The 57,671-nt window shown below is 70.0% G+C and carries 49 protein-coding genes (1 of these 49 running past the window's edge); 19 read left to right on the top strand and 30 right to left on the bottom strand.

Annotated features, from left to right (window positions below; translation table 11 throughout):
* On the top strand, positions 1-1,600 hold the end of the coding sequence (locus tag AB0N07_RS17670; RefSeq protein WP_365835870.1) for a 5-oxoprolinase/urea amidolyase family protein. Its footprint begins 1,928 nt before the window's first position; only the last 1,600 of its 3,528 coding nucleotides appear in the window; its start codon lies beyond the left edge, outside the window; the stop codon is at positions 1,598-1,600.
* Positions 1,597-3,270, top strand: coding sequence for an allophanate hydrolase (gene atzF, locus AB0N07_RS17665; RefSeq protein WP_365835867.1), 1,674 nt, complete (start codon positions 1,597-1,599; stop codon positions 3,268-3,270). Before AB0N07_RS17670 ends, atzF begins: the two co-directional genes overlap by 4 nt.
* Positions 3,271-3,439: 169 nt before the next feature.
* Here atzF and AB0N07_RS17660 read toward each other — a convergent pair whose 3' ends face one another.
* The 11 genes from AB0N07_RS17660 to AB0N07_RS17610 all read right to left on the bottom strand — a co-directional run bounded on the left by AB0N07_RS17660 (position 3,440) and on the right by AB0N07_RS17610 (position 14,815).
* Positions 3,440-6,301: a DEAD/DEAH box helicase gene (locus tag AB0N07_RS17660; protein ID WP_365835865.1), complete on the bottom strand. Its 2,862-nt coding sequence runs from the start codon at positions 6,299-6,301 to the stop codon at positions 3,440-3,442.
* A gap of 91 nt (positions 6,302-6,392) precedes the next feature.
* Complete coding sequence (gene tatC, locus AB0N07_RS17655) at positions 6,393-7,274, bottom strand: twin-arginine translocase subunit TatC (RefSeq protein WP_365835954.1); 882 nt, start codon at positions 7,272-7,274, stop codon at positions 6,393-6,395.
* Positions 7,275-7,366: 92 nt separating this feature from the next.
* Positions 7,367-7,654, bottom strand: a complete 288-nt coding sequence (tatA, locus tag AB0N07_RS17650) for a Sec-independent protein translocase subunit TatA (RefSeq protein ID WP_030945949.1) — start codon at positions 7,652-7,654, stop codon at positions 7,367-7,369.
* A 261-nt stretch (positions 7,655-7,915) separates the two neighbouring features.
* The gene (locus AB0N07_RS17645; RefSeq protein ID WP_115909189.1) at positions 7,916-8,110 is read right to left on the bottom strand and encodes a hypothetical protein; all 195 of its coding nucleotides are present in this window, start codon (positions 8,108-8,110) and stop codon (positions 7,916-7,918) included.
* Between the two features lie 10 nt (positions 8,111-8,120).
* Positions 8,121-8,405: a hypothetical protein gene (locus AB0N07_RS17640; protein ID WP_365835862.1), complete on the bottom strand. Its 285-nt coding sequence runs from the start codon at positions 8,403-8,405 to the stop codon at positions 8,121-8,123.
* Positions 8,406-8,469: 64 nt separating this feature from the next.
* The gene (locus AB0N07_RS17635) at positions 8,470-9,513 is read right to left on the bottom strand and encodes a WYL domain-containing protein (RefSeq protein ID WP_365835860.1); all 1,044 of its coding nucleotides are present in this window, start codon (positions 9,511-9,513) and stop codon (positions 8,470-8,472) included.
* Between the two features lie 18 nt (positions 9,514-9,531).
* Complete coding sequence (locus tag AB0N07_RS17630; RefSeq protein ID WP_365835857.1) at positions 9,532-10,485, bottom strand: WYL domain-containing protein; 954 nt, start codon at positions 10,483-10,485, stop codon at positions 9,532-9,534.
* Positions 10,486-10,615: 130 nt separating this feature from the next.
* The gene (locus tag AB0N07_RS17625; RefSeq protein WP_030945962.1) at positions 10,616-10,987 is read right to left on the bottom strand and encodes an FKBP-type peptidyl-prolyl cis-trans isomerase; all 372 of its coding nucleotides are present in this window, start codon (positions 10,985-10,987) and stop codon (positions 10,616-10,618) included.
* 60 nt (positions 10,988-11,047) lie between these two features.
* Positions 11,048-12,049 (bottom strand): FKBP-type peptidyl-prolyl cis-trans isomerase, encoded by a 1,002-nt coding sequence (locus tag AB0N07_RS17620; RefSeq protein WP_365835855.1) that lies wholly within the window; start codon positions 12,047-12,049, stop codon positions 11,048-11,050.
* A 135-nt stretch (positions 12,050-12,184) separates the two neighbouring features.
* Positions 12,185-13,546, bottom strand: a complete 1,362-nt coding sequence (gene pafA, locus AB0N07_RS17615; RefSeq protein ID WP_059196529.1) for a Pup--protein ligase — start codon at positions 13,544-13,546, stop codon at positions 12,185-12,187.
* Positions 13,547-13,555: 9 nt separating this feature from the next.
* A complete protein-coding gene (locus tag AB0N07_RS17610; RefSeq protein WP_365835853.1) occupies positions 13,556-14,815 on the bottom strand; it encodes an MFS transporter in 1,260 nt (419 codons plus the stop codon).
* A gap of 161 nt (positions 14,816-14,976) precedes the next feature.
* Here AB0N07_RS17610 and AB0N07_RS17605 point away from each other — a divergent pair, with 161 nt between their 5' ends.
* On the top strand, positions 14,977-15,993 hold the full coding sequence (locus AB0N07_RS17605) for a LacI family DNA-binding transcriptional regulator (RefSeq protein WP_365835851.1): 1,017 nt from the start codon (positions 14,977-14,979) through the stop codon (positions 15,991-15,993).
* 65 nt (positions 15,994-16,058) lie between these two features.
* On the opposite strand, the gene prcA is transcribed toward AB0N07_RS17605, so the two are convergent.
* The 6 genes from prcA to arc form a co-directional block, all read right to left on the bottom strand.
* The gene (gene prcA, locus AB0N07_RS17600; RefSeq protein ID WP_351466197.1) at positions 16,059-16,811 is read right to left on the bottom strand and encodes a proteasome subunit alpha; all 753 of its coding nucleotides are present in this window, start codon (positions 16,809-16,811) and stop codon (positions 16,059-16,061) included.
* A gap of 61 nt (positions 16,812-16,872) precedes the next feature.
* Positions 16,873-17,718 (bottom strand): proteasome subunit beta, encoded by an 846-nt coding sequence (gene prcB, locus AB0N07_RS17595; RefSeq protein WP_365835848.1) that lies wholly within the window; start codon positions 17,716-17,718, stop codon positions 16,873-16,875.
* Positions 17,670-18,281, bottom strand: a complete 612-nt coding sequence (locus AB0N07_RS17590; RefSeq protein WP_365835846.1) for an endonuclease VII domain-containing protein — start codon at positions 18,279-18,281, stop codon at positions 17,670-17,672. Before AB0N07_RS17590 ends, prcB begins: the two co-directional genes overlap by 49 nt.
* Before the next feature lie 44 nt (positions 18,282-18,325).
* Positions 18,326-18,544 carry a ubiquitin-like protein Pup gene (locus tag AB0N07_RS17585; RefSeq protein ID WP_108011740.1) on the bottom strand — a complete coding sequence of 73 codons (219 nt, stop codon included), beginning with the start codon at positions 18,542-18,544 and terminating at the stop codon, positions 18,326-18,328.
* Positions 18,545-18,700: 156 nt separating this feature from the next.
* Positions 18,701-20,212, bottom strand: coding sequence for a depupylase/deamidase Dop (gene dop, locus AB0N07_RS17580; protein ID WP_365835844.1), 1,512 nt, complete (start codon positions 20,210-20,212; stop codon positions 18,701-18,703).
* Between the two features lie 245 nt (positions 20,213-20,457).
* A complete protein-coding gene (arc, locus tag AB0N07_RS17575; protein ID WP_123964019.1) occupies positions 20,458-22,224 on the bottom strand; it encodes a proteasome ATPase in 1,767 nt (588 codons plus the stop codon).
* A 579-nt stretch (positions 22,225-22,803) separates the two neighbouring features.
* Here arc and AB0N07_RS17570 point away from each other — a divergent pair.
* Positions 22,804-23,109 carry a ferredoxin gene (locus AB0N07_RS17570; protein WP_365835842.1) on the top strand — a complete coding sequence of 102 codons (306 nt, stop codon included), beginning with the start codon at positions 22,804-22,806 and terminating at the stop codon, positions 23,107-23,109.
* A gap of 57 nt (positions 23,110-23,166) precedes the next feature.
* Here AB0N07_RS17570 and AB0N07_RS17565 read toward each other — a convergent pair whose 3' ends face one another.
* The 3 genes from AB0N07_RS17565 to AB0N07_RS17555 form a co-directional block, all read right to left on the bottom strand.
* Positions 23,167-23,742, bottom strand: a complete 576-nt coding sequence (locus AB0N07_RS17565; RefSeq protein ID WP_365835840.1) for a hypothetical protein — start codon at positions 23,740-23,742, stop codon at positions 23,167-23,169.
* 223 nt (positions 23,743-23,965) lie between these two features.
* Positions 23,966-24,865, bottom strand: a complete 900-nt coding sequence (locus AB0N07_RS17560; RefSeq protein ID WP_020939007.1) for a tRNA (adenine-N1)-methyltransferase — start codon at positions 24,863-24,865, stop codon at positions 23,966-23,968.
* Positions 24,866-24,903: 38 nt separating this feature from the next.
* Positions 24,904-26,376, bottom strand: coding sequence for a site-2 protease family protein (locus AB0N07_RS17555; protein ID WP_365835838.1), 1,473 nt, complete (start codon positions 26,374-26,376; stop codon positions 24,904-24,906).
* A 175-nt stretch (positions 26,377-26,551) separates the two neighbouring features.
* On the opposite strand from AB0N07_RS17555, the gene AB0N07_RS17550 reads away from it, so the two are divergent.
* Positions 26,552-27,499 carry a RecB family exonuclease gene (locus tag AB0N07_RS17550; RefSeq protein WP_365835836.1) on the top strand — a complete coding sequence of 316 codons (948 nt, stop codon included), beginning with the start codon at positions 26,552-26,554 and terminating at the stop codon, positions 27,497-27,499.
* Positions 27,500-27,661: 162 nt separating this feature from the next.
* On the top strand, positions 27,662-28,333 hold the full coding sequence (locus AB0N07_RS17545) for a response regulator transcription factor (RefSeq protein ID WP_099927643.1): 672 nt from the start codon (positions 27,662-27,664) through the stop codon (positions 28,331-28,333).
* 68 nt (positions 28,334-28,401) lie between these two features.
* Here the strand turns inward: AB0N07_RS17545 and AB0N07_RS17540 are convergent, their stop codons facing one another.
* The 4 genes from AB0N07_RS17540 to metH all read right to left on the bottom strand — a co-directional run bounded on the left by AB0N07_RS17540 (position 28,402) and on the right by metH (position 36,536).
* Positions 28,402-29,982, bottom strand: a complete 1,581-nt coding sequence (locus tag AB0N07_RS17540; protein ID WP_365835834.1) for an ABC transporter substrate-binding protein — start codon at positions 29,980-29,982, stop codon at positions 28,402-28,404.
* 68 nt (positions 29,983-30,050) lie between these two features.
* Entirely contained in the window at positions 30,051-31,655 is a 1,605-nt protein-coding gene (locus AB0N07_RS17535) for an ABC transporter substrate-binding protein (protein WP_365835832.1), read from the bottom strand.
* A 463-nt stretch (positions 31,656-32,118) separates the two neighbouring features.
* Complete coding sequence (locus AB0N07_RS17530; RefSeq protein ID WP_365835830.1) at positions 32,119-32,814, bottom strand: HAD family phosphatase; 696 nt, start codon at positions 32,812-32,814, stop codon at positions 32,119-32,121.
* A 209-nt stretch (positions 32,815-33,023) separates the two neighbouring features.
* Positions 33,024-36,536 (bottom strand): methionine synthase, encoded by a 3,513-nt coding sequence (gene metH, locus AB0N07_RS17525; protein ID WP_365835828.1) that lies wholly within the window; start codon positions 36,534-36,536, stop codon positions 33,024-33,026.
* A 295-nt stretch (positions 36,537-36,831) separates the two neighbouring features.
* On the opposite strand from metH, the gene AB0N07_RS17520 reads away from it, so the two are divergent.
* The 10 genes from AB0N07_RS17520 (at position 36,832) to AB0N07_RS17475 (ending at position 47,460) form a co-directional block, all read left to right on the top strand.
* Complete coding sequence (locus AB0N07_RS17520) at positions 36,832-37,605, top strand: IclR family transcriptional regulator (RefSeq protein WP_365835825.1); 774 nt, start codon at positions 36,832-36,834, stop codon at positions 37,603-37,605.
* Positions 37,606-37,979: 374 nt separating this feature from the next.
* Positions 37,980-38,780: an MIP/aquaporin family protein gene (locus tag AB0N07_RS17515; protein WP_365835823.1), complete on the top strand. Its 801-nt coding sequence runs from the start codon at positions 37,980-37,982 to the stop codon at positions 38,778-38,780.
* 78 nt (positions 38,781-38,858) lie between these two features.
* The gene (glpK, locus tag AB0N07_RS17510; protein ID WP_365835821.1) at positions 38,859-40,400 is read left to right on the top strand and encodes a glycerol kinase GlpK; all 1,542 of its coding nucleotides are present in this window, start codon (positions 38,859-38,861) and stop codon (positions 40,398-40,400) included.
* Between the two features lie 52 nt (positions 40,401-40,452).
* Entirely contained in the window at positions 40,453-42,069 is a 1,617-nt protein-coding gene (locus tag AB0N07_RS17505) for a glycerol-3-phosphate dehydrogenase/oxidase (RefSeq protein ID WP_365835819.1), read from the top strand.
* Positions 42,070-42,227: 158 nt separating this feature from the next.
* Positions 42,228-42,797 carry an SMI1/KNR4 family protein gene (locus AB0N07_RS17500; protein ID WP_365835817.1) on the top strand — a complete coding sequence of 190 codons (570 nt, stop codon included), beginning with the start codon at positions 42,228-42,230 and terminating at the stop codon, positions 42,795-42,797.
* Position 42,798: 1 nt separating this feature from the next.
* Positions 42,799-42,975 (top strand): hypothetical protein, encoded by a 177-nt coding sequence (locus tag AB0N07_RS17495; RefSeq protein WP_365835815.1) that lies wholly within the window; start codon positions 42,799-42,801, stop codon positions 42,973-42,975.
* A 93-nt stretch (positions 42,976-43,068) separates the two neighbouring features.
* The gene (locus AB0N07_RS17490; RefSeq protein WP_344404324.1) at positions 43,069-43,740 is read left to right on the top strand and encodes a FadR/GntR family transcriptional regulator; all 672 of its coding nucleotides are present in this window, start codon (positions 43,069-43,071) and stop codon (positions 43,738-43,740) included.
* A gap of 161 nt (positions 43,741-43,901) precedes the next feature.
* Positions 43,902-44,882 carry a PAC2 family protein gene (locus tag AB0N07_RS17485; RefSeq protein WP_365835812.1) on the top strand — a complete coding sequence of 327 codons (981 nt, stop codon included), beginning with the start codon at positions 43,902-43,904 and terminating at the stop codon, positions 44,880-44,882.
* A gap of 276 nt (positions 44,883-45,158) precedes the next feature.
* Positions 45,159-46,880, top strand: a complete 1,722-nt coding sequence (locus tag AB0N07_RS17480) for a S8 family peptidase (RefSeq protein WP_365835810.1) — start codon at positions 45,159-45,161, stop codon at positions 46,878-46,880.
* 34 nt (positions 46,881-46,914) lie between these two features.
* On the top strand, positions 46,915-47,460 hold the full coding sequence (locus AB0N07_RS17475; protein WP_365835808.1) for a hypothetical protein: 546 nt from the start codon (positions 46,915-46,917) through the stop codon (positions 47,458-47,460).
* A 168-nt stretch (positions 47,461-47,628) separates the two neighbouring features.
* Here the strand turns inward: AB0N07_RS17475 and mshC are convergent, their stop codons facing one another.
* The 4 genes from mshC to AB0N07_RS17455 all read right to left on the bottom strand — a co-directional run bounded on the left by mshC (position 47,629) and on the right by AB0N07_RS17455 (position 51,136).
* Complete coding sequence (gene mshC / locus AB0N07_RS17470; protein WP_365835806.1) at positions 47,629-48,858, bottom strand: cysteine--1-D-myo-inosityl 2-amino-2-deoxy-alpha-D-glucopyranoside ligase; 1,230 nt, start codon at positions 48,856-48,858, stop codon at positions 47,629-47,631.
* A 94-nt stretch (positions 48,859-48,952) separates the two neighbouring features.
* A complete protein-coding gene (locus AB0N07_RS17465; RefSeq protein WP_365835804.1) occupies positions 48,953-49,783 on the bottom strand; it encodes an SCO1664 family protein in 831 nt (276 codons plus the stop codon).
* Complete coding sequence (locus AB0N07_RS17460; protein WP_365835802.1) at positions 49,747-50,337, bottom strand: DUF3090 domain-containing protein; 591 nt, start codon at positions 50,335-50,337, stop codon at positions 49,747-49,749. Before AB0N07_RS17460 ends, AB0N07_RS17465 begins: the two co-directional genes overlap by 37 nt.
* Positions 50,338-50,449: 112 nt before the next feature.
* Positions 50,450-51,136, bottom strand: a complete 687-nt coding sequence (locus AB0N07_RS17455) for a histidine phosphatase family protein (protein WP_365835800.1) — start codon at positions 51,134-51,136, stop codon at positions 50,450-50,452.
* 62 nt (positions 51,137-51,198) lie between these two features.
* Between AB0N07_RS17455 and corA the strand changes: the two genes are divergently transcribed.
* Positions 51,199-52,197, top strand: coding sequence for a magnesium/cobalt transporter CorA (gene corA, locus AB0N07_RS17450; protein ID WP_365835798.1), 999 nt, complete (start codon positions 51,199-51,201; stop codon positions 52,195-52,197).
* Between the two features lies 1 nt (position 52,198).
* Here corA and AB0N07_RS17445 read toward each other — a convergent pair whose 3' ends face one another.
* Together AB0N07_RS17445 and AB0N07_RS17440 are read right to left on the bottom strand one after the other, a co-directional pair.
* The gene (locus tag AB0N07_RS17445; protein ID WP_365835796.1) at positions 52,199-52,987 is read right to left on the bottom strand and encodes a ferritin-like domain-containing protein; all 789 of its coding nucleotides are present in this window, start codon (positions 52,985-52,987) and stop codon (positions 52,199-52,201) included.
* 223 nt (positions 52,988-53,210) lie between these two features.
* Positions 53,211-54,266: an LLM class F420-dependent oxidoreductase gene (locus tag AB0N07_RS17440; protein WP_365835794.1), complete on the bottom strand. Its 1,056-nt coding sequence runs from the start codon at positions 54,264-54,266 to the stop codon at positions 53,211-53,213.
* 112 nt (positions 54,267-54,378) lie between these two features.
* On the opposite strand from AB0N07_RS17440, the gene AB0N07_RS17435 reads away from it, so the two are divergent.
* Both AB0N07_RS17435 and AB0N07_RS17430 read left to right on the top strand, forming a co-directional pair.
* On the top strand, positions 54,379-55,365 hold the full coding sequence (locus AB0N07_RS17435) for an aldo/keto reductase (RefSeq protein WP_365835792.1): 987 nt from the start codon (positions 54,379-54,381) through the stop codon (positions 55,363-55,365).
* Positions 55,362-57,584 carry a helix-hairpin-helix domain-containing protein gene (locus AB0N07_RS17430; protein WP_365835790.1) on the top strand — a complete coding sequence of 741 codons (2,223 nt, stop codon included), beginning with the start codon at positions 55,362-55,364 and terminating at the stop codon, positions 57,582-57,584. The genes AB0N07_RS17435 and AB0N07_RS17430 overlap by 4 nt, the downstream gene beginning before the upstream one ends.
* Positions 57,585-57,671 lie beyond the last annotated feature (87 nt).

The raw sequence follows: 57,671 nt of genomic DNA, 5'->3' as shown, positions 1-57,671 counted from the left end.
CGAGTTCTACGCCGCCGACTGGAAGGTGCACTTCAACTCGGCCCGCACCGGCGTCCGGCTGGTCGGCCCCAAGCCGCGCTGGGCCCGCACCGACGGCGGCGAGGCGGGGCTGCACCCGTCCAACATCCACGACACGCCCTACTCGGTCGGCGCCGTCGACTACACCGGCGACATGCCGGTGCTGCTCGGCCCGGACGGCCCCTCGCTCGGCGGGTTCGTCTGCCCGGCGACGGTCCTCAGCGGCGAGCGGTGGAAGCTGGGGCAGCTACGCCCGGGCGACACCGTGCGCTTCGCTCCCGTCACCGTCGACGGCTCGCCCCGCGCGGACATCGTCGACGGCGGCGTACTGGCCCGCGACGGCGACATCACCTACCGCCGCAGCGGCGACGACAACCTGCTCGTCGAATTCGGTCCCATGCAGCTCGACCTGGCGCTGCGCATGCGTGTCCACGCGCTGATGGAGGCGGTGGCCGAGGAGGGCCCCGAAGGCGTCACGGACCTCACACCGGGCATCCGCTCCCTGCAGATCCGGACGGACCCGAACCGCCTCCCGCTCGAGCGGCTTCTCGCCACCGTACGGGAGATCACGGCGACGCTCCCGCCCACCGACGAACTCGTCGTCCCCTCCCGCACCGTCCACCTCCCCCTCTCCTGGGACGACCCGGCGACCCGCGAGGCGATCGCCCGCTACATGGCGGGGGTCCGCGACGACGCCCCCTGGTGCCCGTGGAACATCGAGTTCATCCGCCGGGTCAACGGCCTGGACTCGGTGAACGACGTGTACGACACGGTCTTCGACGCGGAGTACCTCGTACTGGGCCTGGGAGACGTGTACCTGGGCGCGCCCGTGGCGACCCCGCTCGACCCCCGCCACCGCCTGGTGACCACGAAGTACAACCCGGCACGCACCTGGACCGCCGAGAACTCGGTCGGCATCGGCGGGGCCTACCTGTGCATCTACGGCATGGAGGGCCCGGGCGGCTACCAGTTCGTGGGCCGTACGACGCAGGTGTGGTCGGGGTGGCAGCAGCGCGGCGCGTTCGAGCCGGGCTCGCCCTGGCTGCTGCGCTTCTTCGACCGCATCCGGTGGTATCCGGTGGACGCGGACGAACTTCTCGGCCTGCGCGCCGACATCACCTCCGGTCGGTTCGTGCCGCGCATCGAGGAGGGCACCTTCTCGCTCGCCGAGTACCAGGTCTTCCTGGACGAGAACGCCGCGTCGATCGGTGAGTTCCGGGCCCGGCAGCAGAGGGCCTTCGCCGCGGAGCGGGACGCGTGGGAGGCCGCCGGCGAGTTCACCCGGGCCGAGGCGGCGGCCGCACCGGCCGCTCCCCCGGCCGAGGTGACCGTCCCGGCCGGCGGGCGTCTTGTGGAGGCCGAATTCGCCGCTTCCGTGTGGCAGTTGAACGTCGAGCCGGGCGACGAGGTGAGCGCCGGGCAGCCGCTGCTCGCGCTGGAGGCGATGAAGATGGAGTCCAGGGTGCACGCGCCGGTGGACGGCGTGGTGGCTCAGATCCTGGCCCGGCCGGGCGACCAGGTGGAGGCGGGGACGGCACTGCTCGTCCTGGCCCCGGTGGCGTCGCAAGGCGAGCAGGAGTGAACCACACCGAGGAGCAAGAGATGTCCGCTGTGAACCGTGTCCGTGCCGCCTACGCCCGCATCGAGGCGGTGGACCGTCCCGAGATCTGGATCGACCTGCGCCCGCAGGCCGAGGTCGAGGCGGAGGCGGCCGCGATCGACGCCCGCGTGGCGGCGGGTGAGCAACTGCCCCTTGCCGGTCGCCTGTTCGCGGCGAAGGGCAACATCGACGTGGCCGGGCTGCCCACCACCGCGGGCTGCCCGGCATACGCCTACCAGCCGGAGGCGGACGCGCCGGTCGTCGCCCGCCTACGCACGGCGGGCGCGATCGTGCTGGGTACGACGAACCTGGACCAGTTCGCGACGGGCCTGGTGGGCACGCGCTCGCCCCACGGCGCGGTCCGCAACGCGCACGATCCCGCCAGGATCAGCGGCGGCTCCAGCTCCGGCTCGGCCGTCGCCGTGGCCCTGGGCATCGTGGACCTCGCGCTGGGCACGGACACCGCGGGCTCGGGCCGGGTCCCGGCCGCGTTCAACGGCATCGTCGGCCTGAAACCGACCCGCGGTCTGGTCCCGACGGCGGGAGTGGTCCCGGCCTGTGCCTCCATCGACTGTGTGACGGTGTTCGCCCGCACCCTCCCGGAGGCCGAACAGGCGCTGACCTTCATGACCTCACCGCCGGACCGCGAACTCCCACCACTTGCCCAGCGCGCCCCCGGCCCGTGGCGCATCGCGGTCCCGCCGCGACAGCAGCTCGGCGAGCTGGACGAGGGCTGGGCGGAGGCGTACGAGGCGGCGGTACGGCAGTTCGAAGCCGCCGGAGCCGACCTCCGCACCCTCGATCTGACCCCGTTCACCGAGGCCGCGGCGATGCTCTACGAGGGCGCGTTCGTCGCCGAGCGCTACACGGCGGTCGGCAGCTTTGTCGACAAGGCGCTCGCGGACGGTGTCGAGGGCCTGGACCCCACCGTCGCCGGCATCATCACCCGCGCCCGGGACATCCCGGCCCACCGGCTCTACGCCGACACCGACCGGCTGGCCGCCCTGCGCGCCCGCGCCCTCGCGGAACTGGCCGATGCGGACGCGCTGCTGCTGCCCACCACCCCCGGCCATCCGACCCTCGCCGCCGTGGCCGCCGACCCGCTGGGCGCCAACGCCCGCCTGGGCCGCTTCACCAACTCCACCAATCTCTTCGACCTGGCGGCGGCCGCGGTCCCGGCGGGCGAGGTGGACGGCCTGCCGTTCGGCGTGATGCTGATCGGCCCGGCGTTCACGGACGACCGCCTGGCGCGGATCGCCGCACTGCTCCGGCCGGACACCCAGGTGGCGGTGGTGGGCGCGCACCTGACGGGCCAACCCCTCAACCCCCAACTCCTCGCCCTGGGCGCCCGCTTGGACCGTACGACCACCACCGCCCCGGCCTACCGCCTGCACGCCCTGCGCACGACGCCGCCGAAGCCGGGCCTGGTCCACGTCGGCGAGGGCGGCACCGCGATCGAGGCGGAGGTCTGGACCCTCCCCGCGGAGGGCCTGGGCCGCCTGCTGGCAGGCCTCCCCCGCCCGATGACCCTGGGCAGCGTGCAACTGGCGGACGGCACCCACGTCCCCGGCTTCCTGTGCGAACCGTCAGCCCTGGCGGACGCGGAGGACATCACCCCATACGGCGGCTGGCGGGCGTACCTCAGCCGCTGAGCGGGCGGGGCGCGACCAGCCACGATGCGTCGGCAGACGTTCGACGGCCAATCGCGCCCCTGCGGTGGAGCCGCAAGTCGGCACAGGCTGCGGAGCGCTCGGCGCACGCCCCGGACCGCCTCGCGCAGGCGGTCCGGGACGCGGCCTCGACCCCGGCGGGTCAAGCGGCTCAGCCCACCGACGAGTAGGCCACAACCCCCCGCAGCAGCAGGTCGACCGCCTTGCGGGCGTTCTTCGCGACCGTCGAGCTCTCCCCGCCGGAGACGGGAGCCGCCGCCGCGATCTGCCCGAGCACGTCGATGACCTGCTTGCACCACCGCACGAAGTCCCCGGCCGGCATCTCGGCCTCCCGCAGCACCTCGTCGAGCCCCTTGCCGCTGGCCCACATGTAGGCGGCCCAGGCGAACCCGAGGTCCGGTTCCCGCTGCCCCACGCCCTCGGTCTGAGTGATCCCGAAGTCCTCCTCCAGTGCGTCCAGCCGCCCCCAGATCCGCACCATCTCCCCCAGCGCGGCCTTCGCCTTGCCGGAGGGCAGCTTCGGCGCCATGGCGTCGTCGCCCACCCGTGCCTCGTACACCAACGCCGAGACACAGGCGGCCAGTTCGGCAGGGCCGAGCCCGTTCCACACACCCGCCCGCAGGCACTCACTGGCCAGCAGGTCGAGTTCGCCGTACAGCCGTGCCAGCCGCTTGCCGTGCTCGGTGACCTCGTCACCACGCAGGTAGTCCAGCTCGGTCAGCAGCGCCACGATCCGGTCGAAGGTCCGCGCGATGGTGTTCGTGCGGCCCTCGATACGGCGCTCCAGCTGCGAGGTGTCCCGCAGCAGCCGGTGATACCGCTCGGCCCAGCGGGCGTGGTCCTCACGCTCGTCGCACCCATGGCACGGGTGCGCGCGAAGGGCGGTCCGCAGCCTTGCGATCTCGCGGTCGTCGGCCGCCTGGGAACGCTTCTTGCGGGCCCGCTCCGGCGGAATGTGCCCGGCCTTGGTGCGCAACGCGGAGGCGAGGTCCCTGCGGGACTGCGGGGAGCGCGGGTTGAAGGACTTCGGGATGCGCATCCGCTCCAGTGCCTCGACCGGCACCGGGAAGTCCATCGAGGCGAGCCGCTTGACCTGCCGCTCGGCCGTCAGGACCAGCGGACGCGGCCCGTCGTGGTGCTCGAAGCCCCGGTGGCCGTTGGAACGCCCGGCCGGCAGCCCCGGATCCAGCACCAGCGCCAGACCGGCGTACTTGCCCGTCGGCACATGGATGACGTCACCCGGCTTGAGCTTCTCCAGCGCCACGGCGGCCTCGGCACGCCGCTCGGCCGCCCCCTGCCGGACCAGCTCGTTCTCCCGGTCCTTGAGCTCGCGGCGCAGCCGCGCGTACTCCTCGAAGTCGCCGAGGTGGCAGGTCATGGAGGCCTTGTAGCCCTCCAGGCCCTCCTCGTTGCGCTGCACCTGCCGGGAGATCCCGACGACCGACTTGTCGGCCTGGAACTGCGCGAAGGACGTCTCGAGGAGCTCGCGAGAGCGGTGCCTGCCGAACTGCTCGACCAGGTTGACCGCCATGTTGTACGAGGGCTTGAAGCTGGAGCGCAGCGGATAGGTGCGCGTGCCGGCAAGGCCGGCGAGGTGCTCGGGGCTCATCCCCCGCTGCCACAGCACGACGGCGTGTCCCTCGACGTCGATGCCGCGCCGGCCCGCACGGCCGGTCAGCTGCGTGTACTCGCCGGGTGTGATGTCGGCGTGCTGCTCGCCGTTCCACTTGACGAGCTTCTCCAACACCACCGAGCGTGCGGGCATGTTGATGCCGAGCGCGAGGGTCTCGGTGGCGAACACGGCCTTGACCAGCCCGCGTACGAACAGCTCCTCGACGACCTCCTTGAACGTCGGCAGCATGCCCGCGTGATGGGCGGCGATACCGCGCTCCAGGCCCTCCAGCCACTCGTAGTACCCGAGGACGTGCAGGTCCTCGGTGGGGATGGCCGCGGTGCGCTCCTCGACGAGGTCGCGGACCTTCGCGCGCGCCTCGTCGTCGTTGAGCCGCAGCCCGGCGTACAGACACTGCTGCACGGCGGCCTCGCAGGCGGCGCGGCTGAAGATGAAGGTGATGGCGGGCAGCAGACCCTCGGCGTCGAGCCGCTCGATGACCTCTGGTCGCCCGGGGGTCCACACCCGCGAACGCTGTCTGCGCTCCCGCTCACGGTCGGCCTCGCGCATCGCGCGGCCCCGTCTGCGGTCCTGGTACGAGGGGCGCTGGGCCTCCATCCGGGCCAGGCGTGTGAGGTCGGGGTTGACGGCCTTCTTGTTGCCCTCGCCCTCCTCGAACAGGTCGTACATCCGGCGCCCGGCGAGCACGTGCTGGAACAGCGGCACGGGCCGGTGCTCGGAGACGATCACCTCGGTGTCGCCACGGACGGTGTCGAGCCAGTCACCGAACTCCTCGGCGTTGGACACGGTCGCCGACAGGGACACCAGAGTCACCGACTCGGGCAGGTGGATGATCACCTCTTCCCATACGGCGCCGCGGAAGCGGTCGGAGAGGTAGTGCACCTCGTCCATGACCACGTAGCCGAGGCCGAGGAGGGTCTGCGAACCCGCGTACAGCATGTTCCGCAGGACCTCGGTGGTCATCACGACCACCGGGGCGTCGGGGTTGATGCTGTTGTCGCCGGTGAGCAGTCCGACCATGCCGTCTCCGTAACGGCGGCACAGGTCGGCGTACTTCTGGTTGGACAGCGCCTTGATGGGTGTCGTGTAGAAGCACTTCTTGCCCTGCATCAGGGCGAGGTGGACGGCGAACTCGCCCACGATCGTCTTGCCGGAGCCGGTGGGCGCTGCGACCAGCACGCCCTTGCCCGCTTCGAGCGCCTGGCAGGCCTCTATCTGGAAGGGGTCGAGGCCGAAGTCGTACATCTCGCGGAAGGAGGCGAGCGCGGTGGCCTGCTCGGCAGCGCGCCTGCGGGCAGCCGCGTACCGCTCAGCCGGGGAGAGGTCCTCTGTCATCGTGCTTTCGAGCGTACCGGGCCGCACTGACAACAGGACGATCATTATCCGTTCCGGGTCTCTCGACCCGCACAGCACAAGGGCCGGACGGTCTTCCGTCCGGCCCGTTGCTCATGCCGTTGTCCCGCGGTGCTGCTCAGGTGACGTCGTCGTAGCCGTTGACGCTCCCATTGGCCTGCTCGGGCACGCCCGGCGCCGCCGAGACGCGCTCGATATCACCGACGGGTTCCGGTGTCAGGTCGAGGTCGGAGGCCTCGTCGTCGTCCAGCTCGGCGTCGGGATTGGCCCGGCGGCGGCGCCGGTCGTTCAGCATGGCGATGCCGACCGCGATGAAGTACAGGACCACGATGGGCCCGGCCAGCGCGATCATGCCGAAGGGGTCGGTGGTGGGCGTGGCGACCGCTCCGAAGACGAAGACGCCCATGACGACGCCGCGCCACCAGCTGACCATCCTGCGGCCGCTCACGATGCCCGCGAAGTTGAGCATGACCAGGATCAGCGGCAGCTCGAAGGCGCCTCCGAAGATGAGGATCATCCGGACGATGAAGTCCAGGATCTTGTCCATCGGCAGGATGTTCGCCGAGCCGTCGGGCGTGATCCCCAGGAGCACGCGCATGCTGATGGGCAGGATCGTGTACGCGAGCCAGGCGCCGGCCGAGAAGAGCGGGACGGCGGCCGACACGAACCAGTACGTGTACTTGCGCTCGTGCTTGTGCAGGCCCGGTGCCACGAACGCCCAGAGCTGGTAGAGCCAGACCGGGCTGGAGAGCACGATGCCGGCCATGAAGACCACCTTCACCGTGGTGGTGAAGGGGGACAGCAGGTCGGTGTACGCGATGACGGCGCAGTGGCCGCCGGTGGACTCCCCCAGACCCTTCGTGCAGCGGGGCACCGGGTCCATGAGGAAGCGCATCAGCTGGGCGCTGTAAAAGGCAGCCACCACGGATACGACCGTGATGGCCAGCATGCCCTTCGCGAGCCGGTTGCGGAGCTCACGAAGGTGATCCACGAGCGGCATCCGCCCCTCGGGATCCTTTTCCTTCTTGCGGGCAGACTTGAGCAACCCACGTCCTCATCTCGTGCGGCAGGCCGGAGGTGTCCGGCCCTGCGTCAGCGCTTGGTGGTGTCCGTCGGCTCGCTGACCGGGCGCGAGCTGGTCACGTCGCCGGGGGCGGCCTGGATGGTGCGCTGAGCCGGGGGCTGCTCGTCGTTGTTGGGCGGGCCGGCCGGGGTGGCCGTGCTGCTGCCCTCTTCCTTCATCGCCTTGGCCTCGCTCTTGAGGATGCGAGCGGACTTGCCGAGCGAGCGCGCCATGTCGGGAAGCTTCTTCGCGCCGAAAAGCAGGACGACGACGATAAGGATGAGAATGATCTCGGGGGCGCCGAGCCTTCCGAACATAAGTCTTTACCTTCTCACCGAGGCGGCTGGGGTGGGGTGCTGTCCGACCAGTCGGACAAGTGTCCGATCGGCCGTGCTGGCAGCGATCGTAACGCTCAGGGGTGAACGTGAGGCAATCCCCGTGCGTACTCCCGGTCCGCGGTCCGGGCCTCGTTCTCCGGTCCGCGACCAGCAGCGTACCCGCCAGGGTGGCCCCGATGACAGGTCGAAGTGACCCAAACCGCCTGGGGCGCACCACTCACACGCCTCGCACAGCAGCACTCAGAGGGAGTCCACGGCGCGGGCGGTGCTGACGGCCGCCCGTTCGAGGTCCTCGGCGGCCTGGTTGATACGGCGCGCGGAATCCGTGACCTGCCGGCCGAGGCGCTGGGCCTCGACGAACACCCGCACGGCGAACACCCCGAGCACGGCGAGACCCAGGAACCCCACAGCTACCGCGAACATCGGCCAGAACATGACGTCGAGCCTAGACGGTCCGCAAGGTCCTGACCCCGCCGCCGGTCAGCAGCTCGACGATGCGCTCCCCGGCCGGCTTGCGGACCGAGGCGCCGCAGTCGGGGCAGGTGAACGAGTAGAAAGTCGTGCGGCTGGTGGCGCCGATCGCCAGGCGCAGGGCCGCGGCGGCGAGTTCGAAGCTGCCGCGGCAGTCCGGGCAGCCCGCCCTGAACATCACCGGGGTCACGCTTCTCATCCCGGCGAAGGCGGCCGCCACCGACATGCCGCCCGCACCAGACACCGACGACTCGCTCAAAGCCCCTGCTCCTCTTCCCTAGGCCGATCGCCTCCGGGGCCCCGCGGCCGACGCCCCGTCCAGCTCACTCCCGCCCGCCGGACCACCCGTCGTGAACCGCAGGCCCGCCGTGCGGGACCTTCGCCTCGACGCCGTCGTACGCCGCCAGCGCCTCACGGGCCGCCTGGCGGGCACTGTCGGCGAGCTCGGGCGGCGAGACGATCCGGCCGTCCCGCCCGAGCCGCAGCGCCAGCCGCCGCAGCGACGCCGGATCCGGGGTCCGCAGGGTGATACGCAGCCCGCCGTCCGCCAGCTCATCCGCACTGTCGTGCGGGTAGTACTCGGCGACCCAGCGGCCGCCCGGGCCGACCTCGACGACGACTTCCGGGTCCTCGGCGGCCGGCTGCACCAGCGCCTCCGAGAGGTCCCTGAGCTCGATCTCGGGCGGCGCGGACGGCTCGTCGAGGATCCTGATCTCGGCAACCCGGTCGAGCCGGAAGGTGCGGCGCGCCTCGGAGCGCCGGCACCAGGCCTCCACGTACGTGTGCCCGACGCTGACCAGTCGGATGGGGTCGATCTCCCGCTCGGTGAGCTCGTCACGCGCGGGCGAGTAGTAGCGGATCCACAGGCGGCGGCGCTCCGAGATCGCCCTGTCGACGTCGGCGAAGACACCGCCCTCGGCCTCGAAGGTCACCGACAGCCGGGAACTGGCGCCCGCCGCCTCACCGGCCGCGGCCTCCAGTTTGGCGTTGGCCCGCAGCAGCGCCTGCCGGTCGCTCTCCCGCAGCCCGGGCAGCGTGGACACGGCACGGGCTGCCACCAGCAGCGCCGTCGCCTCGTCGGCGGCCAGCCGCAGCGGCTCCGCTGTTTCCTCGCCGAGGGCAGCAGGGTTGTGCCACCAGATGCGCTCGCCGTCGGTGTCGATGTCGAGCAGGTCCCCGCCGCGGAAGCTGGTGCCGCACATGGGCAGCACTTCCAGGTCGGAGACGAGCTCGTCCTCACTGATGCCGAAGGCGCGCGCGACGTCCTCCACCCGGGCCCCGGGACGCTCCTTCAGATACGTCACCAGGGAGAGCATCCGCCGGGTCTGGTCGATGGCGTTCACGGGCCTGGCCGGTTTGCCTGCCACTGTCCTGCTCGCTCCCCCTCAGCCCTTGGCCACGGCACGCAGCCGGTCCACCACGTCCGCGCGCAGCTCGGCCGGCTCGAGGACCACCACGTCCGGCCCGAACTCCACCAGCCAGGCGTCCAGCCCGTGTCCGTACGGAATCTCCAACTCGTCCCAGCCGCCGCAGAGTTCCCGCACCGCGGTGGCCTTCGCCCGAAGGGGGTAGCCCGCGCCCGAGCGCAGCCGGATCAGGGCGGAGCGGTCGGCGGTCTCCCCCGCCCAGCTCGCCACGGTCTCCCGGACGGTGACGACATCGGGAATCTCCGCCGTGAACTGCCCGCTGCGGCTGCGCACCTTGCCGGTGATCCGCGACAGCCGGAAGACCCGCTCGGCGCCCCGGTCGCGGTCCCAGCCGGCCAGATACCAGTGGCCGCGCCAGCACTCCAGCGCCCACGGCTCCACATGCCGGGGCTCGGGGCGGGCGGCGGTGGCCTTGCGGTAGTCGAAGACGACCGGGCGGCGATCGCGGCAGGCCAGCATCAGCGGCTCGAATGCGACCTCGTGCACAGGGATACGGGGCTCCAGGGCGCCGTGCGCCTCGTACGGGTCGACGTCCTCGGGCAGCCCCGCCGCGCGCAGCTTCTGCAGGGCGCCGCTGGCCGCACCGGCGAGCCGGGCCTGCTGCCACACCTTGGCGGCCAGACCGAGAGCGGCGGCCTCCTCGGCGTCGAGCGTGATCGGCGGCAGGCGGTTGCTGTCGCGGCGGGCCAGATAGCCCACCTCGCCGTCGAGGTTCTCCACCGTCTCGATGACCAGGCCGAGTTCGCGCAGATCGTCCTTGTCACGCTCGAACATCCGGCTGAAGGAGTCGTCACTGCCCGCTTCGAGGTAGGCCTCGATGGACTCACGAAGCTCGCGCTTGCTGAGCGGCCGCCGCGTCCCGAGCAGACACAGCGCCAGGTTCATCAGCCGCTCGGCCTTGGCAATGGCCATCGACGCCCTTCGCCTCCCTATGGTGCTTTACGACGATGACCGTACCGCCCCGAAGTGGCGTGGCAAAAGCCGAGGGCCCATGCCCGGACAGGCATGGGCCCCAGGTGATCGGGTCCGGTCGCGGCGCCGATCAGACCGCGACGAGGTCGACCACGAAGATCAGCGTCTCGCCCGGCTTGATCGCCGGGGTCGGGCTCTGGTTGCCGTAGGCGAGGTGGGCGGGGATCGTCAGCTGACGACGGCCGCCGACCTTCATGCCCTGCACGCCGAGGTCCCAGCCCTTGATGACCCGGCCGCCACCGAGCGGGAAGCGGAACGGCGTCCCACGGTTCCAGCTCGCGTCGAACTCCTCACCGGTGCTGAAGGCGACACCCACGTAGTGGACGGTGACGGTCTGGCCCGCCTGCGCCACAGCGCCGTCGCCCTCCCAGATGTCCTTGATCTCGAGGTCCGCCGGGGGCTCGCCGCCCGGGAAGTCGATCTCGGGCTTCTCGATGCTCACGTCTCTAGCTCCTGCTTGTCTGCGGAAAGGCAACACGCACAGTCTTACATCACCGAGCGGTTACATCTTGGCCAGGATGTCGACCGTGAAGACGAGCACGGAGTCCTTCTTGATGCCGCTGCCGGCCGGCGGCTTGTCCCCGTAGCCCAGCTTCGGCGGGATCACGATGAGGACCCGGCTGCCGACCTTCTTGCCGGTCAGGCCCTGCCCCCAGCCCTTGACGACCTGCTGCAGCCCGAACGACGTCAGCGCCCCCCGGCTGTACGTCGAGTCGAACTCCTTGCCCGAGTCCCAGAACACACCCTTGTACTGCACGAGCACACTGTCCTGCGCGCCGACCACGGGGCCGTCGCCCTCGATGATGTAGTTCGCCACCAGCGTGGTGGGCGCGGGCTTCCTGGGTACGTCGATGGAGGGCGCCGCGCCGTCGGTGTTGGTGCCGACCTTGGGCAGCGCCGCGTCCTTCTGCGCCACGTGCGTGCCCTTGGCGGAGCTCTTGGCGTTGAACGTGGCCTGCACGTCCACCACGAACACCAGCGTGTCGGTGCCCTTGATGCCCGCCTGCGAGTTGCCCGACGTGCCGTACCCCCAGGTGGGCGGGACGGCCATCTGGACACGGCTGCCGGCCTTCTTGCCCGTCAGGCCGTACCGCCAGCCGTCGATGATGCTGCCCTCGGCGAGCTGGATGATCAGCGGCGTCTTGCGGTCGTAGGAGTTGTCGAAGACCTTCGCCGTGTTCCAGACCTGGCCGAGGTAGTGGGCCTGCACATAGTCGTTCTCCGCGACCGTCTTCCCCCCGCCCGCGATGAGCGTCTTGACCGCGAGGTTCTTCGACGGCTGGCCGGGGCCCTTGGCGACGGTCGGCTTCTCACCGAACTTCGTGCCCGCCGTGATCGCCGGCAGCGGCCCGTCGACGATCTTCGGCGGCGGCGCGGCGGACGTGGCCGTTGCGGAGGGCGACGGACTCGCTTCGGCCTTGCTCGAGGCGGACTTGTTGTCACCGCATCCGGCGAGTGTGACCAGTCCTGCGGGTACGGCGATGAGAAGGGAGCGTCGGCGCACGGTAAAGGCCTCGTATCGGTCGATCTTGTGGATGGCGTGCGCGCAACTCTACGGCGTGAGAAGGGCGCCGTACGGGAAACGTACGGCGCCCGTGTTGCGTTCCGGCCTTTCACCGGAACGCGTTGTTCACATAGCTCACATTCCTGCGATCAGCTTCTCCACCCGGTCGTCCACGGAACGGAACGGGTCCTTGCACAACACCGTCCGCTGCGCCTGGTCGTTGAGCTTCAGATGGACCCAGTCGACCGTGAAGTCCCGGCGCTGTTCCTGAGCCCTGCGGATGAAGTCACCGCGCAGCCGGGCCCGAGTGGTCTGCGGCGGAACGGACTTGCCCTCGAAGATCTTCAAGTCGTTGCAGATCCGCGCCGCTTGGCCCTTCCTCTCGAGCAGGTAGTACAGGCCACGACGACGGTGAATGTCGTGGTAGGCGAGGTCTATCTGCGCGACCCTCGGATGCGACATGGTCATGTTGTGCTTGGCCCGGTACCGCTCGATGAGCTTGTACTTCATCACCCAGTCGATCTCGGTGCCGATCCGGTCGAGGTCCTCGGCCTCGATCGCGTCCAGCGTGCGGCCCCACAGCTCCAGGACCTGCTCGACGGTGCCGGTGCGGATGCCGCGACGCTCGCAGAAGTCCACGGCCTTCTCGTAGTACTCGCGCTGCACCTCGAGGGCGGACGCCTCGCGGCCGCTCGCCAGACGCACCTTGCGCCGGCCCGTGATGTCATGGCTGACCTCACGGATCGCCCGGATCGGGTTCTCCAGGGTCAGGTCCCGCATCACCGTGCCCGCCTCGATCATGCGCAGCACCAGGTCGGTCGCCCCGACCTTGAGTAGCATGGTCGTCTCGGACATGTTCGAGTCGCCCACGATGACATGCAGGCGGCGGTAGCGCTCGGCGTCCGCGTGCGGCTCGTCGCGCGTGTTGATGATCGGCCTCGAACGGGTCGTCGCCGAGGAGACGCCCTCCCAGATGTGCTCGGCCCGCTGGCTGACGCAGTACACCGCGCCCCGCGGGGTCTGCAGCACCTTGCCGGCACCGCACAGAAGCTGCCTCGTGACGAGGAACGGGATGAGAATGTCCGCGAGCCGGGAGAACTCCCCGTGGCGTGCGACGAGATAGTTCTCGTGGCAGCCGTAGGAGTTGCCCGCCGAGTCGGTGTTGTTCTTGAAGAGGTAGACGTCGCCCGCGATTCCCTCCTCGTGCAGGCGTCGTTCGGCGTCCACCAGGAGTCCTTCGAGAATGCGCTCGCCCGCTTTGTCGTGGGTGACCAGTTCGGTCACGTTGTCACATTCCGGTGTCGCGTATTCCGGATGTGAGCCCACGTCGAGATAGAGGCGGGCGCCGTTTCGCAGAAAGACATTGCTGCTGCGGCCCCATGACACGACACGGCGGAAGAGGTACCGCGCCACCTCGTCGGGAGACAGGCGGCGCTGTCCCCTGAACGTACACGTGACGCCGTACTCGTTCTCCAGCCCGAAAATGCGGCGGTCCATGACTGAACATTACGCCCGATCCCCTGAGCTGAAACGGGGTTCGACGGCACGGTTTGGATCATTTTCCGATGAAGCCGCAACCACCACACGCCCCGCGGGAGCTGCAAGGACCCGCCCGGTGGCCAGCAGAACCAGCAGCGCCACGGCCCCCGCGACACCCGGCACGGCGAACCCCCACACCGCCCCGCCCCGCTCGACGACCGGGCCCGCCAGGCCCGTTCCCACCGAGGAACCCACTGTGAACGTCGTCACAATCCACGAGAACGCCTCGGTGACCGTCCCGCGCGGCGCATGCCGGTCGACGAGGACGAACGCACACGCGAGACACGGCGCGAGGAAGAGCCCCGCAACCGCCGCGAGCACCGTCATCGCCACCGGACCCGGCATCAGAGTGAGCGGCAGATAACACACCGCCAGAAGCGCCACCAGCACCCGCAGTCGCCGCTCCGGCGCACCACTCCACTGCCGCGCCCCGTACGCCGTACCACCCACGAGAGCCCCGAGGCCGATCGCCGCCATCAGCCAGCCGTACACCGCATCCCCGCCGTGGCCGTCCGCATACGCCACGGCCGCGACCGCAATGGAGCCGAGCGCCATCCCCACCGCCAGAAACGCACCCAGCAGCACCAGCAGTCCCGGCGAGCGCAGCGCACCCAGCCAGTGCGCCGCACGCGGCGCCGAACGCCACTCCCGTGAAGGCGGCGACAGCACCACCGACAAGGCGCCCAGCACCCCGACGACATTGACGAGCACCAGTGCCACCTGCGCCGACCACAGCGACACGCACAGCGTCACCAGCAACGGGCCGACGGTGAACATGACTTCCTGGGCGACGGCATCCAACGCGTACGCCGTCTGCACCTGACCCTCGCCGGGCAGCACCGACGACCACAGCGCCCGCAGACCGCCCTCCAGGGGAGGCGTGAACAGCCCGGCAAGCGCCACGCACACGTACGCGAGCGCCGGCGGATCGATGCCGACGAAGGCAAACCCGGACATGGCCAGCGCGGAACCGAGCGCGGCGGGCAGCTGGACACGTGGCTGCCCGTACAGATCCACCAGCCGCCCCAGCAACGGCTGCCCGACGGCGTTGGCGACCCCGTACACCGCCGCGAGCGCCCCGGCCAGGCTGTAGCTTCCGCCCTCCGCCCGCACGAACAGCACCACCGCGATCGGGGCGACCGCACACGGCAGCCGGCCCACCAGCGTGCCGGCGAGCAGACGCGCGGCGTACCGAGCCCTGAGGATCTCCACGTATCCCGCAGCCATGTCCGCTTCCCCTCACCCGTGCCGACGCCGGAGGTTTTACGTATAACCTCCGTTCTCATACGTACCATGTGCGCTGTTCACGAGTCCAGACGACCAGGAGCGAGCCGAAGGGCCGAAGCGCCCCCTAGGCGAACGACCGGAAGACAAGGAGCAGGCCCACGGTGGCACCCGGCAGCACCCGCCCCACCAGCCGCGACGTCGCCCAGGCCGCCGGGGTCTCCCAGGCCGCGGTCTCCCTGGTACTCGGCGACAAATGGCGCGGCCGCGTCTCACAGGCCACCGCCGAACGCGTCCGCGAAGCCGCCCGCGACCTCGGCTACCGGCCCAACCTCGCCGCCCGCAACCTCCGCCTGGGCCGCACCCGCACCGTCCTCCTCGTGGTCCCGGCCCTGACCACGGAGTTCTTCGCCGGCGTGTACACAGGCGCCGCCCGCGTCGCCGCCGACCACGGCTTCGGCGTCGTCCTCTACCCCTCCCCCGAAGGCATCGGCCCCGCCCGCGACCCCTTCGCCTCCGCCCAGGCCGCCCTCGACGGCGTCATCGCCTCCTCCATGGCCGCCGACGCCCTCACCGCCATCCGCGGCGACCAACTCCCCCTCGTGATGCTCGACAGCGACCCGAAGGGCAGCCTCGGCGCGGCCACCGTGAACCTCGACATCGCGGACGGCGTCAGACAGGTCGCCGAACACCTGTTGGGCCTGGGCCACCGCCACTTCCTGCACCTGGCGGCGGACGTGGCGTCCTGGACCTTCGAGGTACGCGCCCATGAACTGGCCGCCCGGGTCGGCGCCGTCCCGGACACATCCGTACGGACCACCCGCGCACCGATCTCCATCGAAGGCGCCCTGACCGCCGCCGAAGCAGCCCTGTCCGCCCCGGGACCCCGGCCCACCGCCCTGGTCTGCGACGACGACAAACTCGCCGCCGGCGCCTACAAAGCCGCCCGCCGACTCGGCCTGCGCATCCCCGACGACATCTCCGTCACCGGCCTCGACGACCTCGCCCTCGCCACCGCCCTCGACCCCGAACTCACGACCGTACGCCTGGACGCCGAGCTCTTCGGCGAACGCGGCATGAGGGCCCTGCTGGCCGTCCTGGAAGGGCGCGAGCCCGAGGCGGGCGACATCCCCGTGGAACTGGTCGTACGGGGCTCGACGGCCCCGCCCGGCACCCCCTGAACGCCCTGTGCCCCGGCCGCATCGACGACCGGGGCACACAAGGAGCGGAATGAGGGGAGGCGGGACTACTCCTCGTCCGAGCCCTCCTCCGCACTGCTCTCGGCCTCAGTGGCCGCTCCGTCGGCCTCCAGGAGCCGGGAGAGCTGACGGCCCACGATCCGCTTGAACTTCCGCGCCTGCGGCCGCGTACGGTCCAGCACCGCGACCTCCAGACGCTCGGCGGGAATCTCCCGCTGCGTGCCGTTCGTATCGCGGGACAGCGCCTGCACGGCCAGCTTCAGCCCCTCCGCGAGAGACATGCCCTCACGGTGCTGCTGATCGAGATAGGTGCTGATCTGCTCAGAATTGCCACCGACGGCGACCGACCCATGCTCGTCCACGATCGACCCGTCATGCGGCAACCGATAAATCTGATCACCCTCGGGCGTCTCCCCGACCTCGGCGACGACCAGCTCCACCTCGTACGGCTTCTCGGCCGCACTGGAGAAGATCGTGCCCAGCGTCTGGGCATACACGTTCGCAAGGCCGCGAGCCGTCACATCATCACGGTCATAGGTGTAACCACGAAGATCGGCATACCGCACACCACCGATCCGCAGATTCTCGTACTCGTTGTACTTGCCGGCGGCCGCAAAGCCGATCCGGTCATAGATCTCGCTGAACTTGTGCAGCGCACGGGACGGGTTCTCGCCGACAAAGACGATGCCGTCGGCATACTGCAACACGACCAGGCTGCGACCACGGGCGATGCCCTTACGGGCGTACTCCGCCCGGTCGGCCATGGCCTGCTGGGGTGAGACATAGAACGGCGTCGACACCGGTTATCCGTCCCTTTCTGTCGAAGTCACGCGATCACCTTCACAAGAGCCGGTCACCCGGCTACAGCAGCGCGGCCCGCGGACCGTCGGGCTGCTCCAGCCGCCGCTCCAGGATCGAACGGGCGATCTCGGAGGACTCGTCCTCGGTCAGCCGGCGGAAACCGTCCTCGGTGATCACGGTCACGATCGGATAGATCCGGCGGGCGACATCGGGACCACCGGTCGCCGAGTCGTCGTCAGCCGCGTCATACAGGGCCTGCACGACAAGCGTCGTGGCCTGATCCTCGCTCAGGTCGTCACGGAAGAGCTTCTTCATGGCACCGCGCGCGAAGATCGAACCGGAGCCCGTGGCCGCATACCCGTGCTCCTCGGAGCGGCCGCCCGTCACGTCATAGGAGAAGATGCGCCCCTTCTCACGGTCCACGTCATAACCGGCGAAGAGGGGAACCACGGCCAGGCCCTGCATGGCCATGCCGAGGTTGGAACGGATCATGGTCGAAAGACGGTTCGCCTTGCCCTCCAGCGAGAGCTGCGCCCCCTCGACCTTCTCGAAGTGCTCCAGCTCCAGCTGGAACAGCTTGACCATCTCGACAGCCAGGCCGGCGGTACCGGCGATGCCCACCGCCGAGTACTCATCGGCCGGGAACACCTTCTCGATGTCCCGCTGCGCGATGATGTTGCCCATGGTGGCGCGACGGTCACCGGCAAGCACGACACCGCCCGGGAAGGTCACGGCCACGATGGTCGTGCCGTGCGGCGCCTCGATGACGCCCTGCGTCGGGGGCAGCTGCCGGTTGCCCGGCAGCATCTCCGGCTGGTGCTCGGACAGGAAGTCCATGAAGGACGACGACCCAGGCGTCAGGAAGGCAGCTGGTAGACGCCCGGTGCTACGAGTGTTGGCTTCCACGCGATTCCTTCCACGTAAGCAGCAGCCCGCCTTATGGCATCGGGCCGATCCTTGAACTGCCCCAGTGCGGCATTGCAGCTGAAGCACAGTACGCCTCGGACCCTACCCGTCTTGCGGCAGTGATCCACATGTTCGGCCGGGGCGGACAAACATATGCAGCAGACGCCCCCTTGAGAGGCGATCAACTCGTCACGTTCGGCTTCGGTGATGCCGTACTGGCGCTTCAAATGGCCTTGCCGCCCCTGAATCGCCCGGCACGCCTTGCAGCGCGTCGACAGGCCGTCGGACGCGGTCGCGTTGCGGTGCCATTCGCTATGCGGCTTCACTTCTCCGCACGTCCGGCAGAGCTTGTGGCCGGCAGGAACATCTACCTTCTCGCGCACCGGCTTACCGAGGGCCTCCCGGCGGCGCCGGTAGTGCGCGGCACTGTACTCCGCCACGCACTCCCGGCAATGCACCTGGAGGCCGTCACTCCGATTCTTGTCACGCGCGAATGCAGCAAGCGGCAGGTCCCGCTTGCATTTCCTGCACCGCTTCGCGTCCGGATCGCCAGCCACCCTCATCCCCCGCCACCTTCAATTCGAAGGTAAAAGTGGCCCAGCGACCTTTACTGCCCACCTTTTTGCACGAAGCTTCGCACGAAATCCTCGGCATTTTCCTCGAGTACGTCATCGATCTCGTCCAGCACAGAGTCGACGTCGTCGCTCAACTTCTCCTGCCGCTCCTTGAGATCGTCCGAAGCCTGCGCATCCTGTGCCTGCTCCTCGACCTCCTCCGTGGAGCGCGTCGCCTTCTGCTGGCCGCCGCCGGTGTCCTTGGTCGCCATAACCCCTCACCCCGCTCGGTTCGACGTTCTTGATCAGACCCTACAAGCAGGGTCTGACATCGGCCCCGCAGTTGCTACAACGTACGGGGACCATCTCGATGATTCCCGGACGATGGACTTTCCACCCTGTCCGGCCGGTTCCGCCCTGGCGGTCGCTCAGCCGCCCGAGAGCACCCTGACCAGGTCTTCCGCGGTGCGGCAGCGGTCCAGGAGCTCCTTGACGTGATTTCGCGTTCCGCGAAGCGGTTCCAGGGTTGGGACGCGCTGGAGCGAGTCCCGGCCCGGGAGGTCGAAGATCACGGAGTCCCAGGAGGCGGCCGCGACGTCGTCCGCGTACTGCTCCAGGCAGCGTCCGCGGAAGTAGGCGCGGGTGTCCTCCGGTGGCTTCGTGCGGGCCCGCTCGACCTCGTTCTCGTCCAGGAGGCGCTTCATGCGGCCGCGGGCCGCGAGACGGTTGTAGAGGCCCTTTTCGGGGCGTACGTCGGCGTACTGGAGGTCGAGGAGGTGGAGCTTTGCGGCGTCCCAGTCGAGGCCGTCGCGGCGTCGGTAGCCCTCCATGAGTTCCCGCTTGGCGACCCAGTCCAGTTCGCCGGCGAGGCTCATGGGGTCGTTCTCCAGGCGGTTGAGGGTGTCCTCCCAGCGGGCCAGGACGTCCTTGGTCTGGTCGTCGGCGTCCGAGCCGAAGCGTTCCTCGACGTATTTGCGGGAGAGCTCGAAGTACTCCATCTGGAGCTGTACCGCGGTGAGTGTGCGGCCGCTGCGGAGGGTGACCAGGCGCTTGAGGGTGGGGTCGTGGGAGACCTGGTGGAGGGTGCGGACGGGCTGGTCCACGGCCAGGTCGACGGCGATGAAGCCGTCTTCGATCATGGACAGGACGAGCGCCGTCGTGCCCAGTTTCAGGTAGGTCGAGATCTCGGAGAGGTTCGCGTCGCCGATGATCACGTGCAGGCGGCGGTATTTCTCCGCATCGGCGTGCGGCTCGTCGCGCGTGTTGATGATCGGGCGCTTGAGGGTGGTCTCCAGGCCTACCTCGACCTCGAAGTAGTCGGCGCGCTGGCTGAGCTGGAAGCCGTGTTCGTGGCCGTCCTGGCCGATGCCGACGCGGCCGGCGCCGGTGACGACCTGGCGGGAGACGAAGAAGGGCGTGAGGTGGCGCACGATGTCCGAGAAGGGGGTTTCCCGTTTCATCAGGTAGTTCTCGTGCGTGCCGTAGGAGGCGCCCTTGTTGTCGGTGTTGTTCTTGTAGAGGTGGATCGGCTGGGCGCCGGGGAGTGCGGCGGCCCGTTCGGCGGCTTCGGCCATGACGCGTTCGCCGGCCTTGTCCCAGAGGACGGCGTCGCGGGGGTTGGTGACCTCGGGGGCGCTGTATTCGGGGTGTGCGTGGTCGACGTAGAGGCGTGCGCCGTTGGTGAGGATCACGTTGGCGAGGCCGATGTCCTCGTCGGTGAGCTGGCTGGCGTCGGCGGCCTCGCGGGCGAGGTCGAAGCCTCGCGCGTCGCGCAGCGGGTTCTCCTCCTCGAAGTCCCAGCGGGCCCTGCGGGCCCGGTGCATCGCCGCCGCGTAGGCGTTGACGATCTGGGACGAGGTGAGCATGGCATTGGCGTTGGGGTGGCCGGGGACGGAGATGCCGTACTCCGTCTCGATGCCCATTACTCGCCGTACGGTCATGCGGCCCTCCTTGCCCGGCGGCGCCCTCGGTCGGGGACGCTGCTCAAGTACCGCTGGCGCTCCAGTGCGTGTGCGGTGCCCGTCCCCGCACTGCGCGACTCGGCGGTACCGAAGAGCCTAGAACGGCTTTGCGCTGGTGGGGAGATCATTTGCGTCATTGCCTTGCGCGCCTCTTGTTGCGGTCTTGGCCTGAAAAACAGTCGACTGCGGGTACCCGGTGAGGGCACCCGCAGCCGCCCTGTCTTTTACAGGTACTGACCGGTGTTCGCCACCGTGTCGATGGAGCGACCGGTGTCGGCGCCCTGCTTTCCGGTGATGAGGGTGCGGATGTAGACGATCCGTTCGCCCTTCTTTCCGGAGATTCGGGCCCAGTCGTCCGGGTTGGTGGTGTTGGGCAGGTCCTCGTTCTCCTTGAACTCGTCCACGCACGCCTGGAGGAGGTGGGAGACGCGGAGACCCTTCGCGTTGTGGTCGAGGAAGTCCTTGATCGCCATCTTCTTGGCGCGGCCGACGATGTTCTCGATCATGGCGCCGGAGTTGAAGTCCTTGAAGTAGAGGACTTCCTTGTCACCGTTGGCGTAGGTGACCTCCAGGAAGCGGTTCTCCTCGGATTCCGCGTACATGTGCTCGACGGCCGTCTGGATCATGCTTTCGACGGTGGTCGTCTTGTTGCCGCCGTGCTCGCCGACGTCGTCGGCGTGCAGGGGGAGGCGTTCGGTGAGGTACTTGCCGAAGATGTCCTTGGCGGCTTCGGCGTCGGGGCGCTCGATCTTGATTTTCACATCGAGGCGGCCGGGTCGCAGGATGGCGGGGTCGATCATGTCCTCGCGGTTGGAGGCGCCGATCACGACCACGTTCTGCAGGCCTTCCACGCCGTCGATCTCGGCGAGCAGCTGGGGGACGATGGTGTTCTCCACGTCCGAGCTGACACCGGAGCCACGGGTGCGGAAGAGGGACTCCATCTCGTCGAAGAAGACGATGACGGGTGTGCCCTCGCTGGCCTTCTCCCGCGCACGTTGGAAGACGAGGCGGATCTGCCGCTCGGTCTCGCCGACGTACTTGTTCAGGAGCTCGGGGCCCTTGATGTTGAGGAAGAAGCTCTTGCCGGCGGCCTGGCCGGTCACCTCGGCGACCTTCTTGGCCAGCGAGTTGGCGACGGCCTTGGCGATGAGCGTCTTTCCGCATCCGGGGGGCCCGTACAGCAGGACGCCCTTGGGCGGCCGCAGTTCGTGCTCCTTGAACAGGTCCGGGTAGAGGTACGGCAGCTCGACCGCGTCGCGGATGGCCTCGATCTGGCCGCCGAGACCGCCGATCTGCTCGTAACCGATGTCGGGAACTTCTTCGAGGACGAGTTCCTCGACCTCGCTCTTCGGAACGATCTCGTAGACATAGCCGGATCGGGGTTCGAGCAGCAGGGCGTCACCGGGGCGGATGTTCACGTCCAGCAGTGGCTCGGCGAGCCGTACCACCCGCTCCTCATCGGTGTGCCCGAGCACCAGGGCGCGTTCGCCGTCCTCGAGGATCTCCTTGAGGGTGACGATGTCCCCGACGCGCTCGAACTCCATGGCCTCGACCACGTTGAGCGCTTCGTTGAGCATTACTTCCTGGCCGCGCCTCAGGTCTTCGAGGTCGACGCTGGGGCTGACGTTCACGCGGAGTTTGCGGCCTCCGGTGAAGATGTCGGCCGTGCCGTCCTCGTTCGCCGTGAGGAAGACTCCGAAGCCGGCCGGTGGCTGTGCGAGCCGGTCGACCTCTTCCTTGAGGGCCACGATCTGGTCGCGGGCCTCACGGAGCGTGTTGGCGAGTCGCTCGTTCTGGGCGGACACGCCGGCCAGGTTGGTCTGCAGCTCGACGATCCGCTCTTCGAGAATCCTCGTGTGTCGCGGAGAGTCGGCGAGCTTGCGTCGCAGGACGGCGATCTCCTGCTCAAGGTAGGCAATCTGCCCGGCCGGGTCGTCGGACCCTCGTCCCGGGCGGATGCCGCGGTTCATGTCGTCGTCGTGGGCTGCCACGGTCCTCACCTCCTCCAAGGGGAGCTGGACGCTTCCAGACCCTACCTGGGTGGGTGTCGATTGAAACCCCTAGATCACAAAGACGGTAGGGGCGTGTCCGATCTTGCCCCTTGCGCCGTTCCTCACGCCAGGGGAATACCCATTCATCAACCTTCGAAAGCAGGCAGTAATCGGCGATGAAGTGTTCAACACCCATCGGTGTCGAGCCTAGTTGTTGACGCCGCGCACCTGCGAACAGGAGCGTGGCGGCTTGGTGCATGGCGCTGGGCGGGCCCTGGGGGCTCCGTCGCGCGCCGTCGATGTGATGCGGTCGACAGGGCAGACTCATACGGCGGTTTTCGGCCACTGCATGGGCTTGCGCGCCGACCCGGGGGGCCTCCAGAGCATCATCCACCAGGCGAAGAGGTGTTCGAAGCGTGCGGTCCGGCGTGTTTCCGCCCATTGCTGCATGGATGTCGTTTGAAAGCCGGAATACCCACCGCCCAGGGTGGGGAAGCCGCCGGAGGTAGGGTCGAAGTGGTCAACACCCGTCGGAGCCGACCCGGTTTTCGGCGGCTCGACAGCCGAACGGCAGGAGACATGAGCGTGCAGCAGGAGGTCGCGACCGGCGGCGAGGAGCTGGAAGTCTGGATCGACCAGGACCTGTGTACCGGCGACGGCATCTGTGCCCAGTACGCGCCGGAGGTGTTCGAGTTGGACATCGACGGCCTGGCCTACGTGAAGGGCGCGGACGACGAACTACTGCAGGCCCGGGGCGCCACGACCCCCGTGCCGCTGCCGCTTCTCACGGATGTGGTGGACTCCGCCAAGGAGTGTCCGGGCGACTGCATCCATGTGCGTCAGGTTTCGGACAAGGTCGAGGTGTACGGCCCCGACGCCGAGTGACCCGGCGGACACGGAACGCCACATCTGTCTGTTTTCTCACACGCGTCGACGGCCGGCTCAGGCGCTGTGCGCACCGGCGGAAGTGGAGCGCATGAACGCGCCGTTCTTCCACTGCCACTTGGCACCCTGTGTCACGTCCGGACAGCAGCGGGGCACGTCAGTGGACGAGTAGCCGAGCAGGGTCGCCGCGACGGCTCCGTCGCGTACGGCGAAGTCGCTGACGGTGTCGCCGGCCTTGGGGTCGAGGAGGGTCGCCACCACGCGCGGCTTGCCGCCGTCCGCGGCGCGCGTGAGGACGTACACGCCGTCGGGCGGGGTGCCCATGGGGGCGTCGCAGTGCACGACGGCCACGGTTTCGGGGTTTCCGTCGCCGTCGAGGTCCCCGGTGGCCTTCTTCTGGACCACCGCTTTGACCGGCCCGCAAGCTAGAGGGAAGCTCACTCCCGCGGTGCTGGGCGCGCTCGCCGTGCGGGCGGTCCCGGCCCGGGGGTCGGCCGGCGGGGCTGCTGTCGCGGAGTTGGGCTGCAGGAGCGAGGAGAGGGCCATGACGCCTGAGACGGCCGCGGCGGTGGCGACCCAGTGGATGGGGCGGGTGTGCGTGTGTGCCAGTTCCGGGACGGCGGATTGCTGCACTAGGAGTGTCTCCCGTGAGGGCTGTGCCGGTGGGGGTGGCCTGCATCGTGCCACACGTCACAGTGCGGGGGAACGGCGGGGTGTTCGGTTCCTCGAATGAGCGATGCCGGGTTTGTTCTGTTTGTGGCGAGGTGTCAACAGAAGGGCGCTGCGGCCGAGTTGCGGATGATGTCCGGGAACTCGGCGGCAGCGCCCTTTCGTTGGGTGCGGTGTTGCGGCCGCGTCAGCGGCCGCCTCCGTCGGCGTTGGGGCCGGCGTAGTCCTCGCCGTAGGCGCCCTTGGCGGGGCGGCGGCGGCGCATGGGCGGCTCGACGCCGTCCGCGAGGCGGCGGGCGGTGAGCAGGAAGCCGGTGTGGCCGATCATCCGGTGGTCCGGGCGGACGGCCAGGCCCTCGATGTGCCAGTTGCGGATCATCGTCTCCCAGGCGGTCGGCTCGTTGAAGGAGCCGATCTCGCGGATGGACTCGACGGTCCGGGCGAGCTGCGTGGTGGTAGCGACGTAGCAGCACAGGATGCCGCCGGGGACGAGCGCCTTGGAGACGGCCTCCAGGCACTCCCAGGGGGCGAGCATGTCGAGGATGACGCGGTCGACGTCGGTGTCGGACAGGTTGTCCTGGAGGTCGCCGACGGTGAGCTGCCAGGCGGGGTGCGGGCCGCCGAAGTAGCGCTCGACGTTCTGCTGGGCGATCTCGGCGAAGTCCTCGCGGCGCTCGTAGCTGTGCAGCATGCCCTGGTCGCCGATGGCGCGCAGCAGGAAGCTGCTGAGCGAGCCGGAGCCGACGCCGGCCTCGACGACGCGGGCGCCGGGGAAGATGTCGGCGAAGGCGAGGATCTGCCCGGCGTCCTTGGGGTAGACGACGGCAGCCCCGCGGGGCATGGACAGGACGTAGTCGGGGAGCAGGGGGCGCAGCGCGAGGTAGGCGACGTTCCCGGTGGTGCGGACAACGCTGCCCTCGGGAGCGCCGATCAGTTCGTCGTGCGGGAAGGAACCCTTGTGGGTGTGGAAGTTCTTCCCGGCCTCGAGCGTGAACGTGTAGTGGCGGCCCTTGGGGTCGGTCAGCTGAACCTGGTCCCCGACCTTGAAGGGCCCGCGCCTGCGGGCGGCACCGGTCGGTTCGGACATGTGAACAGCCTACCGGGGTTTGGTGGGGCCGCCGACCACTAGGAGGGTCTGGCCATGGCCTTCACGAAGGCCCGCTCGACGTCGGCGGCGGACAGGACACCGTAGATCTCGCCGGTCTCCTCGACCACCAGGTATTCGGTGGCGGGGGTGGCGCGCAGGACGTCGAGGAGGTCTTCGCCGGCGAGTTCCGCGGAGACGCGCATGCCGTCGGTGAGGTCCTGGGCGAGGCCGCTGACGGCGACCCAGGGGCGGCGGTGTTCGGGTACGCCGACGATGGCGGCCTCGCGGACGAGCGAGAGGGGGTTGCCTTCGGGGTCGACGACGACGAGGGCGCGGGCACCGGCCGCGTTTGCGCGGCGCAGCGCCTCCGACAGGGGGGTGTCGGTCTCGACGGGGACGGCGCGGCGGGTGAGGTTGCGGGCGCGCAGTTCCGGCAGGTGTTCCCTGAGGCGGGCCATGCGCAGGCTGTTGCCGGCGCCGGTCCAGATGATCGCGGCGAGGATGGCGGCGAGCAGGGCGTCGGTGACGGTGTCCATGCCGACGCTGTCCTCGGCGGTGGTGCCGAGGGCGCCGGACTGGGTGAGCATAGGGAGACCGATGAGGACGGACACGGCGAGGGCGCGGCCGATCCAGGCGGCGGCGATGGTGCCGCTCATGGGTTTGCCGGTGATCTTCCAGACGACGGCACGGAGCATGCGGCCGCCGTCGAGGGGCAGGCCGGGCAGGAGGTTGAAGGCGGCCACGATGAGGTTGGAGATCATCAGGCCCGCGAGCAGGACGCCGGGGACGGTGCCGGGCTCGACGGGCAGCAGGGCGATGTAGAAGAGGCCCGCGAGGACGAGGGAGAAGAGCGGGCCGACGAAGGCCAGGACGAATTCGCGGCCGGGGGTCTCGGCCTCTTTCTCGATCTCGGAGACGCCGCCGAAGAACTGGAGCTGGATGCGGCGGACGGGGAGTTTGAAGCGGAGGGCCGCGACCGTGTGGGCCAGCTCGTGGACGAGGACGGAGGCGTAGAAGGCGACGGCGAAGAAGAGGGAGACGAGGTAGCGGGCCGCGCCGAGTTCGGGCAGGACGCGGTCGAGCTGGCCGCCGAAGACCCAGGTGATCAGGGCGGCGACGAGGAACCAGCTGGGCGCGACGTACACGGGCACGCCGAAGGGGCGGCCCATGAGGAGGCCGCCGCCGGGTTCCCGGGGGCGCTTGGGCGGGCGGTTCTTGGCGGTGCCGGAGTGGGCGAAGGTGCGCTCGTCCCCCGGGCTGTTCGCTGCGGTGCCGTCCGCGGGGCTCGTTTCCGGGGCGGGCGCGTCGCCTGCGGCGGGCCGGTTCTCGCGGTCGCCGCTGCTCGCGGTGTCGGTGCCGTCGTCCGGCGCCGGGTGGTCCTCGTCGGCCGTGGGGGACTGTTGGTCGGCCGGGGTGGGCGCGGGGGCGGCCGGGGCCGCTGACCCTGCGTGGTGCTCGGCCGGCTCGTCGGTGCCGGACCGCGGCTTCCCGCTCCCGCCGCTCTCGTCCACGATGTCCCCTCGTTCGAAGCGTCTTCCGCGCCTGCCGGGCGGAAGGGTCTCGGGTCGATGGTATGCGGCCGTCGGGAAGCGTCCCGCCCCGGCACCCCCTCTCTTTCCCCAGGCGTCACAGCTGTCACGGCCCACGGGCGGGTCACTGTCAGTGGCGGGCCGTATGGTCTGGGGCATGGAGACGAGTACGGAGGGCGCGGTGGAGGCCCCCAGCAGCGAGGTGACGCAGGCGGATGCGCCGGTCACGGTGGAGCCGGCGGCGGAAGCGGTGCCGCCGGTCGGCACGGCGGACGCGGTCCCGCGCGTCGCCATGGCGCCCGCCAGTCTGTCGCCCTCCCGGGCAAGTGACTTCATGCAGTGCCCCCTGCTCTACCGGTTCCGTGTCATCGACCGGCTGCCCGAGAAGCCGAGCGAGGCGGCGACCCGGGGCACGCTGGTGCATGCGGTGCTGGAGCGGCTCTTCGACGCCCCGGCCGCGGAGCGGACCGCGCCGCGCGCCAAGTCCCTGATCCCCGGGCAGTGGGACCGGCTGCGGGAGAACCGGCCGGAAGTGGTGGAGCTGTTCGAGGACGATCCGCAGGGCGAGCGGCTGGCGCGCTGGCTGGGCGAGGCGGAGCAGCTCGTCGAGCGCTGGTTCACGCTGGAGGATCCGACCCGGCTGGAGCCTGCCGAGCGGGAGCTGTTCGTGCAGGCGGAGCTGGATTCCGGGCTGATGCTGCGCGGGATCATCGACCGGGTGGACGTGGCGCCCACGGGTGAGGTGCGGATCGTCGACTACAAGACGGGCAAGGCGCCGCGGCCGGAGTACGCCGAAGGGGCGCTGTTCCAGATGAAGTTCTACGCCCTGGTGGTGTGGCGTCTGAAGAACGTGGTGCCGAGGCGGCTGCAGCTCGTGTATCTCGGCAGCGGGGACGTGTTGACCTACGACCCGGTCCTCGCCGACCTGGAGCGCGTCGAGCGCAAGCTGCTCGCGCTGTGGGAGGCGATCCGGCAGGCGACGGAGTCGGGCGACTGGCGCCCGCGCCCCACCAAGCTGTGCGGCTGGTGCGACCACCAGGCGCACTGCCCGGAATTCGGCGGTACTCCCCCGCCGTATCCGCTGCCGGTCAGAGCCGGCGAGTAGACCCCGCCGGTCGCCCGGAGGGTGGGACGGGCGGGGCAGCAGGGCGGCACGTCCGTCGGCGCCGACGGCTGCGACGGGGGTTTGTCCACCGGCTCCGAGGGCGGCGGAGTCCGTGGTCGTCTCGCAGGGCAGAATGGGGCCGGACTAGCGAAGGAGACTTACGTGGCCATCCGCGTCCTACTGGTCGACGACCAGCCGCTGCTGCGTACCGGCTTCCGGATGATCCTGGAGGCCGAGCAGGACATCGCGGTCGTCGGCGAGGCCGGAGACGGCCTCCAGGCCCTCGACCAGGTGCGGGCGCTGCAGCCCGACGTGGTCCTGATGGACATCCGTATGCCTCGCATGGACGGGGTGGAGGCGACCCGGCAGATCACCGGGCCCGGGCGGGACGGTCCGGCGAAGGTGCTGGTGCTGACCACGTTCGACCTCGACGAGTACGTGGTGGAGGCGCTGCGGGCGGGTGCCAGCGGCTTTCTGCTGAAGGACGCGCCGGCCAACGAGCTGGTGCAGGCGATCCGGGTGGTGGCCGGCGGTGAGGCCATGCTGGCGCCGAGCATCACCCGGCGGCTGCTGGACAAGTACGCCACGCATCTGCCCTCCGGGGACGAGCCCGTGCCGGACACGCTGCACACGCTGACCGAACGCGAGGTGGAGGTGCTCAAGCTGGTGGCCCGCGGGCTGTCCAACGCGGAGATCGCCGCCGATCTGTTCGTCAGCGAGACCACCGTCAAGACGCACGTGGGCCATGTGCTGACGAAGCTGGGGCTGCGTGACCGGGTGCAGGCCGCGGTGTATGCGTACGAGAGTGGGCTGGTGCGGCCCGGCGCGCAGTAGCGGCAGTTGTACGACCGAAGGGCGCCCTCTCGCGCGGAGGGCGCCCTTCGTCTTCGTACGGCTGTCGTTCAGCCCTTGCTGAGTTCCCAGAAGCGGAAGACCGTCGAGGCGTCGAGGCAGTACTCGAGGCCGTAGACGTTCTGGCGGGTGACCGCGTACTGCTTGGCCTGCCAGACCGGGAGGACGGGCAGCTGGTCGGCGACGATGTCCTGCAGCCTGCCGTAGTCGTTGTCGGTCGCGGCGCGGTCGCTCTCGGCGGCGGTGCGCGGGATGAGGGTGCCGGTGATCGTGCTGTTGCTGTAGTGGTTGCTCAGTACGTTGCCCCGGCCGAAGAACGGCGCCGTGAAGTTGTCGGCGTCCGGGTAGTCGGGCACCCAGCCCTTCACGTACACGCCGTACTTGCCCTTGGCGATGTCCTTCTCGTACTGGTCGAAGGCGACGGACTTGACGTCGGCGTCGAAGAGGCCGCTGGCGTTGAGCTGCCCGGCGATCGCCTTCAGCTCCTGGTCGGTGGCCGGGCCGTAGCGCGACGGGGTGGACCAGAGGGTCAGCTTGACCTTGCCGGTGATGCCCTCGTTCCTCAGGGCCGCGGCGGCCTTGGCGGGTGAGGGGCTGGCGCCGTAGGTGTCGAAGAAGGCCGTGTTGTGGCCTGCGATGCCCGCCGGGATGATCGAGTACAGCGGGGTGGCCGTGCCCTGGTAGACGTCCTTGATGAGGGCGTCGCGGTCGAGCAGGTAGGCGATGGCCTTGCGCACGCCGAGCTTTCCGGCGACCGGGTCCTTCATGTTGAAGACCAGGTGCTGGACCTCGGCACTGCTGCCCTCGACGACCTCGGCCTTGGAGCTGTTGTCGGCGTTCTCGATGCCGGCGATGTCGCCCGCGCTCAGACCCCGGTAGGCGATGTCGATCCTGCCGTCGAGCAGCGCCTTCTTCAGGGCGGACGGTTTGCCGTGGAAGAACTGCAGCGTCACGCCGGAGTTCTTCGTCTTCGCGTTGCCCTTGTAGTTGCCGTTGACGGAGAAGACGGCCTTGTCGTCGCCGTACGAGTCCAGCTTGTACGGGCCGGAGCCGACCGCCTTGCCGTCCTTGCGCAGCTTGTTCCCGTCGTACTGGGTGTGGTCGACGATGGAACCCGCACCGGAGGCGATCTTGCTCGGGAAGGTGGCGTCGGGCACCTTCAGCCGGAAGACGACGGTCTTGGCGTCGGGCGCCTCCACCTTGTCCAGCATGGGGAACATGATGGCCGGACCGGCGGCGTCGTTGATCTTGAGCATGCGGTCGAAGGAGAACTTGACGTCCTCGGAGGTGAGCGGGTCACCGTTGCTGAACTTGAGGCCGTCCTTGAGCGTGCACCGGTAGACCTTGGTGGACGTGTCGGTGAAGGCGCAGGACTTGGCGGCCTCCGGCTCGGGCTCCGTGCCTCCGTCGGGGAAGCTGAGCAGCGACTGGAAGACGTTGTCGAACAACAGCCAGGAACCCGGGTCGTAACCGGAGGCGGGGTCGGTCGCCAGGACGTCGTCCGACATTCCCATGACGACGGATGAGCCGGTCCCCCCGGAGTCCGAGCTGCCCGTTCCGCAGCCGGTCAAAAGGCCGGAGGCCAGCCCCGCCACTACGGGCAGGACCGGCCACTGGTTACGCATGTTCACTGCTTGCGCCTTCTCGTCGGGTTCGGAACCCCGGGGCCACACTCCCCGGGCCCCGGGCACGAGAGAGATCAGCCGCTCACGCCACGGCCGAGCTCCCACAGCTGAAGGGTCGAGGAGGAGTTGAGCGCGTACGCGGTCCCCGTGACGCCGGTGCGGGCGGCGACGTACTGCTTGCCCTGCCACAGCGGCAGGATCGGGACGTCGTCGGCCACGGTGTCCTGGATCTCGGTCAGGTTGGAGGAGGCTGCGAGGCGGTCGGCCTCGCGGCGGGAAGCCGGGATCAGGGTGTTGATGATCTTGCTGTTGCGGTAGGGCAACTTGAGGAAGTTGTCCGTGTCGAGGAACGGCGCGAGGTAGTTGTCGGCGTCCGGGAAGTCCGGGAACCAGCCCATGCCCCAGACGTCGTACTTGCCCTTGCGCTCGGCCGGGACGAAGGTCGTCCAGGGGGAGCCCTGGATGTCCACGTTGAAGAGCCCGCTGTCGTTGAGCTGCTTCTGAAGGACCTCGAACTCCTTCTTGGTGCCCGAGCCGTAGTGGTCGGTCGTGTAGTGCAGCGTCAGCTTGACCGGGGTGGTGATGTTGGCGGCGGTCAGCAGGGCCTTGGCCTTGGCGGTGCTGGGGTCGCCGTACTTGTTGAAGAACGAGTTGGAGTGGCCGGTGATGCTCGCCGGGACCAGCGAGTACAGCGGCTCGGCCTGGGTGCCGTACACCTTGGCGACGAGCTCACCGCGGTTGATCAGCTGGGCCATCGCCTGGCGGACGGCCTTGTTCTTCACGGTCGGCGCGTTGGTGTTGAAGGCGAGGTAGCGGATCTCCAGACCCGCCATCTCGACCAGGTCCTCGTTGCTGTCCGTGCCGGCGGACAGCTTCTGGATCTGCTCCGGGGCCATGGTGCGGGTCATGACGTCGATGTCACCCTTGTCCAGGGCCTTGCCCATCGCGTCGGCGTCCGCGTAGGAGATCATGTCGACCTTGGAGTTGTTCACCTTCAGCGTCCCCTTGTAGTTGGGGTTCTTGGTGAACGTGGCCTTGACGATCTCGTCGTTCTTGACGTCGGCGGAAAGGGTGTACGGACCGGATCCGTCGACGCCGAAGCCGTCGCGCAGCTTGTTCTTCTGGTAGTCGGCGGGGTTGACGATGCCCGCGACCGGAGTCGACAGCTTGTACGGGAAGGTGGCGTCCGCGGTCTTCAGGTGGAAGATGACCTGGTTGTCGCCCTGCGTCTCGACGGTCTGGATGGTGTTGAGCAGGGCAGACACGCCGGAGTCGGCCTTGATGGCGAGGGCGCGGTCGATGGAGAACTTCACATCGGCCGCGGTGATCTTGTCGCCGTTGGAGAACTTCAGGCCGTCGCGCAGCGTGCAGGCGTAGCGCTCGTTGCCCGAGTCGGTGAAGCCGCAGCTCTGCGCGGCCTCGGGCACGGGGTCGCCCTCGCCCTTCGGCTGGATCATCAGGGTCTGCACGGTCTGGCGCAGGATGTTCCAGGTGCCGACGTCGTACGCGTACGCCGGATCGAGCGGCGCGGGTGCGTCCTTCGTGGCGGTGAACCGGTCCGTGGTGCCGACGGCGATCGCGTCCCCGCCGCTGCCGCTGCTGTCGGAACTGCCACAGGCGGCGAGCACGGGCGCGAGCAGGCCGACCACGGCCGGCAGCACCAAAGTCTTGCGGTTCATGCTCGTGTTTCTCCAGAGCTGTTCAGGTCCGTGTATCCGGCATGCAGGGGTGTCGCGGCGGATCACGGGGGTAGAGGCGATGGTTCTCGCGACGAGATTAGTCCGCACCAGCACGGCGGTTCGCAGTCACCGGAGTTGAGCCCCCATCACGCAGCGAAACCGGTTGCGGACAGACCGAAAACCCGACCCGGGAAGGATTCGTGCAGCGTTCCATCAATCGGGACACAAGGGCACGTCCCCGCACCCCGAACCGGGGCGAAGAGCACAGCCCGCACGACCTGTCGAGGCCCGGGTGAGTGGGGAACCTCACATTACCAAGGGCCGGGGTGGGCATCGGAATTGGGCCGTCCACCACGCTCCGAATTCCTTCGTACACCAGCCCTGGGAATTCATGTCCTATCACCTCTGCACGCTGGGTGAACGCTCAGCGCATTTCCGTCATCAAGTGGCGATCAGCGGGTGATCAGAGCGTGATCAGTCCGCGCAGAAATGCCAGGTCGACGTCTTCGAGGGAGGTGACGACGGTGCGCCGGGCGGCAGGGGCGATGGGGGCGACGGAGGGCACCGCGACCACATGGCAGCCGGCGGCCTCGGCCGAGGCGACACCGGTCGCGGTGTCCTCGACGACCGCGCATCTGGCCGGGTCCACGCCGAGTCCGGCGGCCGCGGTCAGATACGGGTCGGGGTGCGGCTTGGTGCGCGGCACCTCGTCGCCGGCCACCGAGAGCGCGAAGTGCTGGGGGCCGAGCGAGGTGAGCACGCGGTCGATGATGCGCCGGTGGGAGGCGGAGACCAGGGCGGTGGGGATCTCGTACTCGGAGAGTTCGGCGAGCAGCCTGGCGGCGCCCGGCATCAGTGGCAGGGCGCGGTCGATGCGGTCCTCGAAGCCCTGGTTGAGCAGCACCGTGAGCTCGGCGAGGGCGATGTCGGCACCGGTGGCCTCGATCAGGAACCCCGCGCTGCGGGTCATGGGACCGCCGACCACGACATGGCGCCAGGTGTCGTCCAGGGTGTGGCCGAGGCCGGCGAAGACCTCGACCTCGACGTCCCACCAGAACCCCTCGGTGTCCACGAGGGTTCCGTCCATGTCGAGGAGTACGGCCTGCAGGGCTGAGCCTTCGGCCGTACGGGTTCCGAGCGCGGGGACCGTACTGGTCATCCGGGCGCACCTCCTTGAGGGGCGAGCAGGCCGGTTCCCGCGCGGGGAACCGGCCTGCAGTGGACCGACCAGTGTACGACGGTCGCGGCCGAAGCGCCTCGTTTATCCGGCGTGGCGCGGGGCACACCGTGTATACCGCCGGGGGCCGCCGTGACGTGCGTCGATGTGCCGTCGGGCAAGTCTGTTGGGCGGCCTTTCCGACGGGTTTTTCAGCGGGCGTTGAAGTACTTCGCCTCGGGGTGGTGGATCACGATCGCGTCGGTGGACTGCTCCGGGTGGAGCTGGAACTCCTCGGAGAGGTGGACGCCGATGCGCTCCGGCTGGAGCAGGTCGGCGATCTTGGCGCGGTCCTCCAGGTCGGGGCAGGCGCCGTAGCCCAGGGAGAAGCGGGCGCCCCGGTACTTCAGGGCGAACATGTCCTCCATCTGGCTCGGGTCCTCGCCCGCGAAGCCCAGTTCCGAACGCACGCGCGCGTGCCAGTACTCGGCGAGCGCCTCCGCCAACTGGACGGACAGACCGTGGAGTTCGAGGTAGTCGCGGTAGGCGTTGGCCTCGAACATGCGGGCCGTCTCCTCGCCGATGCGCGAGCCGACGGTGACGACCTGCAGACCGACGACGTCGGTCTCCCCCGCCTCCTCCGGGCGGAAGAAGTCCGCGAGGCACAGTCGGCGGCCGCGGCGCTGACGCGGGAAGGTGAAGCGGGTGCGCTCGTTGCCCTGCTCGTCCAGGATGATCAGGTCGTCGTCCTTGGAGACGCAGGGGAAGTAGCCGTAGACCACGGCCGCTTCCAGCAGGTTGTCGGTCTGCAGCCGGTCCAGCAGACCGCGCAGCCGCGGCCGGCCGTCGGTCTCGACGAGCTCCTCGTACGTCGGTCCCTCACCGGTGCGGGCCTGCTTGAGGCCCCACTGGCCCTTGAAGAGGGCGCCCTCGTCCAGCCAGCTCGCGTACTCCTTGAGCTGGATGCCCTTGACGACGCGGGTGTCCCAGAACGGCGGGGTGGGGATGGGGTTGTCGGTGGCGACGTCGGAGCGGACATGCCCCTCCTCCGGGCGCTCCTCCACCTCGACCGTCGCCGCCCTGACCCGGCGCTGCTTCAGCTCGGGCAGTTTGGCACCGGGCACCCCGCGCTTGACCCCGATCAGCGCGTCCATCAGGCGCAGGCCCTCGAAGGCGTCCCGGGCGTAGCGGACCTCACCCTGGTAGATCTCGTGCAGGTCCTGCTCGACGTAGGCGCGGGTGAGGGCCGCGCCGCCGAGGATGACCGGGAAGTTCGCCGCGAGGCCTCGCTGGTTGAGCTCCTCCAGGTTCTCCTTCATGATCACCGTGGACTTGACCAGGAGCCCGGACATCCCGATGACGTCGGCGCGGTGCTCCTCGGCGGCCTCCAGGATCGCGGAGACGGGCTGCTTGATGCCGAGGTTGACGACGTTGTAGCCGTTGTTGGACAGGATGATGTCGACGAGGTTCTTGCCGATGTCGTGCACGTCGCCGCGCACGGTGGCCAGCACGATGGTGCCCTTGCCCTCGGCGTCCGACTTCTCCATGTGCGGTTCGAGATGGGCGACCGCGGTCTTCATGACCTCCGCGGACTGCAGCACGAACGGCAGCTGCATCTGGCCGGAGCCGAACAGCTCGCCGACGACCTTCATGCCGTCCAGGAGTGTCTCGTTGACGATGTCGAGGGCCTTGCGGGTCTGCAGGGCCTCGTCGAGGTCGGCCTCCAGGCCGTTCTTCTCGCCGTCGATGATGCGGCGCTTGAGGCGCTCATCCAGCGGCAGCGCGGCCAGTTCCTCGGCCTTGCCCGCCTTCAGGGACTTCGCCGTGGCGCCCTCGAACAGGGCCATCAGCTTCTGCAGCGGGTCGTAGCCCTCGCTGCGACGGTCGTGGATCAGGTCGAGGGCAGTGGTGACCTCTTCCTCGCTGAACCGGGCGATCGGCAGGATCTTCGAGGCGTGCACGATCGCCGAGTCCAGGCCCGCCTTGACGCACTCGTCGAGGAAGACGGAGTTGAGCAGGATGCGCGCCGCCGGGTTGAGGCCGAAGGAGATGTTGGACAGGCCCAGCGTGGTCTGTACGTCCGGGTGGCGCCGCTTGAGCTCGCGGATCGCCTCGATGGTGGCGATGCCGTCCTTGCGGGACTCCTCCTGACCGGTGCAGATGGTGAAGGTCAGGGTGTCGATGAGGATGTCCGACTCGTGGATGCCCCAGTTGCCGGTCAGGTCGTCGATGAGCCGTTCGGCGATCTCGACCTTCTTCTCCGGGGTGCGGGCCTGGCCCTCCTCGTCGATGGTCAGCGCGATCAGCGCGGCGCCGTGCTCCTGGGCGAGCTTGGTGACCTTCGCGAAGCGGGACTCGGGGCCGTCGCCGTCCTCGTAGTTGACGGAGTTGATGACCGCGCGCCCGCCGAGCTTCTCCAGGCCCGCCTTGATGACGTCGACCTCGGTGGAGTCCAGCACGATCGGCAGGGTGGAGGCGGTGGCGAAGCGGCCGGCCAGCTCCTCCATGTCGGCGACGCCGTCCCGGCCGACGTAGTCCACACACAGGTCCAGCATGTGGGCGCCCTCGCGGATCTGGTCGCGGGCCATCTCCACACAGTCGTCCCAGCGGCCGGCCAGCATGGCCTCGCGGAACTTCTTCGAGCCGTTGGCATTGGTGCGCTCGCCGATGGCCAGGTACGAGGTGTCCTGGCGGAACGGCACGGTCTGGTAGAGGGAGGCGGCGCCCGGCTCGGGCTGCGGGTTGCGTTCGCCCGGGGCGAGGTCGCGGACCCGCTCGACGACCTGGCGCAGGTGCTCGGGGGTGGTGCCGCAGCAGCCACCGATGAGGGAGAGGCCGTAGTCGCGGACGAAGTTCTCCTGCGCGTCGGCCAGGCCCTCGGGGCCGAGCGGGAAGTGCGCGCCGTCCTTGGTGAGCACCGGCAGGCCCGCGTTCGGCATGCACAGCAGCGGGATGCGGGAGTGCCGGGTGAGGTAGCGCAGGTGCTCGCTCATCTCGGCCGGGCCGGTCGAGCAGTTCAGGCCGATCATGTCGATGCCCAGCGGCTCCAGGGCCGTCAGCGCGGCGCCGATCTCCGAGCCGAGCAGCATGGTGCCGGTCGTCTCGAAGGCCATCGACACCAGCAGCGGCACATCCGTGCCGGTCGCCTCCATGGCACGGCGGGCTCCGAGCACCGAGGCCTTGGTCTGCAGCAGGTCCTGGGTGGTCTCGACGATCAGGGCGTCCGCGCCGCCCGCGAGCAGGCCCTCGGCGTTGGCCTGGTAGCCGTCGCGGATCGTGGCGTAGCCGACGTGGCCGAGCGTCGGCAGCTTGGTGCCGGGGCCGATCGAACCCAGTACCCAGCGGGTACGGCCGTCGCGGGCCGCGAACTCGTCCGCCACCTCGCGGGCGATCCGCGCGCCCGCCTCCGACAGCTCGTGCACCCGGTCCGCGATGTCGTACTCGGACGCGGCCGTGTGGTTGGCGCCGAAGGTGTTGGTCTCGACGCAGTCGACGTCCGCCGCGAAGTACTCCTCGTGGACGGAGCGGACGATGTCCGGCCGGGTGAGGTTGAGGATCTCGTTGCAGCCCTCGAGGTTCTCGAAGTCCTCGAGGGTGGGGTCCTGCGCCTGCAGCATGGTGCCCATCGCTCCGTCGGCGACCACCACTCGGGTGGCGAGCGCCTCGCGGAGCGCGGACACACGGGTCCGGCTGTCGGCGGAAGGGGTCAGCGGCGACGAGGCCATGAAGGGGCTCCCTTAGGGTGCGACGGCTGTCGGCTTTGCGGCGGTCCGCGGAACTCTCCGCGGTGGGCGCACCCCGCCAGGGTAACCGGGTCGGCCGGGGATGGTCAGGGGCGTCCACGGGACGGACGAGGATGACGAGCAGGTCACTCCCGGGATACCAGTGACACAACACAACCCGACGGATGCGCACCGACCATTAGCGGGAGGTCGGCATCGACCGGTAGTGTTCGACATTGCCGAACAGCGGCAGCGGCGTCGCACGTCGACGGTCGAAGGGGACGGAGGCAGTACGGCGATGGCACGGAACATCCAGTCGCTCGAACGGGCGGCCGCGATGCTGCGGCTGCTCGCGGGCGGCGAGCGACGGCTCGGCCTCTCGGACATCGCCTCGTCACTGGGCCTCGCCAAGGGCACCGCCCACGGGATTCTGCGCACCCTCCAGCAGGAGGGTTTCGTCGAGCAGGACGACGCCTCCGGGCGCTATCAGCTGGGCGCCGAGCTGCTGCGCCTGGGCACCACCTATCTCGACGTGCACGAGCTGCGGGCGCGCGCCCTGGTGTGGACGGACGACCTGGCCCGGTCCAGCGGGGAGAGCGTGTATCTCGGCGTCCTGCACCAGCAGGGCGTACTGATCGTGCACCATGTCTTCCGGCCCGACGACAGCCGTCAAGTGCTGGAGATAGGGGCCATGCAGCCCCTGCACTCCACGGCCCTGGGCAAGGTCCTGTCGGCATACGACCCGGTCGCGCACAGCGAGGCCATCGAGGCCGACCGCAAGCCCTTCACCGACCGGACCGTGTGCGAGCAGGAGGACTTCGAGCACATCCTCGACATCTCGCGGGCGCGTGGCTACGCGGCCGACGTCGAGGAGACCTGGGAGGGTGTCGCTTCCGTGGCCGCACCCATCCACGACCGGCGGCGGATGCCGGTGGGCGCGGTGGGCATCACCGGCGCCGTGGAGCGGATGTGCCGGGCCGACGAGAAGGACGCGCTGCGTCCGGAGCTGATCGCCGCGGTGCGGGACTGCGCCCGCGCGGTCTCGCGGGACCTGGGCGCCGGGCGGTTCTGACAGGCGCAGCAGGAGGCAGAAGAGGGCCGGGACGTCGGGTGGCGCCCCGGCCTCTGCCGTGCCCGGGCGCCCCGGCGAACCGCCCGGTCGGTACGCCTGGTGCTTGTTACCCGTCCGTACGCATCTGACCTGCAAGATCGACAGCTCACAGCAATCGATAACGATCGCATTTTCGCCAACACAGGCCCTTGACGCACACCTGACGCCGGAGCAAGACTCCCGTCCATCGGTCGGCATTGTCGAACACCTACCGGCAATACGCGCTAGAGTGTGACAACGCCAAGGGCCGGTATTCGCTCTCACCCCGAGGGCAGCTCGAACTCCCGGAGGGACCCGGGGTTCGGTCCCCTGGACGAAGGACAAAGGAGTCGCGGGTGTCCAGCTCCGACATCTTCATCGGCGAGACCATCGGTACCGCCATACTCATCCTGCTCGGCGGCGGCGTCTGCGCCGCCGTGACGCTGAAGGCCTCCAAGGCCCGTAACGCCGGCTGGCTGGCCATCACCTTCGGGTGGGGCTTCGCGGTACTCACGGCGGTCTACACCTCGGCGCCTCTCTCCGGCGCCCACCTCAACCCGGCCGTGACGCTCGCACTCGCGCTCAAGAAGAACGGCATCGCCTGGAGCGACGTCCCGGTCTACTGGGGCGGACAGCTGCTCGGTGCCGTGATCGGTGCGGCCCTGGTCTGGGTCGCCTACTACGGCCAGTTCCACGCGCACCTCACCGACAAGGAGATCGTCGGCGGTCCGGGTGCGCAGGCCACGGCGGCCAAGGCCGTCGAGGCCCAGGAGAAGGGCGCCGGCCCGGTCCTGGGCATCTTCTCCACCGGCCCCGAGGTCCGGGTCGCCTGGCAGAACGTCGCCACGGAGGTCATCGGCACCATCGTGCTGGTGCTCGCCGTCCTCACGCAGGGCCTCAACGACAGCGGCAAGGGCCTGGGCGTCCTGGGCGCCCTGATCACCTCGCTCGTCGTCGTCTCCATCGGTCTGTCCCTCGGCGGTCCGACCGGCTACGCGATCAACCCGGCCCGTGACCTCGGTCCGCGCATCGTGCACGCCCTCCTGCCCCTGCCCAACAAGGGCGGCTCCGACTGGGGCTACGCCTGGGTCCCGGTCGTCGGTCCCCTGATCGGCGCCGCGATCGCTGCAGGCATCTACAACGTCGCTTTTGCTTAAGAGCACCAGGCTTCACCGCACTTAAACAGCACCGCGCCGTACAGACAGCCCCTATCCAAGGAACTCCAGGAGCACACCGTGACCGACGCGCACACCGCCGGCCCCTTCATCGCCGCGATCGACCAGGGCACCACCTCTTCCCGCTGCATCGTCTTCGACCGCGACGGACGTATCGTCTCCGTCGACCAGAAGGAGCACGAGCAGATCTTCCCCAAGCCGGGCTGGGTCGAGCACAACGCCAACGAGATCTGGACCAACGTCCAGGAAGTCGTCGCCGGAGCCGTCCAGAAGGCCGGCATCACCCGTGACGACATCAAGGCCATCGGCATCACCAACCAGCGCGAGACCACGCTGCTCTGGGACAAGAACACCGGTGAGCCCGTCCACAACGCCATCGTCTGGCAGGACACCCGCACCGACGCCCTGTGCAAGGAACTCGGGCGCAACGTCGGCCAGGACCGCTTCCGCCGCGAGACCGGCCTCCCGCTGGCCTCGTACTTCGCCGGTCCGAAGGCCCGCTGGCTGCTCGACAACGTCGAGGGGCTGCGGGAGCGCGCCGAGGCGGGCGACATCCTCTTCGGCACCATGGACACCTGGGTCATCTGGAACCTGACCGGTGGTGTCGACGGCGGCAAGCACTACACCGACGTCACCAACGCCTCCCGCACCATGCTGATGAACCTGCACACGCTGGAGTGGGACGAGAAGATCGCCGAGTCCATCGGCGTCCCGCTGGCGATGCTGCCGGAGATCCGCTCCTCCGCCGAGGTCTACGGCGAGATCAAGGGCGGCAAGCTGGGCGACCTGCTCGGCGGCATCCCGGTCGCCTCCGCGCTCGGCGACCAGCAGGCGGCCCTGTTCGGCCAGACCTGTTTCGCCGAGGGCGAGGCCAAGTCGACGTACGGCACCGGCACCTTCATGCTGCTGAACACCGGCGAGAAGATCATCAACTCGTACAGCGGCCTGCTGACCACCGTCGGCTACCGCATCGGCGACGACAAGCCGGTCTACGCCCTCGAGGGCTCCATCGCCGTCACCGGTTCGCTGGTGCAGTGGATGCGCGACCAGATGGGCCTGATCTCCACCGCCGCCGAGATCGAGACGCTCGCGCTCTCGGTGGAGGACAACGGCGGCGCCTACTTCGTGCCGGCCTTCTCCGGTCTGTTCGCCCCGCACTGGCGCTCCGACGCCCGCGGTGTGATCGCCGGTCTGACCCGGTACGTCACCAAGGCGCACCTCGCGCGTGCCGTCCTGGAGGCCACCGCCTGGCAGACCCGTGAGATCACGGACGCCATGACCAAGGACTCCGGCGTCGAGCTCGCGGCCCTCAAGGTCGACGGCGGCATGACCTCCAACAACCTGCTGATGCAGACCCTCTCGGACTTCCTGGACGCCCCCGTGGTGCGCCCCATGGTCGCCGAGACGACCTGCCTCGGTGCCGCCTACGCCGCCGGTCTCGCCGTCGGCTTCTGGACCAGCACCGACGACCTGCGTGCCAACTGGCGCCGGGCCGCCGAGTGGACGCCCCGCATGGACGCGGACACCCGCGACCGTGAGTACAAGACCTGGCTCAAGGCCGTCGAGCGGACCATGGGCTGGATCGAGGACGAAGAGAGCTGACGAGGGCTCCGCAAAGGCCCTCGAAAGCTCTGATGAGGAGTAAGAACCCGAAATGACCAGTCAGTCCACCCTGCAGTCCGTGCCTGCCCTGGGTACGCGCCCGGCCTCCGGCTCCAACCCGAGCCGCGCCGAGACCCGGGAGCAGCTCGCCAAGGCGTCGTACGACCTCCTCGTGATCGGCGGCGGCATCCTGGGCATCTCCACCGCCTGGCACGCCGCGCAGTCCGGCCTCAGGGTGGCGCTGGTCGACGCCGGCGACTTCGCCGGCGCCACCTCTTCCGCCTCCTCCAAGCTGCTCCACGGCGGTCTGCGCTATCTGCAGACCGGCGCGGTGAAGCTGGTGGCGGAGAACCACTTCGAGCGCCGTGCGGTGTCTCGTCAGGTGGCCCCCCACCTGGCGAACCCGCTCACGTTCTACCTCCCCGTGTACAAGGGCGGGCCGCACGGCGCTGCGAAGCTCGGGGCGGGCGTCTTCGCCTACTCCGCGCTCTCCGCGTTCGGTGACGGCGTCGGCCACCTCCTGTCCCCCGCGAAGGCGGCGCAGGACGTGCCCGAGCTGCGCACCGAGAACCTCAAGGCCGTCGCCGTCTACGGCGACGACCAGATGAACGACGCGCGCATGGCGCTGATGACGGTCCGCGCGGCCGTCGAGGCGGGCGCGGTCGTCCTCAACCACGCCGAGGTGACCGGCCTCCGGTTCACCAGGGGCCGGGTGACCGGCGCGGACCTGAAGGACCGTACGACGGGTGACGAGTTCGGCCTCAACGCCCGTCTGGTGCTGAACGCGACCGGCCCGTGGGTCGACCACCTGCGCCGTATGGAGGACCCGAATGCCGCGCCGTCGATCCGGCTGTCGAAGGGCGCGCATCTGGTCCTGAAGCGCACCTCCCCGTGGAAGGCCGCGCTCGCCACCCCCATCGACAAGTACCGCATCACCTTCGCCCTCCCCTGGGAGGACATGCTGCTTCTCGGCACGACCGACGAGGAGTTCGAGGGTGACCCGGCGGACGTCTCGGTCACCGAGAAGGACATATCCCAGATCCTGGACGAGGCCGCGTTCTCCGTCCGGGACCAGCAGCTCAGCCGTGACCTGATCACGTACTCCTTCGCCGGTCTGCGGGTGCTGCCCGGCGGCCCCGGCGACACGGCGAAGGCCAAGCGCGAGACGGTGGTCACGGAGGGCCGCGGCGGGATGCTGTCCGTCGCGGGCGGCAAGTGGACGACCTTCCGGCACATCGGCCGTACGGTGATGCAGAAGCTGGAGGCGCTGCCGGGCGCTCCGCTGGGTGACGACTTCGAGCCCATCTCCTCGCTGCCGAAGAAGCTGCCGCTGCCGGGTGTCGCCAACCCGCGTGCGGTCGCCCACCGGCTGCTGGTCGACAACCCGGCGCCCGGTCCGCGTATGGCCGCCGACACCGCCAAGCACCTGGCCACGCACTACGGTTCGCTGTCCTTCGACATCGCCCGCCTCGCCAACGAGAACCCGGAGCTGGGCGAGCGTGTCCACCCCGACGCTCCGGAGATCTGGGCGCAGGTGGTCTACGCCCGGGACAACGAGTGGGCCGAGACGGCGGACGACGTGCTGCGCCGTCGTACGACGCTGACGATCCGGGGCCTCGCCACGGACGACGTCCGCGCCAAGGTCCAGGACCTGCTCGACAAGAAGTGACCTCGCGTCGGCCCCTTCCCTGACCAGGGCCGGCACGATCGGGGACCGGTCCCTCTCCCCTAGGGGGCCGGATCCGCGAGAGGGGCGACTCCGCGCCGACGGAGCCGCCCTTTTCGCGTGCGCCCGGCGTTGTCGGTGGCGGGTGTTTTCATGGGCGCATGAACGGTGATCAGGCCGGTGCCGGGGAGCTCGCCACGCTCCGTGCGGCGTTCGGCGTGGGCAGCGGCGGGGAGTCGGCGCTCGGCTGGCAGGCGGTGCGCGCCTTCGAGGCGCAGCACGGGGTGGTGCTGCCGGAGCCGTACCGGACGTTCGTGGCGGAGGTGTCCGACGGATCGTTCCAGGGACCGCCGGAGTACGGGCTTCTGGCGCTGGCCGACCTGCCCGAGGACTGGGGGGACGACGGGGCGGGCCGGAAGCTGGGCGAGCCGTTCCCGCTTACGGCGGCATGGCTCTGGGAGGAGGATGACGGACCGTACGAGGACCCCGAGGCCGCCATCAGGCGTGTCCTCGACCACGGGTCGGTCGTGCTGGGTACCGACGGGTGCGCGATGAACTGGCATCTCGTCGTCAGCGGCCCTCACCGCGGGCACATATGGCACGTCACCGATGCGGGCGCGATGCCGTTCGGCTCGGAGTTCGGCTTCACGACCTCCGAGCCCGGCTTTGCCGGCTGGGTGAGGCACTGGGCGGCCGGCAAGGAGTGGTTCGACGGCCCGTCGGCCCGGTGAGGTGGCGAGACGGTCGAGGGGGCGGGCGCCGGCGCTCGCCCACCGGCTGGGTTCCTGGAGGCGGGCGGACGTACGGGACACCGTCGTGGACGGGCGGCTGCAGATGCGGGACCGTGACCTGAGGCCCCTCGACGAGGGCGCCGTCCTCGCCGACCTGGAGATTCTCGCCGCGAGCTGAGCATTCGGCACCCCGTTCAGCCCACTGAACCGCCATAATGACCTGATACATCGGATGTCTGAACGACAGTGCTGAACGACAGGGAGGCCGCCCATGGCAGTCACCGACGAGGCGATCGAGAAGATCAAGGGAATGATCGTCTCCGGCGCGCTGCGCCCCGGCGACCGGCTGCCCAAGGAGAGCGAACTGGCCGCCGAGTTGGGGCTGTCCCGCAACTCCCTGCGGGAGGCCGTGCGGGCCCTGTCGCTGATCAGGATCCTGGACGTGCGGCAGGGCGACGGCACCTATGTGACCAGCCTCGATCCGCAGCTGCTGCTGGAGGCGCTGAGCTTCGTCGTCGACTTCCACCGCGACGACACGGTGCTCGAGTTCCTGGCGGTGCGCCGCATCCTGGAGCCGGCCGCCACGGCGATGGCCGCGTCCAGGATCAGCGAGCAGCAACTGGACGCACTGTCTGCCCAGTTGGAGAAGCTCGGGGACACCCCGTCGGTGGAGGAGCTGGTCGCCTGCGACCTCGACTTCCACCGGGGCATCGTGCAGAGTTCCGGCAACTCGGTGCTCTGCTCGCTGCTGGACGGCCTGTCGGGGCCGACCACCCGGGCCCGCATCTGGCGCGGTCTGACCCAGGAGGACGCGGTCAGCCGCACCCTGCACGAGCACCGCGCGATCCTGGCCGCGCTGCGCGACCGGGACGCGGAGGCCGCGCGGTCCTGGGCGACCGTGCACATCGCGAGCGTGGAGCAGTGGCTTCGCTCGACGCTCTGAGCGGCTTCAGGCGCGGGGCCCGCACTGGCGATCATGGGTGTTCGAGGGCCCCGGACGGGGCAGTGATCCGTTCACTCCCCCGTGCAAGGGGGCTGCGGGCGCCCCCGCGGAACGCCGTAAGGTTGTGTGGTCAAGCGAGGGCACGTCGGAAGGAGGCCTGGGTGATCGAGCTCGAGGGGGTTCCCGAGCTGATCGACCCGGTCATGGTGGCCGCGTTCGAGGGCTGGAACGATGCCGGCGACGCCGCCTCCACCGCGGTCGCGCATCTGGACAGGGAGTGGAAGGGTGAGGTGTTCGCGGCGCTGGACGCCGAGGACTACTACGACTTCCAGGTGAACCGCCCCACGGTGTGGATGGATGCGGGCGTGCGCAAGATCACGTGGCCCACCACAAGGTTGTCGGTGGTCCGCGTCGGCGGCGAGAAGCCGCGCGATCTCGTACTCGTCCGAGGTATCGAACCGTCGATGCGGTGGCGCTCGTTCTGCAACGAGCTGCTGGGCTTCGCGCACGAACTGGGTGTGGAGCTGGTGGTGGTGCTGGGCGCCCTGCTGGGCGACACCCCGCACACCCGGCCGGTCCCCATCAGCGGCACCACGTCCGACGCGGACCTGGCGCAGCGCATGGACCTGGAGGAGACCAAGTACGAGGGCCCGACGGGCATCGTCGGTGTGCTGCAGGAGGCCTGTACGCATGCGGGCGTGCCGGCGGTGTCGCTGTGGGCGGCCGTGCCGCACTACGTGTCGCAGCCGCCGAACCCGAAGGCGACGCTGGCCCTGCTCAACCGCCTGGAGGACCTGATCGACGTGCGCATCCCGCTGGGTGAACTGCCCGAGGACGCGCGCGCCTGGCAGGTCGGCGTGGACCAGCTGGCCGCCGAGGACAGCGAGGTCGCGGAGTACGTGCAGACGCTGGAGGAAGCCCGGGACACCGCGGAGCTGCCGGAGGCGTCCGGCGAGGCGATCGCCCGGGAGTTCGAGCGCTATCTGCGGCGCCGGGACGGCTCAGGCCCGTCGAGCGGCGGACACGCGACCGCGGACGGCAGCGACAGCACGACGTATCTGCGGGACAACCCCAGCGGTCGTACGAAGCCGCCTAAGCCACCGAAGCCGGGTCCGGACGACGAGGAGTCGTCGGAGGACTAGCCGGGTGGACCGGGTTGAGGGCGGTGCGCAGCTTGCGCACCGCCCTCTTTGCGTTCGGTGGCGCCGTGCCATGGCTGTCGCCCCGTCCGATGACTGACAACTCTGCAGTCTTTGGCCGGTTTGCTACGTGACCTCTGTTTCAGGACGGATTGCACACGGTACCCAATTCAACTTGTTTTCAAACCGAGTTGGTGAATACGGTCTGGACGCCTCGCCGAGACCGTGCTTGGTTGTGCACCGATGGCGCACCCGCACGGACCGAAGGGAGCGGTACCGATGAGCGACCAGGTACAGCCGGCGCAAGGGCCGGGAACGTCCGGGCCGGGGCCCGACGGAGCGGGGTTCACCTATCGAGGAGCCGAGCGGGAACTGATCGTCGTAGCCCGTCCCGAGGCCCGGCTGCGCGCCCAGGCCGAGGGTGTCCGCTCGGCCGCGGGAGCCGACGTCTCCGCTCTCAACATGTTCCTCGGCGATGAACAGCTGGCCCTGGAGCCGCTGTTCGGCAGCGAGGAGCGGCTCCAGCAGTCCGCCGCGCCGAGCGAGGGCAACGTGCCCGACCTCGCGATGTTCTACCGGGTGCGCGGCGGCGGGAGCCGGGCGGAGGAGCTGCGCTCGCGGATCGCCGCGCTGCCGGGCATCGAGACGGCCTACATCAAGCCCGGAGCCGTACCGGCGTCCCTGGCGCAGGAGAGCGGTCGACTGAAGGAGGGTGCACCCGTCACCCCCGACTTCAGCAGCCGGCAGGGCTATCTGCGCCCCGCGCCGGAGGGGATAGACGCCCACTGGGCATGGCAGCGCCCCGGTGGGTCGGGTCAGGGGGTGACGGTCGTCGACGTCGAGGGCGCCTGGCAGTTGGGCCATGAGGACCTGGCCGCCAAGCTGGCCGGCGTCGTGGTCGGCACCCCGCTGACCGACCTCGCCTGGCGCAACCACGGCACCGCCGTGATCGGCGTGATCGGCGGCGACCGCAATGAGTACGGCGTCAACGGCATCGTGCCCGAGGCGGTGACCGCGGCCGCGTCCTTCCAGGGCATCGGCACGGCGGCCGCGATCCACGCGGCCGCCGACCGGCTCGGCCCCGGCGACGTCGTACTGGTCGAACTGCACCGCCCCGGACCGCGGTTCGAGTACGCCGAGCGCGACGACCAGCGCGGCTATGTCGCTCTGGAGTGGTGGCCGGACGACTACGCGGCCATCCGGTACGCCACCGCCAAGGGCGTCCTCGTCGTCGAAGCGGCCGGCAACGGCGGCGAGTCGCTGGACGACGCGGTCTACGAGCGCCGCCCGGACGACTTCCCCGAGTGGTGGCGCAACCCGTTCAATCCCTCCAACCAGTCCTCCGGTGCCGTCCTGGTCGGTGCGGGCGCACCGCCGCCCGGCACGCACGGCCGCGACCACGGCCCGGACCGCTCCCGGCTCGCGTTCTCCAACTACGGCGCCCGGTTGGACGCCCAGGGCTGGGGCCGCGAGGTGACGACCACCGGCGGTTTCTGGGACAAGCCCGGAGATCTGCAGGGCGGCCCCGAGGAGATCGCCTGGTACACGGACACGTTCTCCGGGACCTCCTCCGCCTCCCCCGTGGTGGTCGGCGCCCTGGCCGCACTGCAGGGCATGCTCAAGGCGGCCGGCCAGCAGCCGATGTCCCCGGAGCGTGCGCGTGACGTGCTGCGGGCCACGGGCTCCCCGCAGCAGGACGCGCCGGGCCGGCCCGCCTCCCAGCGGATCGGCAACCGGCCCGACATCAAGGCGGCGGTCACCCATCTGCTGCCGGAGGCGGTCGGCTCGGGCCAGGCCGAACGGTACTGGGACGAGCTGCTGCCCTACCCCCGTGAACTCCCGCCCCGGCTGAGGCTGTTCGTGGCCGGAGCCTGGCGGAACCTGAACCACCCGTCCCCGGAGATCCGCCAGGCGGTGCACTCCGCCTTCGCGGGGGGACGGCCCGACGTCCGAGTGTGGTTCTCGGACGACGAGATCGTCGGCCTGGTCGTCACGGGCTGACGAATCCCAACCATCAAGGGAAGGTGACAACCGCATGAGCACCACCCCGCAGATGAGCCAACTGGGACAACAGCAGGGCCAGCAGTTCCCGAGCACGTCGCCCTACCAGCAGTACCAGCAGCAGCCGTTCGGACAGCAGCAGCCCATGGGTATGGGGATGGGCATGGGCTCGCTGGAGCAGCTCCAGCAGCTCGGCCAGCAGCAGCCCTTCCAGCAGCTGCTGCAGCAGCTCGGCCAGCACCAGGGCTACGGTCAGCAGCAACAACAGCACGAGCAGCAGGTGCAGCAGCAGCTCCACCAGATCGCCCAGGTCGCCGTGCAGCACGTTCAGCAGCAGGTCCAGCAGCAGGTGCTGCAGGCCGGCATCGCGGACGGCTACATCGACGTCGTCCAGCCGCTGCCCGGGCAGCCCAGCCTCATCGCACTGCGCATCAACGGCCAGCTGAGGATCTTCGCCAACCCGAACGCCCAGACCCACGACCAGGTCCAGGAGGCCTTCGCGTTCGGCCACCAGGTGGTCGGCATCTGGGACTCCGGCTCACCGCAGGTCCTGCGCAGCATCCAGATCCGCAGGATCTGATCCACACCGGGTACTGCGTCTTCCCGGGGGACAACCCCCGGACCCCCGGCAGAAAAACAGGCCGAGCGACGTAGCCGGCGCGCCAACATCGCGCAGCAGACCCGAGCAACACGAGGGGCGCTTCCTCCACGGAGGAAGCGCCCCTTTCCCGTGCCGTGCCGGCTGCGGCTACAGGGCCACGCCCAGCAGAGCGTCCACCGCCCGCGACACGACACCGGGTGCACCGATGTCCGTACCGCCCTCGGCGCCCTGCAGGGCGGCCCAGCGGTCGACCGCGGCGAGCGCGGCGGGGGCGTCCAGGTCGTTCGCGAGGGCCTCGCGGATCTCCTCGACCAGAGCCTCGGCGGGCGGTCCGTCCGGCCGGGAGACGGCGGCGCGCCAGCGCCCCAGCCGGGCCACGGCGTCCTCGAGGACCTGGTCGGTCCACTCCCAGTCGGAGCGGTAGTGGTGGGCGAGCAGCGCCAGCCGGATCGCGGCCGGGTCCACCCCGTCGCGGCGCAGCTTGGAGACGAAGACCAGGTTGCCCTTGGACTTGGACATCTTCTCGCCGTCGAGGGCGACCATCCCGGCGTGGACGTACGCCTTGGCCATGGGGAACTCGCCGGTCAGCACCTGGGCGTGCGAGGCACCCATCTCGTGGTGCGGGAAGGCGAGGTCGGAGCCGCCGCCCTGGACGTCGAAGGTCATGCCGAGGTGGTCCAGGGCGATGGCGACGCACTCGATGTGCCAGCCGGGGCGACCGCGCCCGAGGGAGGCGCCGTCCCAGCTGGGCTCGCCCTCGCGGGCGGCCATCCACAGCATCGGGTCGAGGGGGTTCTTCTTGCCCGGCCGGTCCGGGTCGCCGCCGCGCTCGGCGGACAGCAGCCGCATGGCCGCCGTGTCCAGGCCCGACACCTTGCCGAAGTTGGGGTCGGACTCCACGGAGAAGTAGATGTCGCCGTCGAGTTCGTAGGCGGCGCCCGCGTCCCGCAGCCGCTCGACGAGCGGCACGATGCCGGGTATCGCCTCGACCGCACCTATGTAGTGCTGCGGCGGCAGCATCCGCAGGGCGGTCATGTCCTCGCGGAACAGGGCCGTCTCCTGCTCGGCGAGGGCGACCCAGTCGATGCCGTCACGGTGCGCCCGCTCCAGCAGCGGATCGTCCACGTCGGTGACGTTCTGGACGTACTGAACCTGCCGCTTGGTGTCGAGCCACACGCGCTGAACGAGGTCGAACGCGTTGTAGGTCGCCGCGTGACCCATGTGGGTCGCGTCGTACGGCGTGATGCCGCAGACGTAGATACGGGCGACGGGACCGGGGTCGAGGGAGACCGGACCGCCGGTCGCGGTGTCGTGGATCCTCAGGTCGCGGCCCTGACCAGGCAGGGCGGGGACCTCGGAAGCGGGCCAGGCATGCATGTCATGAGCCTAACCGGACGGAAGTTCCGTATACGAACCGGACCGGGCCGGATGGCCGGTAAGGCGCTCTTGCGTGATACCCGCCCATCTGCTTCTACACGGGCGGCCAGGGAATCGCAGGCCACTCGCCGCTCGGCTCAGGGTGCTTCCCCGTCTCCAGGAGTACGGCGACACGCGCGCGCGTGGCGTCGAGTTCGGCCTCCGTGATCAGGGCCGCCAGCCGCGTGGCCAGCGCTCCTTGCGCGGCCAGGGCCTCCTGGAGGGTCTTGAGGACGTCGACCGCCTCCGGGTCCAGCGGCTCCCCCGCCCACCCCCACAGCAGCGTCCTGAGCTTGTTCTCGGTGTTGAAGGTCACGCCGTGGTCGATCGCGTACAACCGGCCGTCGGCCGTGGGCAGCAGATGGCCGCCCTTGCGGTCCGCGTTGTTGATCACGGCGTCGAGCACGGCGAGCCGGCGCAGCCGCTCGTCGTCGGCGTGCACCAGCAATGCCGTCTTGCCTTCGCCGACCTCGGCGAAGCCGATCGCCTTCCAGCCCGGCTCCGGCTCCTCACCGTCGACCAGGGCGAGCAGCTCGGCCTCGGGGCTCACCTCGATCCACAGCTGGACCATCCCCTCGCCGTACGGCCCCTCCCGCAGCACGGTGGGCGGGACGAGGCCCCAGCCGGTCGCCTCGGAGACCTCGTAGGCGGCCGCCTCGCGCCGGGCGAGGTTGCCGTCGGGGAAGTCCCACAGCGGCCGCTCGCCGGCCACGGGCTTGTAGATGCAGGCCGCTTCCCGGCCCTCGTGGGAGATCGTGCAGTACAGCGCCGCGTTGGACGCCTCGCGGATCCGGCCGCGCACGGTGAGCTCGCCGTGGGTGAGCAGGTCGGCGAGCGGCTCGTCGCTCGTCACGCTCCGCGGCGGTATCCGTTCTGGCGCGGACATACGTGTCCTTCCGGGTCGAGCGGGAGGCTGCACAGTGGGCACGGCGGCCGCCCGGCGTTGACGACGTCGAGGGCGCGCTTGGCGAAGGCCCGGGCCTGCGCGCCGGTCAGCCGGACCCGCAGCATCGGGGGCCCGTTCTCCTCGTCCTGGAGGAGACGTTCCTCCGCCTCGGCGAGGTCCTCCTCGGAGTCGGCGTCGAGCTCCACGAGGGCCTGCGCCTCGACGATCATGCGCTGTTCCTCGCCGTCCCAGGCAAGGGCCATGGTGCCGACGCGGAACTCCTCCTCGACGGGCGTGTGCAGCGGATCGGTGTCGGAGATCTCGGTGGAGGCCACGGCCGGGACGGCGGCGCTGCCGCCACTGCGCCGTACGACCTCGTCGAGCAGTTCGTCCATGCGTTCGGCAAGGGCGGCGACCTGGGTCTTCTCCAGGGCCACGCTGGTCACGCGGGGACCCTCGGTGGCCTGGAGGAAGAACGTACGGCGTCCGGGCATACCGACCGTACCGGCCACGAAGCGGTCCGGGGGGTCGTAGAGGAACACCTGACGGGACACGTCCTGTCTCCTGGAATTCGTGGATCGACATCGGACCGGATGACCGCACGGCCTGCTGGTGCGGACGGGGTGCGGCGCTACTGCGACCGCTTCACCCTACTGCGCCCGACGATCACGGTGCGCCCGCACCGCCCCCGACCGTGGCGTCGCCGGCCGGGGGTTCCTCGCGCGGCGCCAGCGACGCGAAATCGCCGGTGTCACCGAGCCGTACGAGAAACGCCCTCAGACGTGTGTAACGGATCGCGGTGATGGAACACGGTTCAACGGAAATCCTCTGGAAAAGGTCGAGATGAAGTCCGAGTGCCTCCGCGACGAGCGACTTGATGATGTCGCCGTGCGAACACATCAGGTAGACGGCGTCGGCGCCGTGGTCGCGCTCCACGCGCGCGTTCCATTCTCGTACGGCTTCGGCGGCGCGGGTCTGCATCGCACGCATCGATTCGCCGCCGGGGAACGCGGCGGCCGACGGGTGCGCCTGCACGACCTCCATCAGCGGCTCGTCCTTGAGTTCGGCGAGCTTGCGGCCGGACCAGTCGCCGTAGTGGGCCTCCCCGATCCGCTCGTCGGTGTGCGCGGTGAGCTCGGGGCGGGCGTCGAGAAGCGGCCGGATGGTCTCCTGGCAGCGCTGCAGCGGGCTGCTGACGACCTCGGCGATCGGCAGCCCGGCGAGCCTGCCGGGCAGGGCGGCGGCCTGCGCGGCGCCGCGCTCGTCGAGGGCGACACCGGGCGTCCAGCCGGCGAGCACCCCCTCGGTGTTGGCGGTGGAACGTCCGTGCCGGACCAGGATCAGCGTGGGCATGCGGCCAAGAGTAGGCATACGCCGGGGTGCATCGGCGGGCCCGGGGCGGGAGAATACGCTCCGTGATCGTCGACTGCGCCATCTACCGGGACGGGCGCCGGACGGAGGGGCCCGCGGACTTCTCGCACGCGCTGGCGCAGTGCCGTCGGGGGCGCGACGCCTTCGTCTGGATCGGCCTGTACGAGCCGACGGAGAAGGAGTTCGAGCGGGTCTCGGAGGAGTTCGGGCTGCACCCGCTGGCCGTCGAGGACGCCCTGAACGCGCATCAGCGGCCCAAGCTGGAGGTGTACGACGACTCGCTGTTCATGGTCCTCAAGCCGGTCGGGTACGAGGCGAAGAGCGACATCGTCACCTCCGGGGAGGTCATGGTCTTCATCGGCGACTCGTTCGTGGTGACGGTGCGGCACGGCGAGGAGGCGCCGCTCGCGGCCGTGCGGCACCGGCTGGAGGAGGAGCCCGAAATGCTCCGGCACGGTCCCACCGCGGTGCTGTACTCCATCGCCGACGCCGTGGTCGACCACTACGTGGAGGTGGCCGACGAGCTGGGCACCGACCTGGAGGAGCTGGAGACGGAGGTGTTCTCGCCGACCGGCGGGGGCTCGCGGCACACGGCGTCCCGCATCTACGCCTTCAAACGGCAGATCCTGGAGTTCCGCAGGGCCACGGGCCCGCTGGCGCAGCCGCTGGCCAGGCTGGCGGGCGGGGGCGTCTTCAGCGCCCGGGTGCCCTTCGTACACGAGAAGGCGCAGCCCTTCTTCCGGGACGTGAGCGACCACCTGACGCGTGTGAACGAGTCCGTGGAGGGCCTGGACCGGCTGGTCTCCGACGTGCTGTCGGCGCATCTCGCGCAGATGAGCGTGCGGCAGAACGACGACATGCGGAAGATCTCCGCGTGGGCTGCCATGGCGGCGGTCCCCACGATGATCGCCGGGATCTACGGCATGAACTTCGACCACATGCCGGAGCTGCACTGGAGTGTGTCGTACCCGGCGGTGATCCTGCTGATGGCCGGCCTGGAGGTGCTGCTGTACCGCCTCTTCAAGCACCGGGGCTGGCTGTAGCTCAGGCGAACTCGGGTGCCCTCGTGGCGGGTCCGCCCAGTGCGTCGCGCCGCTCGGGCATCCGCAGGCTCACCATCCGCCGCCAGCCGGCGATCCGCTCGTAGGCGTAGACGGCGTGGATACCGGCGGCGAGCAGCGCCGACTTGGCCCGCGGCCAGCCGAGGATGCGCCCCATGTGGCCCATCACCGCGAGGCTGACGTCCCGGTAGACGCGGATCTCCGCGAGCGCGCACTCCCGCAACATGCGCTGGATGGCGCGGCCGTGTCCGGCGTACGCGAAGCGCAGCAACTCCTCGTGGCAGTAGGCCAGGTGGTTGTCCTCGTCGTCGGAGATCATCCGCACCGCGCGGCCGATGTCGGGGTGGTCGGCGAAGTGCCGGCGCAGCAGTTCCATCTGCTCGGAGGCGCGCTGCTCGGTGACCCGGCTGTGGGAGAGGTAGGTCACGATGTCCTGCACGGTGAGCCGTTCGTCGCTCCTGAGCCTGTCGTGGGGGAGACCGATGCCGTTCTTCTCCAGGAGCATCGTGTAGTCGGTCTCGGGCGGTACGGGGACGGGTTGGAGACCGCGCTTCTTCATCAGGGCGTTGAAGATCCGCCCGTGCTTGTCCTCGTCGGCGCCGTGCCGGGTGATCTTGGGGGCGAGGGCGCGTTGGCTATCGGGGACCAGCGCGGCGATCCGGCCGTTCTCCCAGCCGCCCTGGGACTCGCCGCCGGCCGCGATGGAGCAGAACAGGGCGAACGAGGCGTCGTCGTCGAGGATCTCCTGGAAAAGACTCCTGGCCGAAAGCATCGCGGGCACCTCTCTGCCGGTCTCGAACGAGTCAAATGCGGCGCTGGAGGTGCTGCAACAGCTGTGTCGGACAACTCGGCCAAAAGGAGGATCCAAGGGGTCACATCAAAGGCGTAACCGCGCGCGGCCGGGCGCGTTGTTCTCCGTGACGGCCGTGGCGGGGAAGACCCCCGAGCCCCCACCACGGCCGCAGAAACCTCTCCCCGCCGCCCCGGAGCGAGCGTCACGCCAGTCCGGCGCGCTCCAGGGCCTCGGTGCCGGCGCGGAGCGAGGCGACCCGCTCCTCCAGCGTGAAGCCGGCCGGGTTGAGACTCAGGGTGGTGACCCCGGCCGCCGCGTACTCCTTCATCCGGTCCGCGATGCGGTCCACGGAACCGAGCAGCGCCGTCTTGTCGATCAGGTCGTGCGGGATCGCGGCCGCGGCGCCCTGCTTGTCGCCGGAGAGGTACTTCTCCTGGACCTCGGCGGCCGCCGCCTCGAACCCCATGCGCTGGGCCAGCTGGTTGTAGAAGTTCTGCTTGGCGCTGCCCATGCCGCCGACGTACAGCGCGGTGTAGGGACGGAACGCGTCCGCGAGGGTGGCCACGTCCTTGTCCTCGCCGACGGACAGCGGGAGCGTCGGGCAGACGTCGAAGCCGTCGAGGGTCTTGCCCGCCTTCTCCCGCCCGGCGCGCAGGTGTTTGATCGTGGTGTCCTCGAGGTGCTCGGCCGAGGGGAAGATCAGCAGGGCGCCGTCGGCGATCTCACCGGTCTGCTCGAGGTTCTTCGGACCGATCGCGGCGATGTACAGCGGGATGTGCTCGCGCTCGGGGTGCACGGTCAGCTTGAGCGGCTTGCCCGGGCCGCCGGGCAGCGGCAGCGTCCAGTGCTCGCCCTCGAACGACAGCCGCTCGCGCGTCATCGCCTTGCGCACGATCTCGACGTACTCACGCGTGCGTGCCAGCGGCTTGTCGAACTTGACTCCGTACCAGCCCTCGGAGACCTGCGGTCCTGAGACGCCGAGGCCGAGGCGGAAGCGGCCGCCGGAGAGCGAGTCGAGGGTGGCGGCGGTCATCGCGGTCATCGCGGGCTGGCGGGCCGGGATCTGGAAGATGGCCGACCCTACGTCGATGCGCTCGGTCTGGGCGGCGACCCAGCTGAGCACGGTGGCCGCGTCCGACCCGTAGGCCTCGGCGGCCCAGCACACGGCGTACCCGAGCCGGTCGGCCTCCTTCGCGACCTCCAGGTTGTCCGCGTCCATTCCGGCACCCCAGTAGCCGAGGTTGATGCCGAGCTGCATGCCGATACCCCTTACCGATCAGTAACGTCCCTGTCGGCCAGACCCTAGCGTGCGGAAACTGGTTGTCCACAGGCCCCCACGCCGAAGGGCCGGGCCAGTAATCTCGGCGTTCATGGAGCAGAGGTACCTCGGCCGGACCGGCCTTCGCGTGTCCCGCATCGGACTCGGCACGCTCACCTGGGGCAGGGACACCGACGAGCACGATGCCGCGGACCTCTTGAAGACGTTCTGGGAGGCGGGCGGGAGCCTGGTCGACACGGCGGACGTGTACGGCGACGGGGAGGCCGAATACCTGCTCGGACGCCTCATAGAAGGCCTGGTTCCGCGCCGGGACCTGGTGATCTCGACCAAGGCGGGCAGTGTGCCGGACCCGGACCGCCGGGTCGACGGCTCGCGCGGGCACCTGCTCTCCGCGCTGGATGCCTCGCTGGCCCGGCTCGGCACGGACTACGTCGACGTCTGGCACATCCACGCCTTCGACCCGCACACCCCGCTGGAGGAGACCCTCCAGGCCCTCGACCTTGCGGTCAGCAGCGGCCGGGCGCGCTATGCCGGCGTCTCCAACTTCTGCGGCTGGCAGCTCGCCAAGGCGGCGACGTGGCAGTTGGCGGCTCCCGGGCTGCGGACCCGGCTGGCGGGCACGCAGATGGAGTACTCGCTGCTGCAGCGCGGCGTCGAGCGCGAGGTGCTGCCGGCCGCGCTGGACCTGGGCATCGGCCTGCTGCCGTCCTCGCCGCTGGGCCGCGGGGTCCTGACGGGCAAGTACCGCGGCGAGGCCGTGCCGTCCGACTCGCGCGCCGCCTCCGAGCACCTGGCGCCCTTCGTCGCGCCGTACCTCGACGACACGGCGAGCCGCATCGTGGACGCCGTGCAGACCGCGGCGGACGGGCTCGCGGTGACTCCCCTCCAGGTCGCCCTCGCGTGGATCCGCGACCGACCCGGCGTGGCCGCGCCCATCGTCGGCGCGCGCAACTCCCAGCAGCTCACGGCGGCATTGTCAGTGGAGGCCCTTAGTCTTCCTGACGAGATCTGCCGGGCGCTCGACGACGTGTCGGCGCCCGTGCACCGCTATCCCGATCACGACTGGAGCACGCTGTGAGCACGGAGCCCGAGCCCACCGAGGACGCAGAGAACGCCGAGCCGGGGACGCCGGACGCCGCGGGGCAGAGCGGCGAGGGCGTGACCGCGGCGGACGGTGACGGCGAGTCCGCCGCTCAACTGTCCGAAGCCGAGGCCGAGCTGGCGGCTCAGCAGCGGGAGCGGGAGCGGATCGAGCGGCGCAAGGCCGAGAAGACGGGGCCGGTCGAGAGCGGCGCGAAGCTCAGCGGGAAGGCCGCCGATCTGCTGGCCGCCGTCCGTGCCGTGGAGAGCGGCGCGAAGCCGCTGGACACCGTGTTCAGCGAGCCCGCTCCGCGCCGTCCCGCCCCCGAGCCCGCACCGCGGCCGCAGCCGACGCCCGCGGCCGCGCCCGCTGCTACCGCGCCGGAGGCCGTCGACGCGGTACGGCGCGTGCTGAGCGACGGCGGCGCACCGGACTCGCTCGCACCGCAGGTCGCCGCCGCTCTCGGCGAGGGCGCGGAGGACGTTCTGCGGGAGGACCCCTGGCTGCTGTTGCGCGTCGGCGGTGTACGGCCCGAGCAGGCCGACGGCTTCGCGCGGGCGCTGCTCGGCGCGGAGTGCGGTCCGGACGACGAGCGGCGGGGCCGGGCGCTGACGGGGTGGCTGCTGGAGCAGGCGGCCCTCGCCGGGCACACGGCGCTGGAGATGCCTGCGCTCACCGCGGCGCTGACCCAGCGGGGCGTGCCCGACGCCGACGCGGCCGTGCAGAGCGCTGTCGCGGAGGGCGAGGCCCTGGTCTTCCAGGACGCCCTCGACCCGACCGCTCCGGCACCGGAGACGGCCGAGGAGGCCGAGGAGCGTCCGGTACGGATCCTGGTCGGCCTCGAGCGGTACGCCCTCGCGGAGGAGAGCCTCGCCGACGGACTGGCCCGCCTGATCAACTCGGTGCCGAAGGAGGGGGGTTCGGCCGAGACCTGGGAGGACGCCGCCTCCTCCGCACCGGACTCCACCGCCGAACTCGTCCGCGCGGTCGCGGGCCACGGCCTGGTCCTGCACACCGGCGGCGAGGCCTCCCTGACCGAACCGGCAGCACTGCTGCAGACAGCCACCGCCCTCGGCCTGCGCGCCTGGGCGGCCACACACAGCCCACTGGGCCGCGACCGCTTCGCAGCGCTGTGCGCGGGGCGCCCCGTCGGGACCGTGCAGGGCCGCGCCGGAGCGAGCGGCTCGGTGCCGGGCGGCAGCGCGGCGAGTGGCGCCGCGGCGGAGCCCACCGTGACCAGCAGCGGGACACCGGAAGGCCCCGGCGTCGCCACCGTCTCCGGGCTGCTCTCCGGTGACGAGGGGCCCGGGCGGGATGCGGACGGGGCGTTGGATCTGGATCTTCTCGTTGCGCTCGACGCGCCCCAACTGGACGTCGAGACGGGGGCCCTGCTCGTCGAGTCGCTGCCCGACGGTGCCCGGCTGGTGCTGGCCGGGGATCCGGGGGTGTTGTGGTCGGCCGGGCCCGGGCGGGTGTTCGCCGATCTGCTGGCGGCGCGGGTCTGCCCCCGGATCGCCTCGCGGCGACCGGACCTCGGCCCGCTGGGCGAGCTGGTCTCCGGCGTCGGCATCGGTGAGCTCAATCAGGTCGAGGCCCCCGACAAGGAGGTCGTGATCGTCCCGGTGCGGGACGCGGGCGAGGCGGTGCACCGGACGGTGCAGCTCGTCGCCGACTCGGTGCCCCGGGCGATCGGTGTGCCGCCCGAGCAGACCGTGGTGATCACTCCGGGCCACGGCGGCGCGGCAGGCACCCGCGCGCTCAACACGGCGCTGAAGGAGCGCCTCAACCCCGGCCCCGGCCGCTTCGGCGGCTTCGACCCCGGTGACCGGATCGCCTACTCCCCCGCACCGGGCCGTACGACAACGGGCAAGGTCGTGACGGCCGACGCCGCCGGGCTGCATCTCTCGTGTGCGGGCGCCCCCGTCGTCGTACCGAAGGAGCGGGTGGAGCAGTCCGTGCGGCACGGGTGGGCGCTGACCGCGCACCAGGCGGTGGGCAACCGGTGGCCCGCGGTGGTCGTGGTGCTGCCCGGGGACGCGGCGCAGTCCCTCAGCCGTCCATGGGTCTACACGGCGTTCGGCAGGGCGGACCGCCACCTCTCCGTGGTCCACGGCGTCGACCAGGCACTCCCCCGCGCCGTGGCCGAGGTCCCGGCAAAGCCCCGCACGACCCGTCTGCCGCTGCTGCTCAGCACCCAGGTGCCGCACGCCGGCTGACCGAGGGGCCCTACCGAACGAGGCGGCTCCAGCCTCTACTCGGCGATCACCAAGGCCAGTTGGTCGGCGGAGTCGAAGCTGACGGCC

The sequence above is a fragment of the Streptomyces sp. NPDC051172 genome, assembly GCF_040682555.1.
Taxonomy (GTDB): Bacteria; Actinomycetota; Actinomycetes; order Streptomycetales; family Streptomycetaceae; genus Streptomyces.
The sequence above is the reverse complement of the archived record's forward strand: the minus strand, read 5'-3'. Positions and strand labels throughout refer to the sequence as shown.

What these genes read in the sequence shown, in the direction of transcription:
- AB0N07_RS17455 (WP_365835800.1), bottom strand. Translation starts at nt 51,136, where the DNA reads ATGCCCACGCTGATCCTGGTCCGGCACGGACGTTCCACCGCCAACACC.
- AB0N07_RS17475 (WP_365835808.1), top strand. Translation starts at nt 46,915, where the DNA reads ATGAGCACCACCCCGCAGATGAGCCAACTGGGACAACAGCAGGGCCAG.
- mshC (WP_365835806.1), bottom strand. Translation starts at nt 48,858, where the DNA reads ATGCATGCCTGGCCCGCTTCCGAGGTCCCCGCCCTGCCTGGTCAGGGC.
- AB0N07_RS17530 (WP_365835830.1), bottom strand. Translation starts at nt 32,814, where the DNA reads ATGACCAGTACGGTCCCCGCGCTCGGAACCCGTACGGCCGAAGGCTCA.
- AB0N07_RS17585 (WP_108011740.1), bottom strand. Translation starts at nt 18,544, where the DNA reads ATGGCGACCAAGGACACCGGCGGCGGCCAGCAGAAGGCGACGCGCTCC.
- AB0N07_RS17480 (WP_365835810.1), top strand. Translation starts at nt 45,159, where the DNA reads ATGAGCGACCAGGTACAGCCGGCGCAAGGGCCGGGAACGTCCGGGCCG.
- AB0N07_RS17630 (WP_365835857.1), bottom strand. Translation starts at nt 10,485, where the DNA reads ATGGCCATTGCCAAGGCCGAGCGGCTGATGAACCTGGCGCTGTGTCTG.
- AB0N07_RS17550 (WP_365835836.1), top strand. Translation starts at nt 26,552, where the DNA reads ATGGAGACGAGTACGGAGGGCGCGGTGGAGGCCCCCAGCAGCGAGGTG.
- dop (WP_365835844.1), bottom strand. Translation starts at nt 20,212, where the DNA reads ATGACCGTACGGCGAGTAATGGGCATCGAGACGGAGTACGGCATCTCC.
- AB0N07_RS17490 (WP_344404324.1), top strand. Translation starts at nt 43,069, where the DNA reads ATGGCAGTCACCGACGAGGCGATCGAGAAGATCAAGGGAATGATCGTC.
- AB0N07_RS17645 (WP_115909189.1), bottom strand. Translation starts at nt 8,110, where the DNA reads ATGTTCTGGCCGATGTTCGCGGTAGCTGTGGGGTTCCTGGGTCTCGCC.
- AB0N07_RS17535 (WP_365835832.1), bottom strand. Translation starts at nt 31,655, where the DNA reads ATGAACCGCAAGACTTTGGTGCTGCCGGCCGTGGTCGGCCTGCTCGCG.
- AB0N07_RS17440 (WP_365835794.1), bottom strand. Translation starts at nt 54,266, where the DNA reads ATGCAGCTCGGCATCAACCTCGGCTACTGGGGTGCCGGAATGGACGCG.
- AB0N07_RS17660 (WP_365835865.1), bottom strand. Translation starts at nt 6,301, where the DNA reads ATGATCGTCCTGTTGTCAGTGCGGCCCGGTACGCTCGAAAGCACGATG.
- pafA (WP_059196529.1), bottom strand. Translation starts at nt 13,546, where the DNA reads ATGGACCGCCGCATTTTCGGGCTGGAGAACGAGTACGGCGTCACGTGT.
- metH (WP_365835828.1), bottom strand. Translation starts at nt 36,536, where the DNA reads ATGGCCTCGTCGCCGCTGACCCCTTCCGCCGACAGCCGGACCCGTGTG.
- AB0N07_RS17590 (WP_365835846.1), bottom strand. Translation starts at nt 18,281, where the DNA reads ATGAGGGTGGCTGGCGATCCGGACGCGAAGCGGTGCAGGAAATGCAAG.
- AB0N07_RS17445 (WP_365835796.1), bottom strand. Translation starts at nt 52,987, where the DNA reads ATGCTTTCGGCCAGGAGTCTTTTCCAGGAGATCCTCGACGACGACGCC.
- AB0N07_RS17465 (WP_365835804.1), bottom strand. Translation starts at nt 49,783, where the DNA reads ATGTCCGCGCCAGAACGGATACCGCCGCGGAGCGTGACGAGCGACGAG.
- tatC (WP_365835954.1), bottom strand. Translation starts at nt 7,274, where the DNA reads ATGCCGCTCGTGGATCACCTTCGTGAGCTCCGCAACCGGCTCGCGAAG.
- AB0N07_RS17505 (WP_365835819.1), top strand. Translation starts at nt 40,453, where the DNA reads ATGACCAGTCAGTCCACCCTGCAGTCCGTGCCTGCCCTGGGTACGCGC.
- AB0N07_RS17500 (WP_365835817.1), top strand. Translation starts at nt 42,228, where the DNA reads ATGAACGGTGATCAGGCCGGTGCCGGGGAGCTCGCCACGCTCCGTGCG.
- tatA (WP_030945949.1), bottom strand. Translation starts at nt 7,654, where the DNA reads ATGTTCGGAAGGCTCGGCGCCCCCGAGATCATTCTCATCCTTATCGTC.
- AB0N07_RS17435 (WP_365835792.1), top strand. Translation starts at nt 54,379, where the DNA reads ATGGAGCAGAGGTACCTCGGCCGGACCGGCCTTCGCGTGTCCCGCATC.
- AB0N07_RS17570 (WP_365835842.1), top strand. Translation starts at nt 22,804, where the DNA reads ATGAGCGTGCAGCAGGAGGTCGCGACCGGCGGCGAGGAGCTGGAAGTC.
- AB0N07_RS17610 (WP_365835853.1), bottom strand. Translation starts at nt 14,815, where the DNA reads ATGGCTGCGGGATACGTGGAGATCCTCAGGGCTCGGTACGCCGCGCGT.
- AB0N07_RS17560 (WP_020939007.1), bottom strand. Translation starts at nt 24,865, where the DNA reads ATGTCCGAACCGACCGGTGCCGCCCGCAGGCGCGGGCCCTTCAAGGTC.
- AB0N07_RS17520 (WP_365835825.1), top strand. Translation starts at nt 36,832, where the DNA reads ATGGCACGGAACATCCAGTCGCTCGAACGGGCGGCCGCGATGCTGCGG.